The organism is Candidatus Izemoplasmatales bacterium (assembly GCA_041649275.1).
In the GTDB taxonomy this organism is placed as follows: Bacteria; Bacillota_I; Bacilli_A; order Izemoplasmatales; family Hujiaoplasmataceae; genus UBA12489.
This window is the reverse complement of the sequence record JBAZNL010000004.1, coordinates 55651-106905: the sequence shown is the minus strand read 5'-3', so window position 1 is coordinate 106905 and position 51255 is coordinate 55651. Positions and strand designations below refer to the sequence as shown.

Sequence of the window (51255 nt, the reverse complement as noted above, 5' to 3'; positions counted from 1 at the left end):
ATGCGTAGCTGCGCTGAGAGGCGGAACAGCCACACTGGGACTGAGACACGGCCCAGACTCCTACGGGAGGCAGCAGTAGGGAATTTTCGGCAATGGGGGGAACCCTGACCGAGCAATGCCGCGTGAATGAAGAAGGTCTTCGGATTGTAAAATTCTGTTATCGGGAAAGAACACCACGATCAGGAAATGGGTTGTGGCTGACGGTACCCGATGAGAAAGCCCCGGCCAACTACGTGCCAGCAGCCGCGGTAATACGTAGGGGGCGAGCGTTATCCGGATTTATTGGGCGTAAAGCGTGTGTAGGCGGTTCGAGAGGTCAGGCGTAAAATATCACAGCTCAACTGTGTAGGGCGTTTGAAACCGACGGACTTGAATACGGTAGAGGCAGGTGGAATTCCATGTGTAGCGGTGGAATGCGTAGATATATGGAGGAACACCAATGGCGAAGGCAACCTGCTGGGCCGGAATTGACGCTGAGACACGAAAGCGTGGGGAGCAAACAGGATTAGATACCCTGGTAGTCCACGCCGTAAACGATGAGAACTAAGTGTTGGCGCAAGTCAGTGCTGAAGTTAACGCATTAAGTTCTCCGCCTGGGTAGTACGGTCGCAAGACTGAAACTCAAAGGAATTGACGGGAACCCGCACAAGCGGTGGAGTATGTTGTTTAATTCGAAGGTACACGAAGAACCTTACCAAGTCTTGACATACCGTTGACAGGTGCAGAGATGTGCCCTCCTTCGGGCAACGGATACAGGTGGTGCATGGTTGTCGTCAGCTCGTGCCGTGAGGTGTTGGGTTAAGTCCCGCAACGAGCGCAACCCTCATTGTTAGTTACTACCATTCAGTTGAGGACTCTAATGAGACTGCCAGCGACAAGCTGGAGGAAGGTGGGGATGACGTCAAATCATCATGCCCTTTATGACTTGGGCTACAAACGTACTACAATGGCCGGTACAAAGAGAAGCGAAGTGGCGACATGGAGCAAACCTCAAAAAGCCGGTCTCAGTTCAGATTGAAGGCTGCAACCCGCCTTCATGAAGGCGGAATCGCTAGTAATCGCGAGTCAGCAGATCGCGGTGAATACGTTCCCGGGTTTTGTACACACCGCCCGTCAAACCATGAGAGATTGTAACACCCGAAGCCGGTGGCCGAACCCGAAAGGGAGGGAGCCGTCTAAGGTGGGACCATTGATTGGGGTTAAGTCGTAACAAGGTATCCCTACGGGAACGTGGGGATGGATCACCTCCTTTCTAGGGAGTAAAATTCCAAGGAAGACAGACGCGAGAAGAGACGACTCGCGGTTCGCTGGAAGATTTGCTTATATTCGGTTTTGAGGGACCGATCATGGTTTACTCAAAAAGAAGGTCTTTGAAAAGTGGATAATACTGTAGCAAAGTTAAGGAAACAAGAGCATGAGGTGAATGCCTAGGCACTAGGAGCCGATGAAGGACGTGACGAACTACGATAAGCTTCGGGGAGCTGTAAGTAAGCAGAGATCCGGAGATTTCCGAATGGGGCAACCCGGCAGTAGAAGACTGCCACGAATAGAGGGAACGCGGAGAATTGAAACATCTTAGTACCCGCAGGAAAAGAAAGCAAGAGCGATTCCCCGAGTAGCGGCGAGCGAAAGGGGACCAGCCCAGTCGCCATCAGGAGTTACAAAACCGGTTGATAGCAGAACCGCATTGGAAGAGCGGACCGAAGAGGGTGAAAGTCCCGTAAGCGAAATCGAACGGACTCCGGCGACGAAGAGTACGGCGAGGCAAGTGGAACCTTGTCGGAAAATGGGAGGACCATCTCCCAAGGCTAAATACTACCTAGTGACCGATAGTGAACCAGTACCGTGAGGGAAAGGTGAAAAGAACCCCGGGAGGGGAGTGAAAGAGAACCTGAAACCTCATGCTTACAACAAGTCAAAGCCCGTTAATGGGTGATGGCGTGCCTTTTGTAGAATGAACCGGCGAGTTATGGTGTTGTGCGAGGTTAAGGCTGAAGGGCCGGAGCCGGAGCGAAAGCGAGTCTGAATAGGGCGGGAAGTACAACGCTATAGACCCGAAACCTGACGAGCTAGACATGAGCAGGTTGAAGTCAGGGTAAAACCTGATGGAGGACCGAACCGATGTTCGTTGAAAAGGGCTCGGATGATTTGTGTCTAGGGGAGAAATTCCAATCGAGTTAGGAGATAGCTGGTTCTCACCGAAATAGCTTTAGGGCTAGCGTCGGGCAAGAAGTTTGTCGGGGGTAAAGCACTGAATGTCTGATGGCTCCATCAAGGGGTACTGAATACAATCAAACTCTGAATACCGATGAACGCGCCCGGCAGTCAGACTACGGGAGATAAGTTTCGTGGTCAAAAGGGAAACAGCCCAGATCGCCAGTTAAGGTCCCGAAATTCATACTAAGTGGGAAAGGATGTAGGTCCGCCCAAACAGCTAGGAGGTTGGCTTAGAAGCAGCCACCCTTTAAAGAGTGCGTAACAGCTCACTAGTCGAGTAGGCCCGCGCCGAAAATGTACCGGGGCTAAGTATGATACCGAAACTGCGGAATCAGCGCAAGCTGATTGGTAGGTGAGCGTTCCAAGGGCATCGAAGCCGGACCGAGAGGACCGGTGGAGCGCTTGGAAGTGAGTATGCCGGTATAAGTAACGATAAGACGGGTGAGAATCCCGTCCGTCAAAAGCCCGAGGTTTCCAGGGGAAGGTTCGTCCGCCCTGGGTTAGTCAGGACCTAAGGTGAGGCTGAAAAGCGTAGCTGATGGAGAACAGGTTGATATTCCTGTACCTCTCGGATGACTGATGGAGTGACGGAGAAAGATAGTCGGGGCCGACGAATGGATGTCGGTTGAAGGTGGCAAGGGTGTGGATCAGGCAAATCCGGTCCGCGCGAGCCCGAGCGCTGACAACGCAAGCTCGACGAATCTACGCTTCCAAGAAAAGCTTCTAAGGTTAATCATGCGAGAGCCTGTACCGCAAACCGACACAGGTGGGCGAGGAGAGAATCTAAAGACGCGCGAGATAACCATTGTTAAGGAACTCGGCAAATTGACCCCGTAAGTTCGCGACAAGGGGAGCTTCAAGAGATTGAAGCCGCAGAGAAGCGGCCCAAGCAACTGTTTACCAAAAACACAGCTCTATGCTAAACCGCAAGGTGACGTATATGGGGTGACACCTGCCCAGTGCTGGAAGGTTAAGAGGAGACGTCAGCGCAAGCGAAGCGTTGAGTCGAAGCCCCAGTGAACGGCGGCCGTAACTATAACGGTCCTAAGGTAGCGAAATTCCTTGACAGGTAAGTTCTGTCCCGCACGAATGGTGTAATGACTTGGGCACTGTCTCAACAATGGACTCGGTGAAATTTTACTACCTGTGAAGATGCAGGTTACCCGCGATTAGACGAAAAGACCCCATGGAGCTTTACTGTAGCTTGATATTGATATTCGGCAACCAATGTACAGGATAGGTGGGAGGCAGAGAAGCCGGGATGTAAGTCTCGGTGGAGCCGACGTTGGGATACCACCCTTTGGTTTCTGAGTATCTAACCTGCGGATGTGCAATCCGGGGGACAGTGTCTGGTGGGCAGTTTGACTGGGGCGGTCGCCTCCCAAAGAGTAACGGAGGCGCACAAAGGTTGGCTCAGAATGGTTGGAAATCATTCGCAGAGTGTAATGGCAGAAGCCAGCTTGACTGCGAGACGGACATGTCGAGCAGAGACGAAAGTCGGTCATAGTGAACTGGTGGTTCCGAATGGAAGGGCCATCAATCAACGGATAAAAGTTACCCTGGGGATAACAGGCTGATGACTTCCAAGAGTACACATCGACGAAGTCGTTTGGCACCTCGATGTCGGCTCATCGCATCCTGGAGCTGGAGTCGGTTCCAAGGGTTGGGCTGTTCGCCCATTAAAGCGGTACGTGAGCTGGGTTCAGAACGTCGTGAGACAGTTCGGTCTCTATCTGTCGTGGGCGTTGGAAATTTGAAGGGAGCTGTCCTTAGTACGAGAGGACCGGGATGGACGTACCACTGGTGCACCAGTTGGCCTGCCAAGGCCATAGCTGGGTAGCTACGTGCGGAAGGGATAAACGCTGAAAGCATCTAAGCGTGAAGCCCCCCTTAAGATGAGATTTCCCATCGCAAGAGTAAGACCCCTTAGAGATGATGAGGTTGATAGGCCGGGAGTGTAAGCACGGTGACGTGTTCAGCGGACCGGTACTAATCGGTCGAGGACTTAACTTTGCAGGTTGAAAAAACCAATACAGTATATCCAGTTTTGAAAGATCGTCTGGTGACGATGGCGAAGTGGACACACCCGTTCCCATACCGAACACGGAAGTTAAGCACTTCAGCGCCGATTGTAGTACGTTGTGCGAGAGTAGGACGTTGCCAGGCTTCTTTCTTTTTTTCAGCCTCAGTAGCTCAGTTGGTTAGAGCACATGACTGTTAATCATGGGGTCCTAGGTTCGAGTCCTAGTTGGGGCGCCAAACGGCTCGTTGGAGAAACGGTTAACTCACATGCCTTTCACGCATGCATTCGCGGGTTCGAATCCCGCACGAGTCACCAGCGCACATGAACACGTCGGCTTCCGGCGTGTTTTTTCTTTCGTTCGAACATAAAAGCATCCCCCCTCCTTGACGACGCGGCGATCGCGCGCCATAATGGAACTGGAATCAAGAAGGGGGAATGAAGCCATGCCGAATTCGTTCACGATGGAATACGACCTCGCGGGCCGGACCGCGAAGGAGATCTATGCGAAAGTGTCCCAGGTCAAGACGATCGGGAAGATGACGCTCGACTTCGAGCAGCCCGAGGAGACCCGGATGATCTACGTCCAGCCGACCACCGTCTGGAAGGACGGCTTCAAGGCCCTGGTGGTCTTCCACGACCACGAGGGCGGGTCCGTCCACGTGGCGATCCGCTCGCAGTGCAACCGCTCGATGGTCATCTTCGACGGCGGTCAGAACGAGAAGAACTGCGTCGCGATCCGGAACGCGATCGCGGCCGCACTGAAGTAGCGCATCACGAGGGGGAGCACCGCTCCCTCTTTTTTCATGTCCGGAAATCGTACGGATGGGGTATAATGACGGTGTACGCTCCATCTTCGCGAGGTGCCCCGATGAACAAGCGCTCCAAGGCCTTCCTGATCCTATCCGTCCTCGACTTCGCCGTCTATCTCTCCATGAAGAGCATCTGGTCCGGCATCCGCGGGATGACCGGCGTTCCCTGGCTCGCGGTCTTCCTGTTCTTCCTTCTGCTTTTGATCGCCGTCGCCCGGGCGGTGCTCGTCATCCTGAAGAAGAAGACGGTCGCCGCCGACGTCCTCGGCGGGCTCTCCGTCGTCCTTACGATCGTCCTCGGATACATGTTCTACCTCGGGATCGGGTCCTTCAAGTATTTCGCCCGCGCCTTCGGCGACATCCTGACGACGGCCGTCTTCCTGATCGCCGGCTGGCTCTTCGTCGAACGGTACCCGAAGTCCTCGTGCGCTCGGAAACGCTGGTACCGCCGCGCGCTCTACGGCTTCTTCGCGACCATCGTCGTCCTGATCTCGTTCAATCTGTCCTATCCGTTCCTGAAGGTGCAGCCGACGGTCTACGCCGTCGATCGCGAGTACCAGATCGTCTGGTCGACCTCGTCGTCCGCGACCGGCACGGTCACGGTCGGGGGCGTCGTCTACGGCGACGAATACGCCGGGTCGCTCCGCTCCGAGGAGACGGTCCACAAGGTCTCGGTGCCGATGGCCGTCCTTGATTCCGCCGGATCCTACGAGATCTCCTCGACGCACTACCTCTACCGCGGTCCCTACTCCGGCGTCGCCGGCGCGACCGTGTCGAAAACGTATGCCTTCGATCCCGTCGACTCCTCCGACGGCGAGATCGCGCAGTTCACCCTCTCCGACGTCCACGAGTGGCGAAGCGCCGCCGTGAAGGCCGCCAGGAGCGCCGAGGACCTCGAGCTCCTCGTCCTCGCCGGCGACATCTCCTCGACCTACGAGTCGGTCGAAGACCTCGAATTCATCGGGAAGCTCGCCTGGGACGTCGCCGCAGGGCGGATCCCGGTCGTCTTCGCACGGGGGAACCACGACGTCAAGGGCGTCGTCGCCGATCGCCTCCATCGCTACGTCGGCGCCTCCGCGACGGGCGATTTCTACTACACGTTCTTCCTCTCCGGCATCGCCGGCGTCGTCCTCGACCTCGGCGAGGACCATGCGGACGACTGGTGGGAGTTCTACGGCACCGCCGACTACGGGACGTATCGCGCGGAACAGACCGCATACCTCGAGGACCTGGTGGCCGAAGACGCGTTCTCCGATCCGGCCATTGATTTCCGCGTCGCGGTGTGCCACATGCCGATCGCGCTCGTCGAAGCGAACGGATTCCTAGCGGACGTCAAGACGGAATGGACCGGTCTCTTGAACGACCTCGGGGTCGACATGGTCTTCTCGGGACACCTCCACGAACTCTACGCGCTGACGCCGGACACGGCGTCGGGAGCGGACCATCCGCTCTCCTTCGTCCCCGCCTACGGCACGACCCGCATCGCCGCCGGATACCGCACCGACGCGGACTTCACGAACTTCGTCGCGGCGCGGCGAAGCGACGTCCAGGACTACGCAAAAAAGGAACGCCTCTTCGGCGGCGCCTATACCGGACTCCATACCGTCTACCGTCCGGGACCCGGGACGGCGATCTCGAGCTACTTGAATTCGCAGGGGACCGAGGTCGTCCTGACCGACCCGTTCACCGGTGCTCAGGTGACCTCCTACCTCGTCGAAACCGATTGAAAATGCGCGTTTCCGACATCATTTTCTTGTGCATTGTGGATGTCGTTATGATATAATATAACAAGACGAAAAAAGCGAGGTGACCGCGATGGACGCCAACAAAGCTCTGGCCAGCATCATCTTCCCGAGCGTCCGCGACACGGTCGCCGACCTCGAGAAACGCTATCCGCCCCGGAACCTTCCGGACGGCGCGATGGTGACGCGCTTCGCGCCGTCGCCGACGGGGTTCCTCCATACCGGCTCGCTCTTCGCCTCCCTCATCTCGAAACGGCTCGCGGCCCAGTCGAACGGCATCTTCTTCGTGAGACTCGAGGATACCGACACCAAGCGCGAGATCCAGGGGACCGGCGACCAAGTGCTCAGGGAACTCTCCACGTTCGGCGTCGAACCGGACGAGGACTTCGTCAAGGGCGGTCCCTACGCCCCCTACGTCCAGAGCGAACGCAAGCCGCTCTACGACGCCGTCATCAAGGATCTCGTGGAACGGGGGAAAGCCTATCCGTGCTTCTGCACGCACGAGGACCTCGACGCGATGCGGAAGAAGCAGGAAGAGCTGAAGGTCAACCCGGGCTACTGGGGGGAATACGCCACCTGCCGGAACATCGCTCCCGAAGCCGCGATCGAACGGATCAAGGCCGGGGAACCCTACGTGATGCGCTTCAGGTCGCCGGGATCCCACGACGGGAAGGTCGTCGTCGCCGACCTCATCCGCGGCACCCTCGAACTCACCGAAAACGACCAGGACCTCGTGATCATGAAATCCGACGGTCTTCCGACCTATCACTTCGCCCATCTCGTCGACGACCACTTCATGCGCACCACGCACGTGACGCGCGGCGAGGAATGGCTGCCTTCGCTGCCGATCCACGTCCAGCTCTTCGAGGCGATGGGATGGCCCCGTCTCCGGTACGCACACCTGCCCGTGATCATGAAGCTCGAGGACGGGAAGCGGCGGAAACTGAGTAAGCGCAAGGACCCCGAGGCCGCGGTCTCCTACTTCCTCGAGGCGGGATACCCGATCGACGGATTCCTCGAATACCTGATGACGATCGCGAACACCAACTTCGAGGAGTGGCGGATCAAGAACCCGACCGCCGACAAGTTCGAGTTCAAGCTCAGTTACGAGAAGATGACCCTCGACGGCGCCCTCTTCGACCTCGAGAAGGTGAACTCGATCTCGAAGGAGATCCTCGGCTCGATGACCGCCGCGGAAATCACCGAAGAAGCCCTGAAGTGGGCGACGAAGTACCGTCCCGAGATCGCCTCGGCGATCTCCTCGGACGAGGATTACTTCAAGGCGATCATGGCGATCGAGCGCGGCGGCGAGAAGCCCCGCAAGGACTACGTCCGCTACTCGGACATCTGGCCGATCGTCGACTTCATGTACGAACCCGCCTTCAACCGATCGCTCTCGGCGCCGCTCCCGTGGAACGAGACGATCGCGAAGGAAACGATCCGGAAAGTCCTCGCCACCTATCGGAACGATCCCTTCCTCTCCCTTCCGGAAGAAGAATGGTTCGCCCGGCTGAAGAGTGTCGCGGCCGGCTGCGGCTTCGCCCCCTCGGCCAAGGAATACAAGAAGGACAGGGAAGCGTACCTCGGCCACATCGGCGACTTCGCGGAGATCATCCGCATCGCCGTCTCCGGCCGCAAGAACACCCCGAACTTCTACCGGATCCTCACGATCCTGGGAGAAGCGAAGGTCAGAGAAAGAATCGCCAGAACGATCGCCCTCCTGTAGGGCGGTCGCAAGTGGCCCGTTGGAGAAATGGTTAACTCATCGCCCTCTCAAGGCGACACTCACGGGTTCGAACCCCGTACGGGCTACCAGATGAAACCTAGACATATTGATTGGGAAACCAAGCAAATATGTCTTTTTTATAGTTCGTTCAAAGATAACGGTGTATTCATATCATCATTTATTTGAGAGTGATATGGATTGTATAGGACCGATAGATTTCCTCTGGGTACTGTCAAGAATCTTGGATAAATGGATTGACATCAAGAATTCGAATCACTGTGTACTTTGATCCTTTGCCATTCAGTTGCTTTGTATTGTTTCGGCTTTGTACTTTCGTTCCATGATTTGGTTCAGTTCTCCCCGAACTGAATCAAATCCGCGGTGGGCTTTCTTCCCCATGCGGAAGTTGTAGGACTCGATGCGAGAGACGAGGAACCTGTCCATCGACTCTTCGGAGGGAAACCGGATCTTCGCCTTGAGATCCCGTTTGAGATGCTTATTGGAATTCTCGATCAGATTCGTCGAATAGACGAGGAACGGATGTCAGCAGGACAGTCGTAGAACATCAGAAGAGAACGATTCTCGAGAATCGACTCGATGATCTTGGGATAGACTTTCATCCACTTGGACACGAACGCATCCAGGACGGATGCGGCCGCAAGGGCCGAATCCTGCTTGTGGATCCGTTTGAAATCACCGAGGATTTCCGCCCGGTCTCTCACGCGAACGTGGCAGGCGATATTCCGCATGACGTGGACATGGCAGCGTTGGACACCGGCTTGGGGATAGAAGCGCAGGATCGTCTCCTCGATGCCCTTGAGGCCGTCCGTTACGAAGAGCAACGGTCGCTTCACGCCTCTTGACTGGATATCCGCCAGCAAGCCTTCACACACGCTGGCGGACTCGCACGGAGCGACGGCGTAGCCGAGCATCTCCTTCGTACCGTCCATCGTGATTCCGAGCACGATGTGGATCGCTTCTTTCAGAACCGTGTCCCGCCGCAGCGGGACATAGGTCGCATCCAAGTAGATGACCGCATATTCTTCGGAAAGCGGACGTTTCCGGAATGCCTCGACGTTCACGGAGACGAGGTCCGTGATGTTTGAGATGGTTCCGCGACTGTATTTCTTCGCATAGAGCAGTTCGACGATCTCGGAAATCTCCGTATTCGTCAAGCCGCTCTGAAACAACTTCGGAATGAGATCTTCGGTACCGGTATCGCGTCGTCCATACTTGGGGACGACCGGGGATTCGAATTCGCCGTTCCGATCTCTCGGGATGACCAGGTTCAGTTCGCCATGGACGGTATTCATCTTGCGTTCGTAATAGCCGTTCCGGCTGTTTCCGGAGTTGAACCCGCTCCGATCATGCTTTTCGCAATTCAGAAATCCGGGCCATTCGAGCTTGAGAAGTTCATTCACGGCAGTTTCAAGCTCGAAACGAAACAATTCTTGGATGGATTCTTCCATTTTCTCGCCATTTGCGAGACAACGGATCAATTTCGTGGTAAAAATCATGCATGGGAAATCCTCCTTGTGTATGGTGAATCGGCAAACCCATGATACACAAAGGATTTCTCTTTTCGTATACTAAAGTCAGAAGTGATTGACAAAAACTTCTGGCTTTTATTGTTTTTTTTATGCCAAGACGGCGACGCCGATCAAAAACACATTTACACAAGATATTGTACAGTCTCCAAAGATCACCAAATCAATGCTCGTGATTACCTCGAATTAAGTAAATCTATGCTAATGATTGACAAAAGCATAGAAATACATTAATATAAGAGTGGAGGTGGAGATGATGTTGCTCTCATATCCCGAAGCTGTCGCCAAATACGGCAGTGATTATCAACTGAAAAAAGCGATCATTACAGGAAGCATATTCAAGATCAGGCCGGGAGTGTACGCGTTTGACGCCAACGCCGATGAAACGGCAGAGTTGTTCGTCAAGTACGATCACATCGTTCTGACGTTGGCGTCGGCATTCTATTATCATCACGTATCCGACTACGTTCCTGATCGCATTCACGTCGCCACCCCCAAAAACGCATATCCGATCGAAAGGCCGAACGTCAAACAATACTTTCTGACCAAAGACTACTATGATGTCGGAATCATGGAGGTCAAACAAGACGATCATACGATCAAGGTTTATGATCTGGAGCGGTCCCTGATCGAATTGATCCGTTATCAAACCAAGATGCCATTTGAAGAGTATTTCCATGTCCTCAAGAATTTTCGGGAAATCGCGGACAAAATGGATTTTTCAAAGTTAACCAAATATGCCAGGAAATTCAAATCATATGGGAAGATTATAAATACAGTACGAAATTCGATCATGTAGGAGGATATCAATGCTGCTGAAATCTGGTCTAGGCTTATCAGGAACATCGCCGCATGAGTGTGGAAGAAGCAAGAATCCGCGTCTGCCAGGACCAACTTCGGCTGTTTCCATTTCTTCCTGAAGGTCACGGAGACTGTCGCGGCGACACCGATGATGACCCGCCAGGAGCCGAGGCGGGTCCGGTGACTTTGATGGCTGATCGGACGCAAGACAACGATCCCGTCCCTTCCATCTTGCAGGACGGGACCTCGTCGCCCGGGCGATCCTCGATTTCCTCGGTTGACGCGTCGGGGGTTCCGGATCCATCGGAAGGATGACAGCGGCCATGATGAACAAGGAGAATCCTCCGTCGGGATTCTCCTTGTTTTCATGATGGGCGATGAGGTGGATGCATCGATTCGATCAGTGCGACTCGAAGTGGGTCTTCCCGCAGTGGGGGCAGAGGATGTCGGACTTGTGGTCGATCTTCGTGATGTTCCTAAAGAACATCGACGACTCGACCTGCTTCTTGTAGTACCAGTATTCGTCCTGCTTGTAGTCGGAGATGTTGAGGGCGTATTTCTTGAGATGGGCGTTGTCGGTATAGAAGAACGGCTTGCCCGTATCGGGACAGACGGCCGAAACGATCTGCGTCATGCAGTCGTTGCACTGATGGACCTCGCGATAGGGATCCTTGTGGAGCTTGCCGCCGCAGAACGGACAGACGTCCCGCTTCCGGTCGGAATACACCATCCCCCGGAGGAGGATCTGCTGGATCCGGCGGAACGAGTCGACGTCCTCCATCGAGACGAAGACGTCGTCGCGCGCCGGATAGTCCTCGTCGAAGGGGTTGGCGACGACGATCTCGTCGACGCCGTAATCGGTCCGGAACCGGTCGAAGTCGGCCTCGTCGGTCGTGCTGGCGACGATCATGATCCGGTACGTGACGTCCTTCGCGAACTGGAGGATGAGCTCGTTCTCGTGGGTGTTGAAGACGACCAGCTTCCAGCCCTTGAAGGAGAAGGTCGAGTTCATGTACTGCAGGTTCATCTTCGCGTCCTTGTCGATCGCGAAGTTGAAGTGGCCGACGGCGAAGACGGTGAGGATCCGGACATAGGTGAGGTAGTCCTGGATCAGCTGCGCGAAGTCGACGGACTCGCCTTCTTCCCTCTGGACGAGGTCGTGCTGCTGCAGGTACTTGTAGGTCCTGTAGACCAGATGGTAATCCTTCTGCATCAGAAAGATGTTGGTCTTCTTGAGGTGGAGCTTCGGGTTCCGGACGGGGTTCTTCCTGTAGACCGGTCTCGCCAGCCGCGGCTGGATCACGTTTCTGATCGAGGACAGCTCGACGAGCAGTTCCTTGGAGAGGCTGAAGTACTGGAAGAAGTCGCGGATGTAGCCGGTATGGAGCTTCCCGAGCGCGAGGAAGTAGTCGAGGTGGTTCACCTTCTCGAGGAGGTTGAACTTCATCACGTTACTGGCGTAAAGGAGGCTGTTCAGGGTCCGCGCGTTCTTCTTGACGAGCGACAGGACCTCGTCGACGAAGTTGCAGAAGACGACGTTCTCGTAGATGCCGTAGTCGTCCTCGTAGATGCGCGTGAGGAGTTTCCGGGGCTTGACGCCCCGGGAGGTCAGGTTCGCGACGTTGTGGCTGTGGTTGGCGAGGTGGAGGAGGGTGGCCTGGTTGATGATGCGGGTGTTCTCGACCGGCAGGACGTCGTCCGAATCCTTGAGGACGATGATCGGCTTACTGAAGATCCGCTTCATCGCCGGCGCGGCCTTCCTGATCTGGGCGATGGTCTTCCTGAGCTTTGCGAAATCGAAGTCCGGGTCGACCGAAAAGAGCGTCATGTCATGCACGACGAAGTAGTCGAACTCGATGTAGGTGACCGTCCCGTGCTTTCCGACGAACGCCTGGATGCCCTTCAGGAGGGAGGAGAACCGGAAGTAGTCGTCGAGGCTGATGCCGCCGTACAGGTTGCCCATGGTCACTCGCCGTCAAGGCGCTTGATGAAATCGACGCACTGGTTCAATTTCAATCTTTCGAACTCCATGACGAGTTTTTCCTTGTCGTCGATGGTCTTGACTTCCAGCTTGGCGACCACCTTGGAAAGCAGGATCTTCTCGATCGCCTCGTGTTCGACGTCGTCGTTTTCGAAGCAGGCGCAGTAGATGTTGACGAAGTCCTCGATCTGCTTCAGGATGCGGTTGCCGAAGGAGATGTTGAAGGGCGCCATCAGCGCCTCGACGCTCTTGATCAGGGCGTTGTTCTCGGCGTCGAACGTCCCCTTCTCCCGCGCTTCCTGGAGGAGGCGGTTCATCGTCTCGTCGTCGTAGTACTGCTGCGGGATCGGATCGGAGTAGTTGCGGACCTTCGCCGCGCGCTTCGTGAAGTTCATCGTCTGCGCGCGGTCGTAGACCTTGTCGGAGATGACGAACGTCGATTCGTCGCGGTTCGCGGTGCCGATGAACCAGACGTTCGGCGGAATCCGGAGCGTATGGCCTTCCTCGAGCGCGAGATAGTCGACGTCCTCTCCCTGTTCCCTGCGGGAGAGCTTGATGTTGAGGAGCTTGAGTTCGCGCTTGTCCTCCTCGTGTTCCATCAGGGAGAGGAAGTCGGAGAAGTAGTACTCGATCCGGGAGAGGTTCATCTCGTCGAGCAGGACGAAGGTGAAGATCTCCTTGTTCAATGCGGACTTGTACAGGGCCAAGGTGAACTTCTTCGGGGTGTACCTCATCGAGAACTCGTTGTAGTAGCCGAGCAGTTCGTTCTTGTCCTTCCACGAGGATTCGACCTCGATGATCTCGCAGTTCCCGAGGATCGCCTCCGAGAAGATCTTCGGCAGGCTCGTCTTGCCGGTGCCGGACATGCCCTGGAGGATCGAGAGCCGGCTCGCCCCGAGCCCGGCGACGAAGGTGGCGATGTCTTCCTCCGTATAGGAGAGATGGAGCCGGGAATTTCTGGCGTAGTCGACGACGAACTGCACGAGCTGGTTCAGGGTGGTATTTTCCGTTTTGGATGCCTTCCGGCGCTTGAGATCCTCGCGGAACGCCTCGGCCTTCCCGTCGAGTTCGGTGAAGGCGGGGCAGGGGTCGAAGTCGGACGGCGTCTCCTCGCCCCGGTCTTCGCCGGTCGGCGCGCTGCCGGCCGCACCTTCGCCCTCGCCCGCCGTCGCGACGGCGGCGATGTTCAGGTCGTCGCGGTCGAACGCCTTGCGGATGAACATGATCACGAGCAGGGCGACGGCGCCGACGAGCGCGTAGATCGCCTCCGATCGGATCGTATATACGTAGTCGTTCACGCCGCCGGGGGCGGGAACGCCGTAGAAGGCGAAGATGTCGAGGATGACCGCCCGGTCGATCTGTTGCCCGATCTGGAAGTAGTAGCCGGAGATGCTGACCATGAAGATGAAGAAGATGTTGACGATGGCGGCCGACCGCACGATCGAATCGTAGCGGCGGTACTTGGAGAGGTAGCCCGCGATCGCGGCCGCGAGGAAGACGCCGGACGAGATGAGCATGACGAGGATGACGTAGGCGATGATGCGGTACCCGGGATCGAGGTTCGCGTAGTCGCGCAGAAGGTCGATCCCGGTCATCGCGATCGAATCGGAATAGGCGCCCGACTGGATCGAGACGACGAGCACCTTCAGCATCTGCATCCCGCCGGTGATCGCGGTCATCAGGACGACGTAGAAGAGCGATTCGATCCGCGGGAAGCGGAGCTTGCTTTCCTCCAGCACGGAATGGTTCAGGGAATGGAATTTACCGAGGAGGATCGAGAAGACGAAGACGGCGACGGTCGCGCAAAGCATCGGCACGTAGGCGACCGTCGACGCGGCATTGCCGTTGATCGTATGGTAGATCACCATCGCCAGGCCGGCGAGGAAGAAGACGAGGGTGACGACGAAGACGTACGAGAGCAGCGTCTTCGACTTCTGGACGAACCCCGCCTTGTCGTAGAAGTAGTAGGAGATGCACTTCGCGAAGAAGAGGATCAATCCCAGGAAGAACCCGAACTCGACCAGGAAGAAGACGACCACCAGGACGTCCGTCTCGCCGGCGAACAGCACGTTCGCCAGGATGGCGGGATCGACGGCGTCGTCGGCGCCGATCGTAAAGACCGGGATCGCGAACACGAGGAGCTGGATCAGGATGGCGAGGACGTCGATGACGAGGACCGCGAGCGGGATCCGCGACAGGCTCAGCTTGAGTTCCCGTTCCGCCTGCTTCCCGTCGACGCTATGGGCGAGGATCTTCCTCCGGAGGATGACGAAGACCAGCGCGGCCAGGAGGAGGACGATGTTGGCGATGACGAGGATCAGGGCGAAGGTCGAGAGGTAGATGATGACCGCATGCAGGACGATCAGAAGCGCTTCGAAGGCGAAGAGGAGGATGATCGCGGGCACGAATCCCCGGTTCTTCTTCCTGATCACGCTGACGCCGGAAACGAGGATCGGGACGAGCGACACGTAGAAGAGGATCGTGAAGACGAAGGCGACGATGGTTTCGAATCTTCCCGACATGAAGTCGGCGGAAAGCACCCAGAAGCTGTCTTCATAGGGAGAAGGCAGCGGCAGGGACAGGATCCACAGGTTCGAGAAGAAGACGAGAAGCAGCGCTCCGATCGCCATCAGTCCGACGAACCACGGTTTCGCGAACGGTTTTTTCATGGTGAAACCCCCCGAATGATGTTCTTTCGTACGACCTCTTGTGGAAGTCGGAATGCCGGCGATGCGATCGCCGGATGTGTTTCCGGTTTTAATCATCATATCACTTTTTTACCCGAAAAGATAGGGTCATGGCCGATTCTGCCGTCGACAAGGGCGATGACGGCCGGCAGGGTCGTCCCGGATTCGCGACCGATTGACGCGGTTTTCATTCCCTTGCCCTCGGAAAGATGAGTCAATCCCTCCCGAAGGTGGTATACTGACCTTATCATGACCACGACAACCCGGCCCTGTCGCCGGATGGACTACGGAGGATGAACACATGAGGAAGCATTGGATCATGGCGGGCATGTGCCTGCTTTTCGCGCTGAACGCCTGCGACCGGACGGTCCCCGGCACGACGTCGACCGCCATCCGGACGGCCGTCACGACGACCTCGACGACGACCGCAACCACCACGACCGGCACGACGACGGCGGCGTTCTTCGTCGCGTTCGAGGAGAACGGCGGATCGCCGGTCTCGGACTGCACCAGCGCCGCGCAGATGGAAAACCTGCCCGTGACCGTCCGCCGCGGGTTTTCCTTCGGCGGCTGGTTCGAGGACGCGGACCTGACCGCGGCCTTCGATCCCGAGAGTCCCCGCACCGACTGGACCTTCACCCTCTACGCCCGCTGGATCGCCCTCGATCCCGCGGTCGTGACGTTCGAGTCCGACGGCGGGTCGGACATCGCCTCGATGTCCCTGTTCATCGGCGAGACGGTCGCTCCCCGTCCCGGGGATCCGTCGAAGACCGGGTATTCCTTCGGCGGCTGGTACGCGGATCCCGACCTGACGTCGGAATACGATTTCTCGACGCCGCTCGTCGGGAATATGACGCTCTACGCGAAATGGCTTGCGGCGGAAGTGACCGTCACCGTCGAGCGCCATTTCGAGACCCTTGCGGGATCGTACGAGAAGACCGGCGAGGAGACGATCCTCGGATTCACCGGATCGACGGCCGTCGCCCCGCTTGCGCCCGTCCCCGGTTTCTCGATCGACGAAAACCATCCGTCGGCCGTCCTCTCCGGAACCGTCCTCGCGGACGGGTCCCTGGTCCTGAAGGTCTATTACGGACGCAACGACTACACGATCTCGTTTCAGACGAACGCCGACCTGTCGATCAGCTCGATCACGCTCGCCTTCGGGAGTCCGGTGACGCGGCCGTCGGATCCGATCCGTGCCGGCTTCACCTTCCTCGGATGGTACCGGGACGAGGCGCTCACGGTTCCCTACGCGTTCTCGACGATGCCGGCCGAAAACATCACCCTGTACGCGATGTGGCTCGGCGGAAACGCCTTCCTCGCTTTCGATTCGAACGACGGCACGCCCGTGGACACGATCCATGCCCCGGTCGAAAGCACGATCGTTCCGCCGACGCCGCCGACCAGGACGGGATATTCCTTCGGCGGCTGGTTCCTTGACGACGACTGCACGGAGGAATACACCTCCTGGGTCATGCCCGACCATGACACGACGCTTCATGCGAAGTGGATTCCCCTGGTCTATACGATCGTGTTCGAAGAGAACGGCGGATCCGAAGTCGCGGATCTTTCCGCTCCCTATGAGTCTCCGATCGTCCGTCCGGCCAATCCGACCAAAGAAGGCTATCAGTTCGGCGGCTGGTTCGTCGATCCCGAACTGACGTTCGAATACGTCTTCACGACGATGCCGTATCTCGGGAAGACGATCTACGCCAAATGGACCTCCGATCTCGAGGAGACATCGATCGCCGACGTCCTGGCGCTCGACGAGTGGACGTACGTCGAGGTCACGGGCGTCGCGTTCGCCGCAATGAACGACGGGCAGGTCGGCTACTACGTCTTCGACGCCACCGGCGTCCTGTTCATCCAGGATGACGCCGCGTCCGTCGCGATCGCTTCGCGTTACCGGATCGGCGGGATCCTCCGCTTCTGGAACGGCGTGCCGATGCTCATGCACGTCACCTCGACCGCGTTCCTCGACGCCGGTCAACCGCTTCCCGATCCGGCGCTTCAATCGCTTTCCGCCGCGGAATCCGCCTTCCCCGACAAGTCGGTCTATTCCGCATGCGTGACCCTCCGCGGAATCGTCCGCCCCGCGGCGGAGGGATTTTTGCTGCTCGACCCGGCCACCGCCCTGACGGTCCGTCTCGATCCGAGGATCGGAGGCGACCTGTCGCTCTGGCTCAACCGCTATGTCGAGATCGACGCAATCTACGCGCGTCATGAAGGCGCCTGGCGGTTCGGCGCCTACGCGATCGTCGAACCCGCGATCGACGATCTCAAGAAGGCGGAGATGCTTTCGGACTGGTGGATGACCGCGATGGCGGGGCGGCCGTACTACGAGGAGACGCCGCTCGACTTCCTTACCGACGATCCCTTCGGCTGGGGATCCTACGCCTATGTCTACAATGACGACAACCGCATCTACATCGACGATGCCGCCCGGGTCTTCAGAACCGTCGACGCGCCGACCGAGGTCGTCGTGCCCGTCGTCGCGACCGTCGGATCCGCTTCGTATTCCTGGAACTGGACCTTCACCCTCCTGCCCGCCCTCGACGGGACGATCGCCTCGTACCTGAACGCCTCCGATGGCGAGATCGTCGACCTCTCGGTCATCGTGACGATGATCGCCGACGACGGGACGATCCTCCTCGAGGACGCCACCGGCGGACTGTTCTTCATCCCTTCGGACGAATTCTCCCTGGGCGACGCGCTTTCCCTGAGGGTCCGCCGCACGGCCTCCCAAGGTTGGGCGGTCCTGTCCATGGAGGATGTCCTGGAACTCTCGGTCGTTGCGCGCCTTTCCTGGAGGGACCGTTCCGCGGATCCGATGACCCTCTCGGAATTCGCATCGCTCGATCCTTCCGATCCGACGACCTACGGACGGTACGTGGAGCTTCGCGGCTTCCTCGATCCGCTCTTTGACGATGCGTGGGGCGAAGGCCACGGTTTCCTCCTCACCGACGATGCGACGATGTCGCTCGACGTGATCCCCGTGACGTGCGCGGGGATGGAGTCCCTCTTCGGAATGACCTCGCTCGAAGTCGTGATCCGCGGTTACGTCGCCGGGGACGGCGACGGGAACGTCGCCCTCTGGTTCGAAGGCCTGCGCGGCGACGTCCGGATCCCGGACTACACCGACCAGGAGCGCGTCGACATGATCGGCACGCTCTTCGCCCGCGCGAACGCCGGGAGGACCTTCTCCGCCTTCGACGGCTTCGCCTTTCTTCCCTACCATCCGGTCCTCGGCGGATCGATCGCGTGGACCTTCCCCGAAGGATTCGCGGAACTCTATGATTTCGATGCCCGCGTCTTCCGCTTCGTCGCGGAACCCGTCACGATCCAGCTCGGCTTCTCCATCACCGTCGGCGCGGTCTCGAAGACGTTCGTCTACCAGACCGTGCTCGACCATCCGGCATATACCGCGATCGCCGGTCTGGAGGGAACGGACGAATATGAAGGCGCCTACGTCAGGGGCCTGGTCGTCTACCGCCGTCCCGATCTTCTTTTCCTCCAGGACGAAACCGGGATCATCATGGTCGAGGAATACGACATCGACGCCTATGCCGGCGACGAAATCGTCCTCTACGCCCGCAAGCGGGTCTCGGAATACGGCACGGCGTCCGTCACGCTCGTCCGGGCGGAAGACGACCGGTTCCTGGTGGCCATCCTCTCGCGCGACAATCCCGTCGCGATCGCCGACGCCCCGTGGGAACTTTCCGACGTCGCGGCGAACGATCCGACGGCGGAATCGTCCTACAACCGCCACGTCACGCTGAGCGGCCTGCTCCGCGAATCGTCGGAATACGGCGGCTGGTTCGAGGTCGTGCGCGGGTACGACCGCGTCCTCGTCGGCGTTCCCGACGATTACACCTATTTCAAGATGATGGCCATCCTCGCGGACGGACCCGTCGAAGTCCGGATTCCCGGATATCTTTCCGGCTACGACCTCGACGCCGGACTCTGGCAGCTCTTCTGGACGGGACTCGAACCGATGGAGTATCCGACCTACACCGACGAAGCGGTCGCGGCGATGATCGCCGACTGGATCGAATCCGAGATCGCGGGACCGGTTCCCGGCGACACGGGCGGGTTTTTTCCGCCGCTGTCGCATCCCGACCTGGAAGGCGTCATCGCCTACGAAGCCTACGGCGGGAACGCCGGCCTGATCCACTTCGAAACCGGCTTCGTCGACCTCGTGAACGGTTCCACGGACGTCTCCGTCCGCGCCACCGTCGCGGTCGGCGACGCGGAGGTCGTCCTCGACTTCGTCTGGACGGTCATGCCTGCGGCCGCCGAAGCCGACTGGGTGACCGTCGGGATCCTGCTCTCCGACCTCCGTGCCGAGGCGGTCTGGCTCGACGCGTCGATCCTGTCCGCCTTCGACGGACCTGTCGGTTCGGAGATCCTGGTGACGGACGGCTTCGCCAAGCTTTGGGTCGTCCTTCCCGAAGGGATGTGGCTCTACGATGGCGCCGGCCTCGTCGGTCAGGAGTTCATCGGTTACGGATCGCTCACCCGGCAGAACGGATGCTGGAAGTTCGCCGTGACCGAATACGAGATCGCCGCGAATGACGATTTCCACGGCGATACTTTCGAACCCCTGACGCTGGGCGAGACGGAAGCCTTCGACTTCCGCGGGGACTGGTGGTGGGTCGCCGGCGCCGTGGAACTCGAGGGCGTCCTCGGACGGACCGACGACGACCTTTACGTCCTTCGCGACGGTACGACCGAGATCGTCCTCCGGGGCTGTTACTTCGACGAGGGCGACCTCGCCTACGGGATCGGCCTGCCGATCCGGATCCGGGGATTCTTCGCGGGCGTCGACACGACGAACGGCGTCGAAAGGGTCATGGTCTCCTTCACCGACACGATCCCAACCGACGGGTTTCCCTACGTCCTGACCACCGACGATCCCCAGGCGATCGCGGAGATGATGCTCGACATCCTCGACGCCGGCATCGAGGGAAGGACCTTCGAGGCCTTCGAATGGGTTCGGGTCGTCGACTCCTGGCCGCTCTTCCCCGAGATGATCGTCGAATACCTGCCCGCAGGCGACGTCACCTTCGCCTTCATCGCCCACTCCCTGTCCTTCGTCGGCTGCGAGACGGACCAGGAGGGAACGGCGATCCTCAGGATCCTCTATCTCGGCGCCGTCGCCACCAGAACGATCCACTTCCGCGTGAACGGCTTTGCCATGGGGACGCTCGCGGACCTCTTCACGCTCGACGATCGCCTCACCGAGTTCTATCTGCCGGTCACCGTCCTGTATTCCGGACGGGGTTTTTCCTACATCGACGCCATGGGGTCGGTCTATCGTCTGGAAGGCGACTGTTACGGCTGGGTTGAGCCCGGTCAGGGAACCTGGCTCTACGGCAAGCGCACGACGATCGACGGCGAGGCCGGCTTCACCTACGACCTCCGGTTCTTCGGAATCCACTACGACACGCATGTCCCGGCTGCGACCGACGCCGGCGTCGCCGACCTCTACGCGGTCGCGGCGGGAACGCTCTCCGCCTATCTGGACGTCCGCGGAATCCTCGGATACGACTCCTTCATGGACATGTTCACGCTCTCCTCCGGAGGAAAGACGGTCTATCTTCGCGAGAACCTCCCCGAGGGAGGTTATGAAGCCTTCGGGCTTTGGGACGGCGGATCGATCACGCGCCAGGACCTCACAACGCTGATCGGCGACGAGGTCCGGCTCAAGCTGTTCGTTTCCGACGACACCGTGCGAAACGACATCCTGGTCGCCGATTTCCGCGGATACGCCGACGAACTTGCGCTCGTCGAACTCTCGCCCGCGGAAACCCTCAAGGTGGTCGAATCGAAACTGTCGGCGATGCTCGGCGGGATGACCTTCGGCGGCGGCGAAGCGCTCTCGTGGGCGTTCCCCTACGCCGACGAGACCCGCATGGTGTCTCTTTCCTACGCCCCTGCGTCGGGCTTCGAATCTCTCCCGATCGACTGGATCAACGGCGGGATCGTCGGCCTGATCGCCGGCGCGATCGACGTCGACGTCGTCTGCACGATGACCTACGTCGACGAGAGCGGCGAAAACCCGGTCGAGTACACGGACACCTTCGTCTTCACGATCCATCTGGTTCCGGCGCCGCAGGTCACGGTGCGCGAGGCGCTCTGGGGCGCCGTCGGCGAACGTTACGTCCTCGAGGGCGTCGTCGAGCGGCACTTCGACGACTGGTGGATCATCCTCTCGGACGAGACCGGACGCATCTACGTCGACGCGTCGGGACATGAGAGCTGGCTGGACGTCCCGCTGAACGACGGCGACGTCGTCCGCCTTCTGGGGACGCGCGCCCTGTACGAATACGAACATTACGTACCGATCCTCGACTACGTCGTCGACATCGACGTCGTCGGCCATGTGGAACTGCCGGATCTGGCGCCGAAGCCGATGACCGTCCAAGACATCCTGGAGCTCGACTACCTCTGCCCCGATGCCTTCAACCAGTACGTCTCGATCACCGGCACCCTCGTCTTCAGCGGGAACCTCTGGTATCCTTCCTTCGACATCCGCGGGGAAGGCATGCCCGAGGACGGGTCCTACGACATCCAGATCTGGGGGAACACCTATCAGGAATACAATGAGGCCATCTACCCGCTGGTCGGGAGCGTCCTGCGCGTGGAAGGATACCTGATCGGCTACCAGTACGTCTACCAGGCGTTCGACTGGATCGTCCTGGACGCACGGCACGCGGTCCTCCATCCCTGAGGCATCCGCGATCATCCATCTTTGGAAGCGTCCGGCCGGACGCTTCCTTTTTCTGCATAAAAAAACCCGTCCGGAAGGGACGGGTTCGGGAGACGAGGGGAAGTCACATGTTGTAGACGGAGCTCACGATCGAGCGGAAGTCGCGGTCGGCGAGGATCCGTTCGAGGAAGGCGAGGAGTTCTTCCTCGCTGTTGATCGTCACGGTGCACCATTCGTCCGACGGATCGTTGCGCTTGATGTCGCGCAGGATCTCGCCGACGAAGCTGACGTTCACCGGGTACGGCATGATGCCGTGCGAAACGCGCAGGACGGGCAGTTTGAACTTGATGCCCTTCCCGCTGCGGATGTAGATTTCGTGGCTGATGCGGCAGTTGCGGACGGAGTTGGTGAACTTGGCTTCGATGTCGTACTGGGTGTAGCCGAAGACGACGCGTCCCTGGCTTTCTTCGGCGATCTGGTCGAAGCGTTTGGCGAAGAGATCCTTCGGAAGCGGATTTTCCGTGAATTCGAATGTCATGGGGCTCCTCCTGCATGAATGGGATGGACGGCCGGCCGACATAGGCGACCGGCCGTCCTCATGTACAACAACATTATACCCAATTCGCCTCGAAATGACAAGAATGCAGAGCAGAATGACCGGTGCGGAATCTTCGCGATGGATCGGATGCGGGAATCGGCTTCATCGCCGTCGGGTTCAGTACGGGATCGCCTGTCGTCCCCCGGCCATGAGGCCATGTGACGTGTCGTTGCGCATCGGTTGCGCGTCATTCGTGATCATTTCTGGTAGAATACTTGCGAGGTGATGCCGATGAACAGGATCCAGGACAACATCAAGCGGATCAGGAAAGAACATGGAATGACCCAGGAGGATGTCGCGAGCAAGCTCTACGTGACGCGACAACTCATCAGCAAATGGGAGATGGGCAAGTCGCTTCCCAACATCGCCGACGTCGAAAGACTGGCGGAAATCCTCGGGGTCGGAGTCGACGACCTGCTCGACGATGAAAGCGTCAAGTCGATCACCCTAAGCGAAGCGATCGACAACCGGAAGAAGCGCAAGTTCGTCTGGATATCCATCTTCACGAGCATCGTCGCGGTCGGACTGGGGCTGTTCGTGCTTCTATCCGCCCTTTCCGGCCGTGACGATCAGATCGAGGTGATCGTCGCCTACTGCTATGTGACCGAGGCGGACGTCGAACTCGGGAAGTACGCGTTCGAAAACGATTCCCTCCGAGTCGAGATCGACGTCTTCCGCGATTCCTTCGGGTGGAATATCATCGATGCGGACGGAACCCCTTATGCGATCGAAGAACTCGTCGTCGGCGACAACGTCCAGATCTCGTATGAAGCCGATCCGTCGAACGGTCTTTCGATCGTCGTCATCGACAAGGTCCTCGATGTCGAACTGATGGGCGTTTTCGTGACTTCCGCGGCGACCGCGTATGCATCCCTGGACGAGATCACGGCGGCGACCGAAGGGGTTCGCTTCTGTTATCAATCGGAGAACCGTTCCGGGTGGAACGCCGAGACCGAGGTCACCACCACGCAGGACCGCTTCTACATCCATGCTACGATCGACGTATACATCGATCTCGATCCATTGAAGATTCCGGATGAAGCCCGCATCGGGCTCATCCGATCCGACGGAATCGTCGAGATCGACCTCGTCGACCTCGATTCGCAGCGCACGTATACCTACGAGGGGGCGTACCGAAGCGGCGGACCGGAACTGACGACGACCGAGACCGTCCGCGTGACGTATCGGATTCACGTCCGATTCGTCTCGACGGTCGATTCCTTCACGGTTCTCGAATACGACCAGAACCACGATCTCGTCATGGAAACATCCCTGTCTTCCGACAATGCCGTCGCCTTCGTCGCGCAGGAAGAAACCCTCCAGGCGTATGTCGTGACGAAACGGACCGTCGTCGGCGGACCGTACGGAACCGACGAGCTGACGAACGCCTATGAACTGTTGCGGGGCGAGACACGGACGTTCGCCTTCGCCGACGGCTGCGGCATGGTCGACTTCGTCGATTATACCCTTGACTGAAGAGAAGCCGCTTCCGCGCGCCGGAAGCGGTTTTTTCTGCGGACGGCGGCATCGGCTCCGGACGATCGACGGGCATCGAAGGAAAACCAAAAATCTCACGATGCGATGTTGAATGTTTTTCGTTTCCACCCTATAATAAAAAAGAACGCGAATCACTTCCGTGTCGTTCTTCATCGACGCGGATCGCAGGGGGGATCGCATGAAACGTTCGCAGAAAGTCCGATATCTTTTCGACCAGTTCTTGTCCAAGGGCACCTTGGCGATCGTGCTGATGCTCACCGTCATCACGCTCGGCGCGGTGTTGTTGATCGGAGTCCTGTCGCACTTCTTCGCCGGGGGAGAGACGAATGTCTTCCAAACATTATGGACCAGCCTGATGCAGACGCTCGACGCCGGCAATCTCTCCGGCGTCGAGGGATCGTTCGGGTATGTGCTTCTGATGACGATCGCGACGATCGTCGGGATCTTCATCACGAGCATGCTCATCAGCGTTCTCTCGAACGGTTTCCAGGAAAAGCTCGAGAACATGCGGAAGGGAACTTCGCAAGTGATCGAGAAGGGGCATACGCTCCTGCTCGGCTGGAACGACAACATTCCCGTGATCGTCTCCGAGATCGTCACCGCGAACGAAAACGTCAAGCGTCCGGCGATCGTGATCCTGAGCGAAACGGACACGCTGACGGTCCGGGACGGGCTGAAGGCGACGGTGAAGGACTTCAAGAACACGAAGGTCATCGTCCGCTGCGGCGAGATCCATCTCAAGGACAATCTCGAGCGGTGCGCGATCGCCCACGCGCGATCGGTCGTCGTCGCGGAGAACGACGACGTCGCGATCATCAAGTGTCTTCTGGGAATCAGCCAGACGGCGTTCTTCGCCGAGGAGTCGAAAGGCCACGCGACGGCGATCTTTTCGAGTCCGCAGAATCTCGTGGCGGCGAAGAAGATGTGCGGCGACCGGCTGGAGGCGATCCTGCTTTCGGACGCGATGAACCGCATCACGGCGCAGACCTGCCTCCAGCCGGGACTCTCTTTCATCTACAAGGAACTGTTCGATTTCGAGGGGAACGAGTTCTATTTCTGTCGTCACCCCTCCCTGACGGGAAAGACGATGAAGGAATCGCTCGGTCTCTTTCCCGATGCGGCCGTCTGCGGGTTGTTCCGGGACGGAAAGCCCCGGGTCAATCCGCCGATGGACACCGTCATCGGGGAAAACGACCAGCTGATCGTGATCTGCGAGGACGACGACAAGGCGGTCATCGCGGCGCATTCAGAAGAACGCTTCGCGAACCGGATCGTCAGGACGCCGCATCAGGCGAGCCGGAGCGTTCGAAGGCTCCTGTTCATCGGCTACAACCCGAGTCTCCTTGCGGTCGTGGAAGAGATGTGTCCCTATGTGATGAAGGATTCGCATCTGTCGTTCCTCGTTCCCGTCGACACGGAGACGGCGCCGCTCGACGAAACCCTCCGCCGCTGCGGAGTGGGATACGACATCCAAAAAGGCATCACCTATTCGAACGATGCGTTGGCGAAGCTGGATTACGCCAAGCTCGACACGATCGTCGTGATCGCGAACGACCTCGCTGACGGGGAGCGTTCCGACTCGGAAACGCTCCTGACGATCATGCATCTCAAGAACATCCTGAGCGAAAGCAAGCTCGACATCCCGATCATCATCGAGATCGAACGGATTCAGAACGAACCGGTTCTGCATTACGCGAGCGTCGACGACTTCATCGTGTCCAACGTCCTTTCCAACAAGATGCTCTGCCAGATCGCCGAGAACCGACATCTGAACGCCGTCTTCAACGAGCTGCTCGGCGAAGAAGGATCGGAGGTCTACTTGAAGCCGGCGAAACAGTACGTGAAGACGGACGAGACGGTCGATTTCGGCACCGTCGTCGCAAGTGCCGCGCTCAAGGGGGAAATCGCAATCGGCTACCGCCTGAAGCGCATCCATGAGAACGGCGGCGTGATTCTGAATCCGAACAAGGAGAGGGAAATCGTCTTCACGGCCGCCGACTCCGTCGTCGTCCTCGCGGAAGACTGACGATTGCTTCCGATGTCGAAACGTCGGTCGATCACGAAAGGAAACAGCACAAAATCCGACATTTCGAAACAAGAAAATGCGATTTCACCGGAAAACGCGTCAGAACGTGAATCTTTTGCCGTTTTTTCTCATATCGGCATCCATGGTCGATTTCACGGGCAGCCCCTTTGGGGCTGTTCCGTTTTTATAGTAAATCCATTAATGGATTGACAACTATAAGAGAATATTTCTATTTGGATATTGATAAATAATCGGAACATGCTATGATGAATGTCGGATGGAACAAGTCGTTTTTATAGATATCATGAATGTGATTGCTATGTTTCCAGATCGAAGCACGCCGAGTCATGGTTATTGCTTGCTCGACATTTTTCTTTGATACGGTTGTCATTATGTCGTCAAGTAGTCGTCAAGTGACAATCCCAAAATTTTTTTACATTTCATCCTCTTCCATATACGATTGTGTATTACTCAATAACCCACAGTTCAATTGAATTCTGCAAAATGTGAGAACATATAAATATAGGAGGTAAAACAATGCAATTCGACGAATGGTTAGGAGTAATTGGTATCATGGTGGGATTGATTGGCATTGTTGTCGGTATCATCGGAGGACGTAGCTTGAGTATTTCACGATCAATGAATAACACTATAAGGAATCCAAAGAACAGCACAGTACAACAAGCACAGACAATCAATATTGGCCTAGACTCATATGCCGTTATCAAATTATCAAAGGAAACAACCCAAGAAGAACTTCAATCAATCATTTCATCTTTGGCATCCAATGAAAAGAAGTTGGGTGATATTGAACAACAAATCATGAACACTCCAACAACGACCGTAAGCAAGGAAGCGCCGAAAAACCCCAAGAATGGCGATGTATGGATACAGATAAAAGAAGACGAAAATAAAGATTAATCATTTTGATAAAAATGTGAAAATGGCTCATAATAATTTTTTATACAGATGAGAGTTCCGAGGCTTGTATGAGAAAAGAAAAATACACAATCAATGTGTATAAGTTGGAGAAATACTATTCTAGTGAAGAATTGCTCGGCTTATTTAAAAAGAAAATGGATGAGGCAAACAACCGGGTTTCGGCAGTAAACGGATCCTTGTCTGACGGTGATTTTGACATCGTTTTTTTTGCATACAAAATTCAATATATCGATGACTCGGACATTACATGGTATGACAAGTGGAAAGAATTCTTTCAACTTCAAGAAGCATTACGATCATCGAGTATGACTGGGCACGGAGTGATATGTGTTCAAAATCGAAAGAAGGGTTACTCCTTTGTCTTGGTTTTTGGCCGAGCATTCGTCCTTGTGCGCGATTTAATTGAATACGATTATGGGATTTCGATGGCGGATAAACTGTTTGATGGTAAGTCAGCGGATGCAATATCATCAAAGTATTTTTCAATGGTTAAGAACAAGTCAATCTTTGATTACTACGAAGGCAGCAGTATGTTTATTGAAGATGGGCAGGCCGTTGATATCATAAAATCTAGAATCACCGAAGACCCCAATAGAAATACCGATAGATATATATCAACATTACTTGATAATGTAGCCCCGATAATAACGGTTTTTTACTCATACTTGCATCTTTCAATCTCAAAGACAGAAATTAACCTTTTAGATGTTGTTACGGTGCTAGATTGTTTATTTAATATTGAATATTGTTATCAACCTCGATTTCCAATTCCGAGGATGAAACCTGTTCCAAAGCAGAAATCTGCAGAAATAGATACAATACTTATCAATTTGTTGAAACTGGACACGGAATCAGAAGAGCTTGTTGTGAGCGTGCCGTTTTATTTTAGAAATGAAGCCGACGGCTATTCCTTTCTTGTTGGAATTGAATCACTTCAGTTGTCTTACCATGGGGAACATGAGAAATACGAAACGCTCGAACATGAAGACATAAAGGCATTCATAAAGAACAAAAACGTTATGGATGTACGGGAAGTAATATTAACTGCCAAGTCTGAAACTTCGGATCATAGACAATGCATTATGAACTGGATTGATACTCAGCTTAAAGTGATGGATGACACCTATGTTTTATTTGAAGGACGTTGGTGTACATTTAATGACGCATATATTGATAGAGTTAATCAAAAAGTTAAGCAACTCGAGCAAAATCACATTCGCCATATACCCGAATTCTCCGTTTCTGATGGGGAATTATGGAATTATCTTGAGGCTTATCCTGAAGAAATACAAGAAACATATACAGGCGGAAAATCATTTGGAAAACCGTACCTAGAGTTCATTTACAACTATATTCTGTCAAAAAAGCCGGGATGGACTTTGTTCGATCGCGTGATGTATAAGTCAATAGAAATATGTGATTTGTCAGTACTAAACACTACACATATCCACGTAAAATTCGGCAATGCGAGTAAACTTGAAGAAGCTTTACGACAATCGATTGCTGGCCTTCGTATATTTGAACGCGAGAAACAGGCAATTCGCAGCGAAGTAAGAAACAAAGAGGGAAAAACGCTTTCCGATTCAAAAACGATTGTGGTTTTGTACCTTAGCGATCTCATTAAAAAAAAAGGCGAGCCCTCAAACAGCAACTCATTAAAACTCAAACAGACATTCATAGATTGGGCAGAAGAAGTAAAGAACTCGCAAAAAGAATATTTGCTTGTAATAGCAAAGTCTTCGGAAACCCAGGGTAATTAAAATTCCGATTTGGAATAGAATTGATAAGTGTGAGATTTGGTGAAATCACAGATGCCCCAGCAGTCCGTGGTTTCGAAAGTAAATATTGTCTTAATACTAGAGATCTTATTAATAATCAATTAAGCGCTATTCTTCCTTGAGATCGGTCGTAAAAATCTCACTATCAAATTGCTTTAGTACTGGAGTTCAAATCCGGAATTCCTTTTTGACTGTTGACCAGGTTTCAAACGCTTAGTTTTGTTATTTGTTGGTCTACTAGAGCAAACACACCATGTAGCATAGATGGATAGAATGAATCTTGGTTTTTTCATGCCAAGAAAACTATTCACTCTAAGTGATAAACCTCTCGACTTTGGAATAAACGCCGTGTGAATATCGTCTTATGAGATGACGGCAAATTCAGTATCACGACTCATCATGCAGAATGAAGTAAGAAGATACATGAATGAGATGAACAATGATTGTCACTTGTGTGATCTATTTTTATGCTATCTCAGTTTCGTAGAAATGGGATTTTATCGACATAGTAGTAATGTGTGGTAAGGATATTGTAATTTTCCATTGAACACAAGGAGGGTGGCTATGGGGTATTTCTACCAAAACTTGAGTGATTTTGAATTTGAGAGTCTGGCACGAGATATTTTAGAAAGATTAACCGGAGAGCAAATTAGAAGATTTGCTTTGGGCAGGGATGGAGGAAAGGATCTCGCGGATGCGAAAACTCAAAACACGATTATTGGGCAAGCAAAAAGATATGTTTATACGGATTATCGAGCACTTTATAAACAAGCAAAAATAGAAAGCAAGCGACTTAACGATATCAAGCCACAACAATACTTTTTTTTTACAACCCGCCAATTAACACCAAAGCGAGTGGAAGATATATTTTCACTTTTTTCGAAATATATGCCATCGAAAGAGAACGTCTTCGACTCCCTTCGAATTGATGATTTTTTATCAAAGGATGAGAACAAGGATATTTTAAGAAAGAATCCGAAATTAATCATGTGCGATATGACAGCTATTGAAATGGTTTTTCAAAAGATTATTCATCTTTCCATAAATAAAAATATACAAATTGACGTCGATGATTTGCGTAGAAAGATTAAGAGTGTTCAGAAGTATTTTGTTGACACGACTATTTATAGAAGAATGTACACAAGTCTAAAAAAAGACAAAGTCATATTGGTAATGGGCGATCCAGGAACCGGGAAAACCGTAAGTTCGTATATGACCATTTTATCTTTGATGAGGGAGAAATATTTACCAATATGCTCATCCAGCAACAATTTGGATGACATTAAAAAAGCTGTTGGGAGTGACGAATTAAAAGAAGTCATATTGATGGATGACTTCCTGGGGAGAGTTGATTCGACAATTTCGGCTTCTGAATATTCAAAGCAACTTGAAACACTTATCAATATGATTAAATCTAAGAAGAACAAGTATTTGATTCTAAACTCAAGAAACTATATTTGGGACTATTGCAAAAATAATAGTTCAATATTTATGGAAAAAATCGGGTCGGCTAATATAACGGTAATAAGCACTAATCAGCTAAGCAAAATTGAAAGAGCACGTATTTTGTATAATCATATATTTCATTCGGGGTTGCCGAAGGAATATAAGGATAGTATTTATGAAAAACAGTTTTATCTAGAAATAATCAAAAGCCCGAGATATAACCCGCGTGTTATAGAACACTTTTTATTATCAAAACATCTTCTCGGTGTACCAGCAGAAAAGTATCAAAATTATATAACCAACACGATGAACAACCCTAATTTGCTTTGGGAGTCGGAGTACAAAGAACGGCTTTCTCAGTCGGATCGGGTACTACTTCAAACGTTATATTCAATATCGGATACTATTGTATTCACCGATAAACTGCGTGCGGCATTTGAAAAACGTATAACCGGTATTCCGACTATTGATAAAACGATTGACCCTTATAAAAAGTCCCTAGATTCATTAACGAATAGCTTTCTAATAAAGATTAGTTCATCAAATTTGTCTCACCCTTATATTTCTTTTGCCAACCCGTCTATAATTGACTTTATTAAGGGGGTAATTACACCGTATGAAAAAGAGCAAATCCTAGAATCAGGAATGTACATTGAACAATACTTCACCTTAATTGAGAATTTCGCAGACAGCGACAGATTGTATGGGCTAATTCAGAACAATAAGATTTCGTCGATTATTTCAGAACGTCTTGAAATTCCTGAATTGATAGCATTGCAGTATATTACTAAACACCCCGATCAATTTTCGGATTATATAAGCGACTTTGTCGTAGATACATTAAGAAAAGACCGTCCCCTCATCGGGTTCAGTCGAAGATTCAATTATCAAGACATAATAGTAGCCGCAATGGAGCATAGTATGGCATCCAAATTAGGCTATGTAGAAAGAGTAACGGAGATCGATGTTCTAAACAAAGTCATTTCCAATTTGGATTATAATCACGCTTTGGAAATTTACAACGAATTAACAAGAGAATATGCGAAGGAATTGAGTTCAAGTTCGTATCCAATATTTAAAGAGAAATATCTAGACAATCACATTGATGAGGTTATTGATTTTCTAGAAAAACAATTAGAAACGTCTGCGTCTGATTACTTTGACGGAACAGATTATGATGATGGGCAGCTGATAGAATCATTAAAAATAGAAGCCGCCGATAGAATGAAAGAACTATCAGAAATTGATCCGATAATAAACGGATCGATTTCCGTAAATGAAGATGAAATAATCAAATACTTGGATCAAAAAGAATCGCGAATTGAAAGTATGGTTACTGCCGCACATGATACATATTTCTCTGATAAAACAGACGAAGAAATCGATGTTTTTAATGATACTCCTCGTTCGTCTGACGATGTGGACGACAGCACTATTATAGATATGTTTACTAAATAATGGTTTTTTCTGTGATCCAATCGATACATTTGCATACCAAGGAAATATAGATATGGAATTTGGCATATTTTCTGATTGCTAAATGAGGGCGACTCGATATTTGAGTGTGTTCTTGTATTTTCCCATGTGGATTGTGCCATTCGCGATTGCTGGAAGGATAGAGAACTCGTATCTTCTTGCCGAGAACTCCGCATCCGAATACTCGTTGTCCGTCGAGATGCAGAATACGATCTGAGTTCGACTGACCGCGATGATTCGATAGATGAAGGTGCGAAAGACATCAATATCGAGATCCTCAAATGGTTTCGTTTGTTTCGCGAGAATCTTCTTCATTTGGGATAACTTGGATTCCTTCTGAAACTTGATCATAATCTGTTTTTCAGTCGCATTGATGTCGTTCATCTTGGTTCGAATCTGACCGTTCAAGGCTTGATACTTTTTCATGAAGACCTCTTCCGGTAAATCCGGAGTCGAAATCTTCAAATCAACCAATTGAGTCAATTGGGATTGGAGTTCCGATTTCTCTTTTTCCAAAGCGACCAATTTCACTTCATGCTCGCTTTGCACTTTGTTCTTCGCGAAAGTCTCTTCAAGCAACTCCATTGTTTGAGGATTGTTCCAGAAGACCTCGTTGAGCATCTGCAGACTTGCGCCCTCGATGGATTCTTGATATAGGGCTTTTGCGCGACAATTGTGCTTCCCCTCGACATAACCGCCACATTGCTGCATTACGCGCGCCGAAGGCGTGCCGTAGTTCCAATAACGCCGTTTCAGGGTGCGACCGCACTCGTGACAGATGATGATGCCAGAGAACGGGTAACGGTACGTATACTTGGATAGATTCTTATCCTTCCCGACCGTTTGCAGGGCTCTGGCTTCTTTGATTTTCTGAGCGAGCAGGAAGGTCTCCCGGTCGATGATCGGTTCGTGGTTGTCTTCCACATGGAATTTGGGAGCGATGTTGTCGTTCTTCACGCGCTTGTGGGTAAGATAATCCGTGGTGATCGTCTTCTGCATGATTAGATCTCCACAGTACTTCTCATTGGACAGAATGAAGTTGATGGTGCTATTTCGCCAATAGGTTCTGCCGGCGCCGGTCTTGTAGCCTTTCGCTTGGAGTAATTGACAGATTTTAGCTGGACCGATGCCGGAGACATAGAGCGCGAAGATCTCCTGGACGATTTTGGCTTGTTCGGGAATCGGGACCAGTTGCTTCGTTTCCTTGTCTCGGGTGTATCCAAGGAACCGTTTGTTGTTGACCACCGGATCGCCTTCGCTGAAGCGTTTGCGGATATTCCACTTGACGTTCTCGCTGACGTTCCTGGCTTCTTCCTGAGCGATGGAAGACATTATCGTTAGTAAGAAGTCAACCTTGGTGTCGGAAGAGTAGATGTTCTCTTTCTCGAAGTAGATCTCGACTCCGAGTGTTCGCAACTCACGGATGAAATTGAGACAATCGACGGTGTTTCTCGTGAATCGGGAAATCGACTTCGTCAGGATCAAATCGATTTCCCCATTCCGTGAAGCTTCGATCATCGCATTGAATTCCTTGCGGTTCTTCGTGGACGTACCGCTTAGCCCTTCATCCGCATAAATCCGGACCATTTGCCAAGTCGGATTGGAAAGGATGCGTTTTGTGTATTCGTCGACTTGGGCATCATAGCTGGTCTTCTGTTCGACGTTGTCCGTGGAGACGCGGCAATAGGCACAGACTCTTTTCTTAGATGGGATGAAGTCTCCGCTGGCATTTTGTTCGAAGGTCATAACGGGTTTGATGATCTTGACTTGCTTGTTTTGCATGGTGAATGGTTCCCTTCTGTTTGGCGTACCATATACATCACTCTGGAAGCAAGAATTATCAAGTTCTATTTCGATAACGATTGCTTTGGAGAGATATGTTTCTCCTTGATTCCGAGATAGTATACCAAACGGAAATATACTTGCCTACCCGCCAGTGGCACAATCGTTCGCCGACGAGAAAAAGTTGCATTACCGGTAATTCGTGTGAACGGAAACGTCAAGTGTATCGCAATAGGTCGTCAATAGGTTGTCAACCGGTCGTCAAGTAGTTTTCAATTACCTAAGTGAAAAAATTGAGAAAATCGAAGGAAAATCTCACCAATATCTCATTCTAGAGAAGCGATTTTCTCACAAATGACAGTTGTGTTGGGATGGGAGTTATTGTCGACATTAACTTTGAAATCGATGTAATATTTGACAAAACATTAATGTTGACAATAATCGAGTTAATGACGACAATAACCCCCTATTTTGTGCCAAAAACAGGGTTAATGCATACAATAATCGAGTTAATGACGACATCGGTACACAAAGGAAAGTAAAGGAAAGTAAATAGATATATAAGATAAACTGGATAAAGCAAAAAACCGGGTGGTTTTTCGCGATTTTTTAAGACACTCGAAAAGATATGTTGAAAAGCGAAGGGGCAATAGAGTGCCTTCAATCCTATATCAGCTAGGGTGTTTGTGCATTGAGTAAGTTTTGCATAGAATGACTTGACACATACACGAGAGACATCATTGGAACCCTTGGATAACTTAAGTTTCATCGCGCGCGAAACGGAAAAAAAAACAATATCTTGTTGTGATATCCCCCCCCGTTCAGATAAATAACCGGACATGGGGTACCGTTCGATGGGGCCTCGAAAAAACGGCCGACCAATTTTTGAAAATCTGATATTTCTATCGAGAAATAACAATATTGAGAAAATCCATATTTAATGGTGAATACCACGGGACAATTTTATGTTAATTCTCAAGATGGCCTGAAAAAAGGATTATAAAATGGTAGAATATTCATAAATGGGTTTCACATACTAATAGAATGGGTGAACAACAAATGGAAAAAGAGAAAAAGGTAAAAGAAATCAGCTTAGAGTCTGTTCTTTGGAACTGTTGCAACGTATTGCGAACAAGAGAAAAATCAGACAACCGGAAAGCCGTTTTGGGATTGGCATTTCTCAAGTTTGTGGGAGACAAATTTATCAAGCAACAAGACAAAATTAGGAACATCTATGGTGACAATGAGGTCTTTTTAACTACGCCGTCATTCTACCTTTCTGACAATGTCTTCTATTTGAACGAGACATCCCGTTGGAGTTATATTGTTTCCAATAAAGCAAAGAACAACATCGCCACGATTCTAGATGCCGCAATGAAGGACATCGAGGATAACAACCCTTCACTGAAAGGTGCACTAGAGCTAAATCTATATGCACCACTCAACCTGGAAATCAAACAATTGAGTTCTCTCATTGATGAGATTAATAAAATATCTGAAGAACGTTTCCATGAGAAAGATTTGATTGGACGAGTCTATGAGTATTTTCTTTCCGTATTTTCCATCTACGAAGGGAAGGCGGGGGAATACTACACCCCGAAGACGATCGTGGACTTGATTGCGGAATTGATAGAACCATTTAGCGGACGCATTTATGATCCATGCTGCGGATCCGGATGAATGTTCATTCAGTCTCTCAAGTTCGTTGAAAATCACCAAGGGGATAAAGACAACATATCAGTTTGGGGGCAGGAAGAAAACCCCACAACATATAAATTGGCCAAGATGAATCTTGCTATTCGTGGCATTTCAAATAACCTGGGTCAAAAAGCATTCTCCACATTCCTTGAGGATCAGCACAAAGACGAAAAAATGGATTTCATTATGGCGAACCCCCCGTTCAACTTAAAAAGTTGGTACTCGGAATCTTTGGCAACGGATCCGCGTTGGAGAATCGGTGGAGAAACCGTCATCCCTCCGGCTAGCAACGCCAACTATGCTTGGATTTTACATATGCTTTCCAAGCTCGATGTCAATCATGGAATTGCCGGGTTCCTTTTGGCGAACGGAGCGCTCGGAGCAGGAAGTAAAGGATCTCGAATTGGAAACGGTGATAGTGAAGACGATGAAAGCGAAACCGTTGATTCGACGAATTCGGAATATCGTATCAGAAAGCAATTGATTGAACAAGACAAGATAGAGGCCATTATCATTCTTCCGAGAGAAATGTTTTACTCAACGGATATTTCCGTAACACTCTGGATTTTGAATAACAACAAGAAAGAGCAAAGAAAAAAGTGCGTTGAGTATAAATTGAATGTAGATGGTAGTTTGACGGTTGATGAAGAGGGAAAACCGGTCGTAAGTTTGGTTGAACGCCATCTTCGCGATCGCCAAAACGAAATTCTATTCATCGATTTACGTACATGGAATACGAATTTGTTTGATAAGAAATTCGTGGAGTTTGACCCCGCTCAAGTACAGAAAATCAAGAAGATTTACCATGATTGGCAAGGACGAGACACATCAAAATACCATAATGTTCCTGAACTCTGCAAAGCAGTGAAAATGGAAGATCTGATCCGGAAAGATTATTCCTTGGTTCCATCAAAGTATATAGATTTTATCGATCATGATATGGAAATTGATTATCCCAAGGAAATGGCGCGGATTCAAAACGAAATGAAGGACTTGATTCGAGAAGAAATAGAAACCCAGCAGTTGCTTAAGGAAGCTTTCAAAGGTATTGGTTATGAGATCGAGTAGGCTAGGAGATTATATTGAACCAGTTGAAGGCCGGAACACCGATTTACATTATGGAATTGATAATGTAAGAGGAATCTCAATCAAGAAATGTTTTATTCCGACGAAAGCAGATATGGATGGTGTGGCTCTAAATAGATATCTCATTATCTCTCCAGGTGATTTTTGCTATGTTACAGTTACATCGAGAAATGGGGAAAAAATCACCATAGCATACAACGATTCACAATCAACTTTCATCTGTTCATCCAGTTATGTTGGCTTCAGAATTCAGGAAAACAAACTTAACGAACTCATGCCAGACTTCTTGTTTATATGCTTCAATAGGCCAGAATTCGATCGATATACCCGATTCAATTCTTGGGGAAGCGCCCGAGAAACATTTTCTTGGGATTCAATGTGCGAAATGGAAATCAATCTACCTCCACTCTCTATTCAACAGAAATATGTGGATGTCTACAAGGCTCTTGTTGCAAACCAAATGGCATATGAAAGTGGTCTTGATGAACTAAAACTTGTTTGCGATGCAAGTATTCAGAGAATCAAAGAAGAGAGCACAGTACAAAAACTAGGCAGCCTAATTCGTAAAGAAAACTTGAGAAACATCGATAACAAAATCCATAAAGTAATGGGACTCAGTACAGAAAAACGGTTTCGAGAGGCGAACTCAAGAGTTGATCGATCTGAATTGAGTAAATACAAGGTTGTTAGCCCGCTTGAATTCGCCTTTGTAGAAATTACGGACACTTGGAAGTGTTTTGCTCATGCGATGAATGATTTGGGTACAAGAATAGTTGTTTCACCAATCTATCAGGTTTTTTCAGTTGATAAAACTAGACTAAACCCACAATATCTATCCGCGATATTGAAGCGAAACGGGTTTGATCGTTTTGTAAGATATCATTCTTGGGGTTCAGCAAGAGAAGTTTTCTCGTATTCTGAATTAGCGGAAATAAGTATACCCACTCCCAATCTTGAAGTCCAGAAGGCTATTGCTGCTGTATTTGAAGCCTATGAAAAACGGAAAAAAATCAACGATAAGCTAAAAAAACAAATCTCTGAAATGTGTCCAATTCTCATCAAAGGATCGAATGAAGAAGCACAAAGGGGGTAATATGCATGCCCAAATTTGATGAAGCCCAACTAGAACAAGCCATTATCGAACTATTCCAAAATCAAGGTTACGAGTATTCCTTTGGTGAGACGATGCATCGGACGTCAAAGGACATTTTACTTGTTGACGACTTCATCGATTACCTCCATGATAGATACCCAACAGAAGCTTTGACTGATAACGAAATCACACGAATCATCCACGAGATATCCTTCATATCGTCTTCTCCTCTTTTTGATGGAAACAGAAGGACTTTTTACAAGATCAATGAAGGATTCAATTTGGTCCGTGATGTTTCGTCTCAAGGCTCCCTACACATCGAATACATCGATTACGACCATGTCGAAGGAAATATCTTTCGAGTGGTGAACCAATATGAGCTTGAGGATGTTGAGCACCGGATTCCTGATTTGATGGTTTTCATCAACGGAATCCCCATTTCCATCTGCGAATTCAAGTCTGCACTGAAAGAAGACAAGACAATCTACAACGCCTGGGAACAAATCAATATCCGCTACACCAGGGGAATTCCCAACGCATTGAAATATTGTTTCGTTTCCATGATCACCGACGGATCCAATACGAAACTCGGAACCATCTTTACTGATTACGAGTTCTATTACGCATGGAAAAAAGAGGAAGCGATGGATCCTGAAAAGGAGGGAATCGCCTCCCTCGTATCCGCCATCAACGGATTCTATCGAAAGGATCGAATCCTTGAAATCTTGCGAGACTTCATCATTTACCCGGATGGAGACTCCAAAGAGAAATACCCGATCCTCTGCAGATATCCCCAGTATTTTGCGACAAAGAAGCTGCTGGATAACATCCGAGAACACATCAAGCCTAATGGGGACGGGAAGGGCGGCACTTACTTCGGTGCGACCGGGTGCGGCAAAACCTATACGATGCTGTTTCTTGCGAGACAGCTTGTCAAAACGCACGGATCCGAATTCCATAGTCCGACTGTTCTTGTGATTGTTGACAGAGAAGATTTGGATTCTCAGACAACGGGACGCTTCATTACATCCAAAACCTATTTGGCGGACAAAAACGTCCGAAGCGTGGAAACGCGTCTCGACTTGAAAGAAACGCTTTCCACCACAAGGAGCGGCGGAGTATATGTCACGACCGTTCAGAAGTTCACCGAGGATACTGGTTTGTTATCTGAACGTATGAACATCATCTGCATTTCGGACGAAGCGCATCGGACCCAAATTAACCTTGGAGCCAAAGTCAAGATCGGTTATGAATCGGGAGATACTCGAAAACCGTCGACAGCCTTAATCTCCTCCGAAGGCCCAAAGAATCAAGTCAAAGCGAGTTCGATTGAAACGACATATGGTTTTGCCAAATATCTCCATGACTCCTTCCTCAACGCAACCTATCTTGGATTCACCGGGACTCCGATTGACGAAACCTTGAAGGTGTTTGGGCCGATTGTCGATCAATATACCATGAAGCAAAGCGCCGAGGATGGCATTACGGTGCGTATTTCGTATGAGCCGGCTCTTGCTCGCGTCATCGTGAATGAAAAGCAAGTAGAGGAAATAAAAAAGTATTACGCCGAATGTTTGAAACTGGGAACCAATGAATATCAGGTCGAATCCTCCCAGAAACAGATGACCGCGGTTGAAGTCTTACTTGGACACCCCGATCGTTTGAAGAAGGTTGCCAAGGATATTGTCGACCATTACAAGAAGCTTGAATCCAACAAACCAGAAATCACCCAAAAGGCCATGATTGTGTGTTCCAGTAGAAAGATCGGCTTAAGCCTATACAAGGAACTCATTGCTCTTGATCCAGAGTGGGTGGTCAAGAAAAAAGCGGAAAATGTTTCATTGCTTTCCGAGGATGAATTAACCAAGTTGGAATCGATTGAAAAAATCAAGTTCGTCGCTACTCAAGGGCAGGACGATCCAAAGGATCTCTATGATTTGTGTGGAGATCGGGAGTATCGGAAACACTTGGCGGACGTCTTCAAAGACAAGAACTCAAACTTCAAAATTGCTGTCGTTGTCGACATGTGGTTGACAGGCTTTGACGTCCCCTCCTTGGCGGTCATGTACATTGACAAGCCTATTCAACGTCACACATTGATTCAGACCATCTCTCGCGTAAATCGCGTCTTTTCCGGCAAGGATCATGGTGTCGTCGTCGACTACATTGGATTCTACCAGGAAATGATTGAAGCCATGAAGATGTATGGGAACATCGACGATATTCCCATTGAGCAGATCAATATCTCTAGGGAGATCTTTTTGAATCATCTCGATCTCCTCGATAAATTGATGCACGGATTCAACTCCACTAAGTTCTTCTCGGGAACACCCCTTGAGCGGCTTATGTGCTTGAACTATGCAGTCGAATTCGTTCAGTTAACCAAAGAAACCGAAACTCGGTTCATGGGATTGTCGAAGCGACTGAAGTCGAGCTATCAGATTGTCGCCCCCACCGGAGAACTGACGGACGATCAAATTGAAAAGGCCAACTTCTATTTCGCAATTCGATCCATCATCTTCAAGCAAACCAAAGGCAATACCCCGGATGCCGAGATTATGAATCGGCATGTCGAAAAGATGATTGAAGACGCCATTCAATGTAGCGGCATCGAAATTGTCGAAGACATAAAAGACGGAGAAGATATATTCTCAGATGAATTCATCAAGAAGATCGAACAAGCTCAATTGCCAATATCTAAATTCAATGCCTTATTGAAACTACTGAGACGCGCTATCAAGGAGTATGGAAGAGTCAACCAGGTCAAGGCACTTGAGTTTGATGAAAAACTAAAAAAAGTCATTGATCGATATAACGATCGCGACAATCTTGTGTTTACCAGCGAAGTTGTATCCGACTTCATCGACGGACTTTCTGATGAACTGGCGAAGTTGTTTAGAGAATTGAATGAAGATAAGTCGTCCTTTGAAAAGATGGGTATTTCCTATCAAGAAAAGGCGTTTTATGACATTCTTATAAAAGTTCGAGATGTACATGGATTTCCGTATGACGATGCAAAATGCTTGATTCTATCGAAAGAGATTAAAAAGCTTGTTGATGACAAGGCCAAGTATGTCGACTTCACATCTAGAAGCGATACAAAGAATCAACTCTCTAGAGATTTAACGGTTGCTCTATATAAAAACGGGTATCCACCGCAATGGAATAATGAAATATTCGAGCAAATACTGAGTCAGGTTGAGAATTTCAAAAAGTTTCAATATCCAAATGAGTAAATACGTTATATATCCAAAAAATCAGAATAATTGCGAACGATTGCTAATCCGCCGTCCGATGTACAACCAAATTGTGGATAAATTGGAATTGGAAAATAATCTTTTTTTGGACCAGTAATATTACATCGGCGACAAGCTCACTTTGATGGAAAATGTGAATAATTAATACTAACCACAATTACACTGAAATACAAAAGATGTTTAGGAGGAAAGAAAAAATGTTAAAAAGTATTGCAATTAAAGGTTTGTTTGGACGCTTTGACTATGAAATCGAGCTAAAAAATGGCGGAATCACAATAATTACGGGACCCAATGGATTTGGAAAATCCACAATTCTCAAGATTATCAATGCGTTTAAAAATGGAGGGTTATATCAACTTATTGGATTTTCGTATCAAACATTATTGATGACGTTTGACAACAATCAGCAGTTTGAACTTAAGAAGAGTTCAGAGGAGATTTCAATAAATGAAATTAAGTTCCATATACCATCTTTCAATAACAAAAAAAGCGCAAGAAAAAGAGGGTTACCTTCATATATCGAGAGAATTGGTCCAAACGAATACATCGATCTCAGAACACGAGAAAGAATGTTGATTAATGATTCAAGACTTAGGATTAGAGGCGACATGTACAATTTCGATACTGATGATGACTTCTTTTTTGACATAATGGACGAGTGTAGTACAAGAGACAATAATCTTGCAGAAAAAGAATTGAATAAAATAAAGAGTGTCATTGCCGTAATGAAAAAAGTGCGTAGTTATATGCCCGAAGTGAAACTTATCAAAGAGCAAAGATTAATTGAAGAAAATCGGGAGCCACAAAACGAATTTGAATACAGCGATAGAGCGCCAAAGATAATTCAAGTAATCGATCGAATTCCAAATGACATCAAGAAGGAGATTGAAAGTGTGCTTAATGCACACTCAATTCTTTCTAATCAACTCGACAGTTCATACCCCACCAAACTATTTTCTTCTAGCGAAGGAATCACCCAGGTTGAATATTCGGAAAAATTGAAAGAATTGACAAACAATCAAAAAAATCTGAACAAGTATGAGTTGGCAGAAATCAGTAATATTAGTTCGGTTCCATTTAACCCAAATTATGCCACGGCGTTGAAAATATATTTTGACGACTCAAAGACAAAATACAGCGTTTTTGAACCGCTTGTTAAGAAGTTGGAGACTTTTCTATCTTTAGTCAACGGCAAGTTATACTTCAAAGAGATTTTTATTACAAAAAAGTCAGGCATGATAGTTAGAGATATTGAATCCAAAAAAGAACTGAGTCTGAACCAGTTGTCTTCCGGAGAACAGCAGATTATCGTTCTATATTATGATTTAATATTTGGCGCTACCGGGAAACTCTTTCTGCTAATTGACGAACCTGAAATATCACTACACATTTCGTGGCAGAAAGAGTTACTCGACGATTTCAAGAGGATTTTGGAAATCAAAAAAAAGGAAATAAATATAGTTATTGCCACCCACTCCCCTCAAGTGATTAATGAAAATTGGGATTTGCAAATCGACCTCGGGATGAAATATGGCAACTAACTCAATACTAGATAACCTGGATGAATTTAGTACAATTCCAACCCTCACGTTACACTTGGGCGCCGATATTCTCAAACAAGCAACCTTTGTTCTTGTTGAAGGTCCGGGTGATATAGACTTGTTTCGCCCATTAGTTACTCCAAAAGCAACTTTAATTCGTTCATATGGCGCAAAAGGGGCAATTGAGAGAATAATAACCAATTACTTTGTATCAGACCCTCGAGTAATTGCGATACGCGACAAAGATTATCAGATAGCACCGATAAGCACGAAGATATTCCATTGTGATCATTGCTGTGCAGAAATGATGATGGTCACTCGAGATATTCCAATGATTGCGATACACTCAAATTACTATAAAGGGACCACCCCGTTTAGGCTTCTTAGGAATCAAACATTAAAAGCCTTGTTCGATCTCTCCATTTTAAGAAAGTGTAACGACATACATCGATGGAACGTCAACTTTTCGGGAATCAATATTGATTCTGCTTACGACCCAAATCTCGCGACTTTTTTTAATAATTTAGTAACGCAGATAGACACGATGAATCCAACAAATCAAATTGATTCCGCAAAAATGGTTTTGTGGAGTATTGAAAAACACAACCACGCATTTTCTAGTTTATCAGACATAGTTAATGGGCATGATTTTATTGCTCTCTTTGTTCACGAATGCAAGAGGAGTGGTGCTTCAAAGAAAATCAGCCATGACAGCGTTTCGCGAAGCTTGCGTTCTTCTTTTTCCCCACCGGTATTTAAAAAAACTAAGTTATGGATGGCTCTTCATCTATATGGTGGAAAAAACCATCTCAAAATTGTGTAAATATTCGATGTTGGACTAATAATCTGACCAATATTTGCCCCGAGTCGCCGCTGATTTGGGCAAAGAGTGATGTTATTGGTTGACATTTATTGCCTCGATAATAGCAATAGTCTCATAACGACGCATCGCCACATGTAGACATTATCATAGCATATCGTTCGACAACGAAATTCGAATCGCTCCTATATGTGAGGTTCCTCATGCCCCAACTGTCATTCAGAGAAGTCACCAACGATAACTTCAAGGCGATCCGCAAACTCAGTTCCACCCTCACCCCCGAACAGCAGAAGTGCGTCGCCGACAACACCTCGTCCCTCGCCCAGGCCTACCTGAACCAGGCGGACGCCTGGCCCAGGGCGGTCTATCTCGACGAAGTCCCGATCGGCTTCATCATGCTCCACCTGCACCCGGAGGAGATGCCCGCGGAGGACAAGCCCGCCCTCTACCTGTGGCGCTTCATGATCGGCGGGGAGTATCAGGGCAAGGGTCATGGCAAGAAGGTCCTGGACATGCTCCTCGAGAAATGCCGTGCGGAAGGGAAGAAGACGCTCTATCTCTCCTGCGACACCGACGGACCGATGCCCTACCGGTTCTACATCAAGTACGGCTTCATCGACACCGGCGTCCGCGACGACGACGAGGAAGTCCTCAAGATCGACGTGAAGTAGAAGAATCGAAGACGGGCGCCGCCTCCGCCGGTGGATCGGCGCCCGTTCTCCGTTCCGCGAACGGGCATCAATATCGCCGATTCCTCTCGACCGGGCACGAACTCGTCCCGTTTCATCGGGAATTTCGGCGAAATCTCGCCCGCGCAACCTCAAGTTGACGGATCGAACCACGATCTTGGTTCCCATCCCAGGATCGGCTTGGTACAATGAAGGCAATACAGGGAGGGATTTCCATGACCACGGGAGCCAAGATCCAGGAACTCCGCAAGAAGCAGAACATCACCCAGGAACAGCTCGCCGACCATCTCGGCGTGTCGCGCCAGTCCGTCTCGAAATGGGAGTCGGGCGGAGCCTATCCGGAGACGGACAAGCTCGTCCGGCTCGGATCCCTGTTCCACGTCAGCCTCGATTATCTCCTCCGCGACGACTTCGAGATCGCGGAACCGTCCACGAGGCGATACGATACCGTCCGGTTCGACACGGACACGACCGTCTTCGCGCTCATCTCCGGATTCGGCTACGTCGGTGGCATCGCGCTGACCTACATCACCGTCAACGCCTACGTCGGGTTTCTGACCATCGTCAGCTTCCTCTTCCTCTCGACGATCCTCTTCCTCTACCGCAGGGCGAAGTATCTATCCTCCTCGGGATCTTCCGATGCCGACCGCGCGACGCTCATGAAGAACACGCGGATCCTCTATTCCGTCGACTGGATGATCGGCTGGCTGTTTTTGCCGCTCATGATCCCTGTCCAAGTCCGGATCGACATGGGGTTCGAAGGACCCTTCGTCGAGGTCGAGGGCATCTTCGCCTTTGGCAGCTATCTCATCCTCGCCCTGATGTCGGGGTTGCTCGGATGGTTCCTCCTGAAGGGCGTCGCCTATCTCCACCGCGAGAGCACGCTCCATCGCGCCACGGGGACATTCCCGACCGGGATCCTGATCACCGACTTCGTCTTCTCGGTGATCGGCGGGATCGCTCTTTGGCTCCTCCTGCTCGTCACCGGCGAAACCGACGACTACGCGGTCCTCGTCGGCGTGATCCTGGTGTTCGCGAAACTCGTCGTCGGTCCCATCGTTGGCATCGTCAAGAAGCGGATCTCCCGACGGAACTTCGTCGCCCGGATCATTGCGGGGGTCCTGTCGATCCTCGCGATCCTGCAGGTCATCGATCCCATGGTGGGGCGGTATGTGCTCGCTCTGCTCATCGCCGGGATCGCCCTCGCGGTATGGCTGTTCATATCGCTGGAGGCGATTCTCGATGCCCATCGCGAACGGAATGCGGAAGCGCTCATCGTCTTCATGGGAGTCCTGACGACGATGGTGATCCTCCTCGGGATCCTCGCATTCCGATGGATCGCCTACGCAGGCGATCGCGTCGCCCCCTTCTGGGGAAAGGCGATTCCCATCGTGCTGTCGCTTGCGATGGTGTTCCTGTACTTCCCGGTCGACACGCTGATCCTGAAGCGGTCCGCGAAGCGGATCGACGTCGATTCGGAATCCGCGATGAAGTGAGGATGTCACGGCCACGTCAAGTGGTCCGGATCGCATTCGATTCCCGTCCTTCCGAGATTCCGAGGATCCGTTTTCCGCTCGCCCTTCTCCGACCGAAGCCCGATTTCGCCTCCGGTCGACGATGGTCGATTGCGTTGCGCGGAAGTTGCGTGCCTTTCCGGGTGATCTACGGTAGAATGGTGTCGAGGTGATGGCGATGAACAGGATCCAGGACAACATCAAACGGCTCCGCAAGGACAAGGGGTGGACCCAGGAAGAGGTCGCCGGCCAGCTGTACGTCACGCGGCAGCTCGTCAGCAAGTGGGAGATGGGAAAGTCGCTTCCCAACGTCGCCGACGTCGAGCGCCTCGCGGCGATCTTCGGCGTCGGCGTCGGCGACCTGCTCGACGACGAAAGCATCCGCTCGATCACCCTGAGCGAGGCGATCGTGAATCGCAGGAAGCGCCGCTTCCACTGGATCTCGATCCCCATCAGCCTCGCGGCGATCGGCCTCGGACTCTTCGTTCTGTTCTCGACCCTCGACCTCGGCGAGACGCATCCCATGATCACGGTGGCGTACTGCTACGTGACGGCGGCGGATGCCGGACGCGGCACGTACGTGTTCGAAAACGACGCCGTGCGCTATGCCATCGACACGATCCGCGATCCGTTCGCCGTGACCGTCGTCGGCGCCGACGGGACCGACTACGATCTCGAGGATCTCGTCGTCGGCGACAACGTCCAGGTCTCATTCGAATCCGTTCCGGAAAACGGCCTCGACATCGTCGTCCTCGACAAGGTGCTCGAGACCGAACTCTACGGCGTCTTCGTCTCGGCCGCGGATGACGATTTCGAGTCCCTCGAGGACGTCGCCGCATCCGTCGCCGGCGTCCGGTACGTCTATCAGACGGAATCGTCGTCCGGCTGGAACGCCGAATGCGTCCTGACCCCGGATGCCGGAAACCTCCGGCTGGCCGTCGACGTCTACGTCGACCTCGATCCGCTCAAGATCGCCGGGGAGGCCCGGATCGGCCTGATCCGCTCCGACGGGATCGTCATTCCCGACGTCGTCGACCTCGAGTCGCAGCGCCTCTACGTCTATGACGGCGCCTATATGTCCGGGACGCCGGACGTCACGACGTCCGACACCGTGCGCGTGACCTACCGGATCCACGTCCGGTTCGTCCCGTCGGTCGATTCCTTCACCGTCTACGAATACGATCCGGAGAACGTCCTGATCGGGGAGACGGCGATGACGTGGGAGGACGTCGCCCTCTTCACGGCGCAGGACGACACGCTCCGCGCGTACGTCGTGACCGAACGAACCGTCGTCGGCGGACCGTACGGCACGAACATCCTGACGAACGCCTACGCGCTCCTGCGGGGTGAAACGGAGACCTTCGCCTTCGCCGACGACCGGGGGATGGTCCGGTTCGTCGACTTCACCCTCGATTGAGAGGGTCAGGCATCGAAATCCCGAAGACGGCGCACGCCGCATCGGACAATCAGCGAGGAACACGATGAAGCTGTCACGCGTACAATCCAGAGGCGAGGAGATCGCCAATTCCGTCTCCCACATCGCCGGCGGGGCCCTGGCCCTCGCCGGAACGGTTCTTCTGATCGTCAGGGCAAGGGGCGTCGGCGAGGTCATGGGCGCGATCGTCTTCGGTTTCGGGATGATCATGCTCTACACGATGAGCGCTCTGTATCATGCCTTCCGCGAAGGGTCTACCGTCAAGCGGGTCTTCCAGCGGTTCGACCACATCGGGATCTACCTCCTGATCGGCGGGACCTTCGCGCCGATCTTCATCCTCGTCATCGAAAAGCCGCTCGGATGGTTCCTGTTATTGGGACAATGGACGATCATCGTCCTCGGCATCGTCTTCAAGGCGGTGAGGATCCGCAGGTTCGCGCTCCTGCATCTGACGCTCTTCCTCTTGCTCGGCTGGAGCGGACTGACGCTCGTCGGGCCGCTCTACGCGACCTCCGCGGCGGCCTTCTGGCTGATCCTCGCGGGCGGGATCTCGTACACGATCGGCGTCCTCTTCTATGCCTTCGACTGGTTCAAGTTCGCCCATTTCGTCTGGCACGTCTTCGTCTTCCTCGGCACCCTGCTTCATTTCTTCGCGATCTACTCCTGTCTCATGTGATCGATGCGACCGTCAGAAAAATATATGAAGTGCGACCGACGTGACGACGGCGACGGTCCGCTCGCGAAAGGAAGGCGATCCGGTGAACCCGATGAAGAAGCATGGAATCTTGATTGTATCGATCGCCTTCTTCATGATGACGGCGCTCACCTTCCTGATCGAATCGCGGGGTTTCATCCTCACGATCGAGCGGTGGACGCCGATTCCCATGAAGCTTTGGCTGTTCGCCCTCGGCGGATTGTTTCTCGCGATCCACCTGTTCATGATCGCGAAAAGGAAGCTGCTCCGCATTGGCGTCGTCGTCCTCGCCCTTCTCGGGCTCTACGTCGTCGCGGTCTATGCGATGATGTCGTACGAACCCGTCCGCGTCGTCCGGGAGGAAGGATTCACCCTCTACGTCGTCGAGCATCGCTTCCTCTTCGACGGTGACGACAGGTACTATGCCCAGGAGAACCCGCTGTTCGCGCGGTACCTCGGCACCGGATGCCAGAGCGAGGACTGTTCCTCCATCCATTCCATCGAGGACGGAATGCTCGTGATCCGAGAATTCTACTATGGCGGTCCGGAGGCGGGCGAGGAGACGCGCGTGCCGCTCGCATAGCGCATCGTCCGTCGGCGCACGGACCATGCGCTTTCATCCCATCGAACCGACCGACAGGACCGAGTCCCGTCGGTTTTCTTGTCTTCGGAGAAAGAAAAACCCCCGGAACGGGAGGTTCCGGGGGTCGGTGCTGGATTCCTGATGCGGTGGAACTACTTGCCGAGCTGGGCGTCGTTGTTGCCGGAATCCGTGGTCCACATGTCGAGCATGTTGATCGGATCGTTGTAGTCGGCGAGCCAGCCGTTGCGGGCGAGGACGTACTCGCCGTTCTTGCGGGTGTTGAGGAAGGTGCCCCATTCCTGGTTCTGCATGGTGATGGCGATGCCGTAGGCCGCGAAGCAGCTCTGCAGGTATTCGCCGATCGCCTGGTGGCCGGTCGAGGTGTTGAAGAGGTAGTTGAACGTGGCGAAGTTGGTGAATTCGCCGGTCTCCTCGTCGTACTCGAAGTACTTCGAGAGGATCTCGACGGCCTCGGCGCAGTTCGCGGCGTAGGCGGCTTCGGCGGTGTCGAAGTAGCCGTTGTAGGCGTCCGTCGTCGAACCCGCGGCCTCATAGAATTCGGAGCCGTCGAAGTTCGTGATGCCCATCGAGACGAAGGAGCTGGCGGGGAGCTGTCCGGCCTGGCCGATCTCGGTGACGATGTAGTTGCGGTCGATCAGGAGCGAGAGGGCGTAGCGGATCTCCTCGTTGGCTTCCGCGAGTTCGGCGGGGGTCATGTCGGCGGAGATGTGCGAGGGAACGAGGTCGGAGTTGTTGTTGAAGATGATGTAGTACGTGCCGAGCTGGCCTTCGATGTTGAACTCGTTCGGACGGTTCGTCTTCATGTTCTGGATCTCGTCGTTCGGCAGGCTGTCGATGAAGTCGTAGGTGCCGTTGATGTAGTTGGAGAGGATGGCGGCGTCATCGTCGGAGAGGTAGAACGTGATCTGCTCCATGGTGATCGCGGCGGCGTTCCAGTACTGCGGGTTCTTCGTCATGACGATGTTGGAGCCGTGCGTCCAGGACGAGATGGTGTAGGCGCCGCTGGTGACGTAGGAACCGGCTTCGGTCGCCCAGCCGTTGTCGGCGACGGCCTCGACGGCGGCCTGCTGGACCGGCATGAAGGTCGGGAAGGCGCACAGTTCGAAGAAGTACGGGACGTCGACGACGAGCGTGACGGCGAAGTGGGTGGCATCCACGGCGGAGATGTTCAGTTCACCGGTGTCGGCGCCATCGATGATCGCGAACAGGTAGGAGTAGTCCGCGGCGGTGTCGGGATCGACCGCACGGTTCCAGGCGTACACGAAGTCGGCGGCGGTGAGGGCGGTTCCATCGGACCACTTCAGGCCGGAGCGGAGTTCGAACGTGTAGGTGACGGTGCCGTCCTCGTTCTCGACCGGGGTCGGAAGCGACGCGGCGAGATCCGGAACGAGCTGGCCGTCCGCGTCATACCCGAGCAGACCGGAGAACGCGTGCTGGATGTAGATCGCGCCGTCGACCGAGCTGTTGAGGGCCGGGTCGATGGTGTCCGGTTCGGAGGCGAGGCAGACCGAGATGGCCGTGCCGACGCCGTCGAGGGTCGTGTACTTGAATAGCTTCGTGCCGTTCGGGATGTTGACGAGGCCTTCGATGCCGGTGGACGCCATGAAGATGTCGGTGTAGTAGTACAGCGGCACGATCGTCCCGGTCGACATCAGAAGATCTTCCGCCTTGTGGTAGAGGGCGGTGCGCTTCTCGCCGTCGGACTCGCGTTTCGCGAGGTTGATGATGACGTCGTAGGTTTCAGCCCAGGTACCGTTGGTGACGATGTAGGACTGATAGCCGTCGATGTCGGAGAGATCCATCGAATAGATCTCGACCGCGGAGTTGTCGACGAATTTCGCCGCCTCGGGGGAAAGGACCGTCGTCGTCTCACCGCAACCGATGAAAGCGACCATGGCGAAGATCGACAGAATCACGATAGACAGTTTCTTCATTGTTCTCATTCTTCTCCTTTTTTCTCTCTATTAAATAAATATTTTTCAATATTTATTTCTGTTCCTGATCCAGCAGATGACAGCTGGCCATGTGTCCGGGAGAGATCTCCCGAAGGGCGGGGATTTCCTCGGTGCAGCGTCCGAACGCCTTGGGGCAGCGGGTCCGGAACGGACATCCGCTCGGCACCCTGAGCGGGCTCGGGACGTCGCCCTCGAGGATGATGCGGTGGGACTTGCGCGCGACGTTCGGATCGCGCGAAGGCACGGCGGACATGAGCGACTGGGTGTAAGGATGGAGGGGATGGTCGCAGATCTCGTCGCTTTGCGCGGTCTCGACGATCTTCCCGAGATACATCACGGCGATCCGGTCGCTGATGTGGCGGACGACGAGGATGTCGTGGGCGATGAAGAGGTAGGTGAGGCCGAGCTTCTTCTGCAGGTCCTCGAACATGTTCACGATCTGCGCCTGGATCGAGACGTCCAGGGCGGAGACGGGTTCGTCGCAGACGATCAGTTCGGGATTGACGGCGAGCGCCCGGCCGATGCCGATGCGCTGCCGCTGGCCGCCGGAGAATTCATGCGGGTAGCGCGTCGCCTGCTCGCTGGAGAGGCCGACGAGTTCGAGCAGTTCGTTGATCCGAGCGGTGCGCTCCTCCTTGGTCGCGTAGAGGTGGTGGACGTCGAGCGGTTCGCCGATGATGTCGCCTACGGTCATGCGCGGATTGAGGGAGGAATAGGGATCCTGGAAGACCATCGCCGCCTTCATGCGGAAGGCTTCGATGTCCTCCTTGGCTTCGAGCTTCTTGCCCTTGAAGAGGATCTCGCCGCCGGTAGGGCGGTACAGGTGGAGGAGGGTTCGGCCGACGGTCGTCTTCCCGCATCCGGATTCGCCGACGAGACCGAGGGTCTCGCCCTGACGGATGTAGAAGGAGACGTCGTCGACCGCCTTGAGCGGGACGGATTTCAGGAATCCGACGGGGATGTCGAAGTAGCGCTTGAGGTTTTTGACTTCGATCATGACCTCGCGTTCGACGGGCATGTCAGACATCGGCGTTCCCTCCCTCCGCGACCGCGGCTTCCTCCGGGGCGATCCGCCCCGC

At 52.5% G+C, this 51255-nt stretch carries 27 protein-coding genes, 3 tRNA genes, 3 rRNA genes and 2 pseudogenes (1 of these 35 only partly in view); 27 read left to right on the top strand and 8 right to left on the bottom strand.

Annotated features, from left to right (window positions below; genetic code table 11):
- The 9 genes from WC509_04605 to WC509_04565 form a co-directional block, all read left to right on the top strand.
- Positions 1-1252 (top strand): 16S ribosomal RNA (locus WC509_04605); the annotation flags it as partial.
- Between the two features lie 144 nt (positions 1253-1396).
- Positions 1397-4230 (top strand): 23S ribosomal RNA (locus WC509_04600).
- A gap of 45 nt (positions 4231-4275) precedes the next feature.
- A 5S ribosomal RNA gene (gene rrf / locus WC509_04595) occupies positions 4276-4383 on the top strand.
- Between the two features lie 16 nt (positions 4384-4399).
- Positions 4400-4476: transfer RNA gene (locus tag WC509_04590), tRNA-Asn, on the top strand.
- 3 nt (positions 4477-4479) lie between these two features.
- Positions 4480-4555: transfer RNA gene (locus WC509_04585), tRNA-Glu, on the top strand.
- A 128-nt stretch (positions 4556-4683) separates the two neighbouring features.
- Positions 4684-5007 carry a hypothetical protein gene (locus tag WC509_04580; protein ID MFA5006722.1) on the top strand — a complete coding sequence of 108 codons (324 nt, stop codon included), beginning with the start codon at positions 4684-4686 and terminating at the stop codon, positions 5005-5007.
- 101 nt (positions 5008-5108) lie between these two features.
- The gene (locus WC509_04575; GenBank protein MFA5006721.1) at positions 5109-6776 is read left to right on the top strand and encodes a metallophosphoesterase; all 1668 of its coding nucleotides are present in this window, start codon (positions 5109-5111) and stop codon (positions 6774-6776) included.
- An 88-nt stretch (positions 6777-6864) separates the two neighbouring features.
- The gene (locus tag WC509_04570) at positions 6865-8517 is read left to right on the top strand and encodes a glutamate--tRNA ligase family protein (protein MFA5006720.1); all 1653 of its coding nucleotides are present in this window, start codon (positions 6865-6867) and stop codon (positions 8515-8517) included.
- A 13-nt stretch (positions 8518-8530) separates the two neighbouring features.
- A tRNA-Glu gene (locus tag WC509_04565) sits at positions 8531-8606 on the top strand.
- 211 nt (positions 8607-8817) lie between these two features.
- Here WC509_04565 and WC509_04560 read toward each other — a convergent pair.
- Positions 8818-10034, bottom strand: a pseudogene (locus tag WC509_04560) (IS256 family transposase).
- Between the two features lie 286 nt (positions 10035-10320).
- Here WC509_04560 and WC509_04555 point away from each other — a divergent pair.
- Complete coding sequence (locus WC509_04555) at positions 10321-10863, top strand: type IV toxin-antitoxin system AbiEi family antitoxin (protein MFA5006719.1); 543 nt, start codon at positions 10321-10323, stop codon at positions 10861-10863.
- A gap of 402 nt (positions 10864-11265) precedes the next feature.
- Here the strand turns inward: WC509_04555 and WC509_04550 are convergent, their stop codons facing one another.
- Together WC509_04550 and WC509_04545 are read right to left on the bottom strand one after the other, a co-directional pair.
- A complete protein-coding gene (locus WC509_04550) occupies positions 11266-12828 on the bottom strand; it encodes a hypothetical protein (protein MFA5006718.1) in 1563 nt (520 codons plus the stop codon).
- A gap of 2 nt (positions 12829-12830) precedes the next feature.
- Positions 12831-15515 (bottom strand): hypothetical protein, encoded by a 2685-nt coding sequence (locus WC509_04545; protein ID MFA5006717.1) that lies wholly within the window; start codon positions 15513-15515, stop codon positions 12831-12833.
- Between the two features lie 319 nt (positions 15516-15834).
- Here WC509_04545 and WC509_04540 point away from each other — a divergent pair, with 319 nt between their 5' ends.
- A complete protein-coding gene (locus WC509_04540; protein MFA5006716.1) occupies positions 15835-22266 on the top strand; it encodes an InlB B-repeat-containing protein in 6432 nt (2143 codons plus the stop codon).
- A 103-nt stretch (positions 22267-22369) separates the two neighbouring features.
- Here WC509_04540 and WC509_04535 read toward each other — a convergent pair whose 3' ends face one another.
- Positions 22370-22783 (bottom strand): hypothetical protein, encoded by a 414-nt coding sequence (locus tag WC509_04535; GenBank protein MFA5006715.1) that lies wholly within the window; start codon positions 22781-22783, stop codon positions 22370-22372.
- Between the two features lie 291 nt (positions 22784-23074).
- Here WC509_04535 and WC509_04530 point away from each other — a divergent pair, with 291 nt between their 5' ends.
- The 5 genes from WC509_04530 (at position 23075) to WC509_04510 (ending at position 31990) form a co-directional block, all read left to right on the top strand.
- Positions 23075-24319: a helix-turn-helix domain-containing protein gene (locus WC509_04530; protein MFA5006714.1), complete on the top strand. Its 1245-nt coding sequence runs from the start codon at positions 23075-23077 to the stop codon at positions 24317-24319.
- Between the two features lie 199 nt (positions 24320-24518).
- Complete coding sequence (locus WC509_04525; protein ID MFA5006713.1) at positions 24519-26366, top strand: hypothetical protein; 1848 nt, start codon at positions 24519-24521, stop codon at positions 26364-26366.
- Positions 26367-26903: 537 nt separating this feature from the next.
- Positions 26904-27287 carry a hypothetical protein gene (locus tag WC509_04520; protein MFA5006712.1) on the top strand — a complete coding sequence of 128 codons (384 nt, stop codon included), beginning with the start codon at positions 26904-26906 and terminating at the stop codon, positions 27285-27287.
- 68 nt (positions 27288-27355) lie between these two features.
- A complete protein-coding gene (locus WC509_04515; GenBank protein ID MFA5006711.1) occupies positions 27356-29068 on the top strand; it encodes a DUF6119 family protein in 1713 nt (570 codons plus the stop codon).
- A gap of 582 nt (positions 29069-29650) precedes the next feature.
- Positions 29651-31990, top strand: a complete 2340-nt coding sequence (locus WC509_04510; protein MFA5006710.1) for a hypothetical protein — start codon at positions 29651-29653, stop codon at positions 31988-31990.
- Positions 31991-32068: 78 nt separating this feature from the next.
- Here WC509_04510 and WC509_04505 read toward each other — a convergent pair whose 3' ends face one another.
- A complete protein-coding gene (locus WC509_04505) occupies positions 32069-33790 on the bottom strand; it encodes a recombinase family protein (protein ID MFA5006709.1) in 1722 nt (573 codons plus the stop codon).
- 1044 nt (positions 33791-34834) lie between these two features.
- Between WC509_04505 and WC509_04500 the strand changes: the two are divergent.
- The 11 genes and pseudogenes from WC509_04500 (at position 34835) to WC509_04450 (ending at position 48200) form a co-directional block, all read left to right on the top strand.
- Positions 34835-36082: pseudogene (locus tag WC509_04500) on the top strand (N-6 DNA methylase).
- Entirely contained in the window at positions 36056-36556 is a 501-nt protein-coding gene (locus tag WC509_04495; GenBank protein MFA5006708.1) for an N-6 DNA methylase, read from the top strand. Before WC509_04500 ends, WC509_04495 begins: the two are co-directional and overlap by 27 nt.
- The gene (locus WC509_04490) at positions 36543-37667 is read left to right on the top strand and encodes a restriction endonuclease subunit S (GenBank protein ID MFA5006707.1); all 1125 of its coding nucleotides are present in this window, start codon (positions 36543-36545) and stop codon (positions 37665-37667) included. Before WC509_04495 ends, WC509_04490 begins: the two co-directional genes overlap by 14 nt.
- A gap of 5 nt (positions 37668-37672) precedes the next feature.
- Positions 37673-40903: an HsdR family type I site-specific deoxyribonuclease gene (locus tag WC509_04485; protein ID MFA5006706.1), complete on the top strand. Its 3231-nt coding sequence runs from the start codon at positions 37673-37675 to the stop codon at positions 40901-40903.
- A gap of 218 nt (positions 40904-41121) precedes the next feature.
- On the top strand, positions 41122-42465 hold the full coding sequence (locus WC509_04480) for an AAA family ATPase (GenBank protein MFA5006705.1): 1344 nt from the start codon (positions 41122-41124) through the stop codon (positions 42463-42465).
- Complete coding sequence (locus WC509_04475) at positions 42455-43288, top strand: hypothetical protein (protein MFA5006704.1); 834 nt, start codon at positions 42455-42457, stop codon at positions 43286-43288. The genes WC509_04480 and WC509_04475 overlap by 11 nt, the downstream gene beginning before the upstream one ends.
- A 200-nt stretch (positions 43289-43488) precedes the next feature.
- The gene (locus tag WC509_04470) at positions 43489-43956 is read left to right on the top strand and encodes a GNAT family N-acetyltransferase (protein ID MFA5006703.1); all 468 of its coding nucleotides are present in this window, start codon (positions 43489-43491) and stop codon (positions 43954-43956) included.
- 233 nt (positions 43957-44189) lie between these two features.
- Positions 44190-45470 carry a helix-turn-helix transcriptional regulator gene (locus WC509_04465; GenBank protein ID MFA5006702.1) on the top strand — a complete coding sequence of 427 codons (1281 nt, stop codon included), beginning with the start codon at positions 44190-44192 and terminating at the stop codon, positions 45468-45470.
- A 196-nt stretch (positions 45471-45666) separates the two neighbouring features.
- Positions 45667-46905, top strand: a complete 1239-nt coding sequence (locus tag WC509_04460) for a helix-turn-helix transcriptional regulator (protein MFA5006701.1) — start codon at positions 45667-45669, stop codon at positions 46903-46905.
- A gap of 64 nt (positions 46906-46969) precedes the next feature.
- Entirely contained in the window at positions 46970-47599 is a 630-nt protein-coding gene (locus WC509_04455) for a hemolysin III family protein (GenBank protein MFA5006700.1), read from the top strand.
- 91 nt (positions 47600-47690) lie between these two features.
- On the top strand, positions 47691-48200 hold the full coding sequence (locus WC509_04450) for a hypothetical protein (GenBank protein ID MFA5006699.1): 510 nt from the start codon (positions 47691-47693) through the stop codon (positions 48198-48200).
- Between the two features lie 152 nt (positions 48201-48352).
- Here the strand turns inward: WC509_04450 and WC509_04445 are convergent, their stop codons facing one another.
- The 3 genes in view from WC509_04445 to WC509_04435 are tightly spaced (at most 52 nt apart) and all read right to left on the bottom strand, a layout consistent with a single transcriptional unit that may run on beyond the window.
- On the bottom strand, positions 48353-50155 hold the full coding sequence (locus tag WC509_04445; protein MFA5006698.1) for an ABC transporter substrate-binding protein: 1803 nt from the start codon (positions 50153-50155) through the stop codon (positions 48353-48355).
- 52 nt (positions 50156-50207) lie between these two features.
- Positions 50208-51203, bottom strand: a complete 996-nt coding sequence (locus tag WC509_04440) for an ABC transporter ATP-binding protein (GenBank protein ID MFA5006697.1) — start codon at positions 51201-51203, stop codon at positions 50208-50210.
- Positions 51196-51255, bottom strand: partial view of an ABC transporter ATP-binding protein gene (locus tag WC509_04435; GenBank protein ID MFA5006696.1) — the 3' portion only. It continues 972 nt past the right edge of the window; the window shows 60 of its 1032 coding nt (coding positions 973-1032); the start codon falls outside the window, past its right edge — the gene reads right to left on this strand; it ends in the stop codon at positions 51196-51198. The genes WC509_04440 and WC509_04435 overlap by 8 nt, the downstream gene beginning before the upstream one ends.

Bases quoted from the DNA above. Each gene is read 5' to 3' on its own strand.
- WC509_04580 (MFA5006722.1), top strand. From the start codon at position 4,684: ATGCCGAATTCGTTCACGATGGAATACGACCTCGCGGGCCGGACCGCG.
- WC509_04575 (MFA5006721.1), top strand. From the start codon at position 5,109: ATGAACAAGCGCTCCAAGGCCTTCCTGATCCTATCCGTCCTCGACTTC.
- WC509_04570 (MFA5006720.1), top strand. From the start codon at position 6,865: ATGGACGCCAACAAAGCTCTGGCCAGCATCATCTTCCCGAGCGTCCGC.
- WC509_04555 (MFA5006719.1), top strand. From the start codon at position 10,321: ATGTTGCTCTCATATCCCGAAGCTGTCGCCAAATACGGCAGTGATTAT.
- WC509_04550 (MFA5006718.1), bottom strand. From the start codon at position 12,828: ATGGGCAACCTGTACGGCGGCATCAGCCTCGACGACTACTTCCGGTTC.
- WC509_04545 (MFA5006717.1), bottom strand. From the start codon at position 15,515: ATGAAAAAACCGTTCGCGAAACCGTGGTTCGTCGGACTGATGGCGATC.
- WC509_04540 (MFA5006716.1), top strand. From the start codon at position 15,835: ATGAGGAAGCATTGGATCATGGCGGGCATGTGCCTGCTTTTCGCGCTG.
- WC509_04535 (MFA5006715.1), bottom strand. From the start codon at position 22,783: ATGACATTCGAATTCACGGAAAATCCGCTTCCGAAGGATCTCTTCGCC.
- WC509_04530 (MFA5006714.1), top strand. From the start codon at position 23,075: ATGAACAGGATCCAGGACAACATCAAGCGGATCAGGAAAGAACATGGA.
- WC509_04525 (MFA5006713.1), top strand. From the start codon at position 24,519: ATGAAACGTTCGCAGAAAGTCCGATATCTTTTCGACCAGTTCTTGTCC.
- WC509_04520 (MFA5006712.1), top strand. From the start codon at position 26,904: ATGCAATTCGACGAATGGTTAGGAGTAATTGGTATCATGGTGGGATTG.
- WC509_04515 (MFA5006711.1), top strand. From the start codon at position 27,356: ATGAGAAAAGAAAAATACACAATCAATGTGTATAAGTTGGAGAAATAC.
- WC509_04510 (MFA5006710.1), top strand. From the start codon at position 29,651: ATGGGGTATTTCTACCAAAACTTGAGTGATTTTGAATTTGAGAGTCTG.
- WC509_04505 (MFA5006709.1), bottom strand. From the start codon at position 33,790: ATGCAAAACAAGCAAGTCAAGATCATCAAACCCGTTATGACCTTCGAA.
- WC509_04490 (MFA5006707.1), top strand. From the start codon at position 36,543: ATGAGATCGAGTAGGCTAGGAGATTATATTGAACCAGTTGAAGGCCGG.
- WC509_04485 (MFA5006706.1), top strand. From the start codon at position 37,673: ATGCCCAAATTTGATGAAGCCCAACTAGAACAAGCCATTATCGAACTA.
- WC509_04480 (MFA5006705.1), top strand. From the start codon at position 41,122: ATGTTAAAAAGTATTGCAATTAAAGGTTTGTTTGGACGCTTTGACTAT.
- WC509_04475 (MFA5006704.1), top strand. From the start codon at position 42,455: ATGGCAACTAACTCAATACTAGATAACCTGGATGAATTTAGTACAATT.
- WC509_04470 (MFA5006703.1), top strand. From the start codon at position 43,489: ATGCCCCAACTGTCATTCAGAGAAGTCACCAACGATAACTTCAAGGCG.
- WC509_04465 (MFA5006702.1), top strand. From the start codon at position 44,190: ATGACCACGGGAGCCAAGATCCAGGAACTCCGCAAGAAGCAGAACATC.
- WC509_04460 (MFA5006701.1), top strand. From the start codon at position 45,667: ATGAACAGGATCCAGGACAACATCAAACGGCTCCGCAAGGACAAGGGG.
- WC509_04455 (MFA5006700.1), top strand. From the start codon at position 46,970: ATGAAGCTGTCACGCGTACAATCCAGAGGCGAGGAGATCGCCAATTCC.
- WC509_04450 (MFA5006699.1), top strand. From the start codon at position 47,691: ATGAAGAAGCATGGAATCTTGATTGTATCGATCGCCTTCTTCATGATG.
- WC509_04445 (MFA5006698.1), bottom strand. From the start codon at position 50,155: ATGAAGAAACTGTCTATCGTGATTCTGTCGATCTTCGCCATGGTCGCT.
- WC509_04440 (MFA5006697.1), bottom strand. From the start codon at position 51,203: ATGTCTGACATGCCCGTCGAACGCGAGGTCATGATCGAAGTCAAAAAC.